This is a genomic window from Alcanivorax sp. 1008 (assembly GCF_020667895.1).
Classification (GTDB): domain Bacteria; phylum Pseudomonadota; class Gammaproteobacteria; order Pseudomonadales; family Alcanivoracaceae; genus PGZG01.
In genome coordinates this window covers 57,672-108,772 of the sequence record NZ_JAFMPS010000010.1, presented here as the reverse complement: position 1 = coordinate 108,772, position 51,101 = coordinate 57,672, and the positions used below count along the sequence as shown (strand labels likewise).

Below are 51,101 nucleotides of genomic sequence, written 5' to 3'. Positions count from 1 at the left end.
ACCTGATCCCATCCCGAACTCAGAAGTGAAACGAAGCATCGCCGATGGTAGTGTGGCATTCGCCATGTGAGAGTAGGTCATCGTCAGGCACTTAAATAAAGAAACCCCCGTCGCGAAAGCGACGGGGTTTTTTTTATGCTGCATGAAATTCATCTTTCCTTACGCAAAAGAGACAAATTCAGTTCTGGTATATCGTTTATAGCCTTGCGTTGACCTCCAGCTTTCGTGAATATTGTTGATAACAAGTCGCAATAACAATGCCAAGGGAGAGTCAGATGAGCGCAATGAAGACGCCGCTGCAAGCTTTTGCTGATACGGTCCAAAAGCGGGGTAAAGCTGTCGCGATGATCCAGCCGTTGGGCGGAGGAAGGCTCCGAGAGTACAACTGGCTCGACATTCAGGATGAAGCGCTGCGGGTGGCGTCCTATCTACGCGGCCTCAATCTTCCTGAGAAAACCAATATCGCCTTGATGTCAAAGAACTGCGCCGAATGGATTATCGCGGATATCGGCATTTGGATGGCGGGGCATATCAGTGTTCCCCTCTACCCTACTTTGACTTCCACCAGTGTGCGCCAGATCCTTGAGCATTCCGGAGCCCCCGTCCTGTTTGTCGGCAAGCTTGATGTCTGGGACGAGGCGCAGGCTGGGGTGCCGGATGGCATTCACTGTGTTGCCTTTTCGCTTGCTCCCGATGATGCCCGTTCACGCTTTCCTGTGTGGGAGGACATCATTTCTCAGTCCCAGCCTTTGTCTGACCCAGCGGATCCAGCAGCAGAGTCTGTGGCGACGATCATTTATACATCGGGGACCACCGGTATGCCCAAGGGGGTAATGCATGGTTTCGGTAATTTCGCTTTGGTGGGCACCAAGCTGGTTGATGTCTACAACCTGCAGTCCTCTGATCGGATGATCTCCTACCTCCCTCTTTCCCACATTGCTGAGCGCGCAGCTGTCGAGCTTGCATTGATCTATGTTGGGCATGAGATTCACTTTGCCGAGTCTCTTGATACCTTTGCAGACGATATCAAGCGTGCCAGGCCGACCCTCTTCTTTGCGGTGCCGCGTATATGGACCAAGTTTTATCAGAAGGTTGGTGATGCCATGCCCGCGGCCAAGCTAAGGCGCCTTCTGCGAATTCCAATCCTGAACAGGGTCGTCAAGAAGAAGATTCTATCGGCCATGGGCCTGGCAGATTGTCGTATCGCCCTATCCGGGGCGGCGGCGCTCTCTCCAGAGGTGATCGAGTGGTTCAAGCGTCTCGACTTCGAGATTCTTGAGGTGTACGGAATGACCGAAAATATGGCGTGGTCACACACCACTCGCAGCGGCGATCAGCGGGTGGGCTGGGTTGGCCTGCCCAATGATGGAGTTGAGTGTCGTATTGGCGACGGCGGTGAAATTCTGGTTCGCAGTCCAGGTAATATGCTTGGCTATTACAAAGAGCAGGCGCAGACGGACGAAGCATTTGTAGACGGTGGCTGGTTGAGAACAGGTGATGTGGGAGAACTGGACTCTCAGGGGCGGCTGCGAATCACAGGCCGCGTAAAAGAGATCTTCAAGACGGAAAAGGGAAAGTACGTTGCTCCGGCGCCAATTGAAAACCGGCTGGTATCTTTTCCCGGTGTTGAGCAGGCATGTGTGATGGGGCCTGGTCTGCCGCAGCCAATTGCGCTGCTTAATCTTTCTGCTGAGGAAAGTGCGCGACTGGAAAAGGTCGGGCGAGAGGCGTATAGCGAAAGTCTTGGTGAGCTGCTGACAAGGGTGAATAAGGAGCTTGATGCTCACGAAAGACTCCAGTGTTTAGTGGTGGTTCCTGAGATTTGGAGTGTTGAGAATGGTATGCTCACGCCAACGCTGAAGATGAAGCGTAATGAATTGGAGAAGCTCTATGCGGATCGTGTTCCTGAGTGGGCCCGTGGCCGTGGTGTCATCTGGGGCTAATCTGTAGCTATGTTGTCAGTTACTGAGGGCGCTTTTCGGGGCGCCCTCAGTGCGTATAAGGCCGCTTTAAAGTAGCGCGGGAAGGGTTGGTGGATACCGAACTAATTGCTCAGTTGAAAGACGGCGAGTTTCATTCTGGTGAGGCGCTTGGCAAGGCGTTAGATATTTCCCGTGCCGCCGTGTGGAAGCGTATAGAGCGCCTTGCTGCCCTCGGTGTTGATGTGGAGCGAGTCCGTGGCAAGGGGTACAGGGTACCAGGCGGTATCGCACTACTGGATTATGCCCGGCTGAATGACCAGTTGTCGGGAAGTTTCCCTGTGGAAGTGGTGCTCAGTACCGGCTCTACGAATGAAGATGTGGTTGCCCTTTTGCGAGATCGGCAGCAAGCCCCTTTGGCGCTACTGGCGGAGCACCAGTCTGCGGGTCGCGGGCGCAGGGGCAGGGCCTGGTCCTCGCCGTTCGCCACCAATCTTTACCTGACACTGGGCTGGCGCTTTGGCGTTGGGGCGCCACGTCTGGAAGGACTCAGTTTGGCGGTGGGAGTGGTGGTTGCTCAGGCCCTTCAGGCGGCGGGGCTGGGCGGTGCGGTGTCCCTGAAATGGCCAAATGATATATGGGTGGCTGGGCGGAAAATCGGAGGAGTGCTCATTGAGCTTAGTGGAGACCTGGAAGAGGCATGCACGGCTGCCATAGGAATTGGTATTAATGGCCGTCTTGGCACAACAAGTGCCGCTGAAATAGATCAACCTTGGACCGATTTTTACAGAGAGACGGGGCGGACGATGGATCGTACCGAGCTAGCCATAGAGCTTCTGCTGGGGCTGGCTCGAATGCTTAAGATGTTTCCTGCGCAGGGATTTGCTGGCTGGAGGGAACGCTGGGCGGAGTTCGATGCGCTGGCCGGCCGGCCGGTAAGTGTGAGCACCGCGGCGGGCAGCATTCAGGGCGTCGCAGAAGGTGTGGACGGGTCTGGCGCCCTTAGGCTGCGCGTTGATGGTGAGCTAAGGATCTTCCACGGCGGTGAGGCAAGCCTGCGGCCGCGCGATCCCGTGGCGGAGCAAGCTGGGGGGCTGCCAGATGCTCTTTATTGATGTTGGCAATACTGCTTTGAAGTGGCGCTGGGTTGATGCCGGGGGCGTTCGCCAGGGTGATTCAGTGCATCATCGCGACTGGGCATCGCTGCCGGCCCTGATGGATGTCGAGTGGCAGCGGCTGAGCAGAATTGAAGTTGCTTCGGTTGCTGGTAGAGAGGCGGATGCCGCCCTTGCCGCAGTACTCAGGTCGGTGTCACCGGTTGAGCCCCGTTTTTATTATTCACGCAATTGCGATGCGGGGGTGGTCAACGCATATTCCGAGCCCGAAAGGCTAGGTGTAGATAGGTGGTTGGCGGTCATTGAGGGATGGAATCGCTATGGTCCCGTTCTGATCGTAGATTGTGGTAGCGCCCTGACGCTGGATGCAGTCGATAAAGATGGCATGCATAAAGGGGGATATATTGTTCCTGGGCTTGGTATGTTGGAGCGCAGCCTTGTTCAGGGTACAGGCTCGGTCAGGGTGGATTTTGTTGGCGTGGATGACAGTACGGCACCAGGAAGGTCAACCTCGGAGGGTGTGCGCAGAGGGGTTTTGCGTATGACTGTGGCTTTCATCACGGATGCGGTTGTTGCGTTGCGTGAAGGGCTTCCGGATACTGCTCCGGTACTGCTGACAGGAGGCGATGCGGAGCGAGTGGCGCGCCTCCTGACCTTTCCGGTGAAATTGGCGCCTGACCTGGTACTAGATGGCCTTGAACGGGTGACCGCTACTGATACAGGGGTGTATTGACGTTATGAGATGGGTTTTTTTCTCCCTGTTGATTCTGAACGTGGTCTATCTGGTGTTCGCGCTGACTATCAGGGGGGCGACTCCGCCGCAGCCTTCGGTATCCCGGGTGGCCAGTGTTGCACCCGCTTCTCTTGTGCTGCTACGTGAGGCACAGACCCCGATGGCGCCGTCACAGCAGGCGCCCGGCATCCCCCCGCTCTGTCCAGTGGTTGGCCCATGGGAGTCCTATGCAGAAGCGGATCGGGCCATGCAGCCGCTACTCGGAGCTGGCTATCAGGTGTCGCTCGAGCAGGTCAAGGTGGCTCGTGATCGTCTGCAGTGGGTTTATCTGTCTCCAAGTGAAGACAAGGAGCAGGCTCTGCGTCTTTTACGAGAGCTTCAGGCAAAGGGTGTCGATAGTTTCGTTGTCGCGGAGGGGGTGGATGCCAATGCCATCTCGCTGGGCTATTTTAGCAGTGCCGACTCCGCCCGGGGCTTGATGGTGAAGATGCAAACTGCAGGCTATCCGGCGCAGATACGCGAAACATACAGAGAATCGACGGAGTTCTGGCTGCGAGTTGCGGCCAACAGTATTGCAGACGATGGTGCCGCCCTGCGCAGTCTGCTGGCCGCTAATTCGACGTTGACAGGCAACCATGTCGCTTGTGAGTCCCCGGTGCTAATACCGCCTCAAGAAGAAAAACTTTCCCCAGATATGTGAAAGCATTTGCCGCAGCAGGATTCATTCATTAGAATCCGCCATCTTTTACCGGCTGGCGTAGCTCAATTTGGTAGAGCAGCTGATTTGTAATCAGCCGGTTGTAGGTTCAAGTCCTATCGCCAGCTCCATAAAAACAGGCGCTTGCCGCTGCTTCTTGTCAAGAAACGTGTTGACAATGCGGGGCGCCGAAAAGAGAATGTAGGCCCTTTTTTGGAGGGGTTCCCGAGCGGTCAAAGGGATCAGACTGTAAATCTGACGGCTCAGCCTTCGCAGGTTCGAATCCTGCCCCCTCCACCATTAGATGACGTCAGGCAGGATGGCCGACGGGAGTAAAGCCGAAGGATTGGGCGAGCGCAGGCACTGAGTAACGAGTCGCGCGGGTATAGTTCAATGGTAGAACCTCAGCCTTCCAAGCTGATGGCGCGGGTTCGATTCCCGCTACCCGCTCCAGATTCTGTCCGGCGGGCGCGGTGGATAAGCTGGCTCTGCCAGAAAGGTTTTGGCTCATATAGCTCAGTCGGTAGAGCACTTCCTTGGTAAGGAAGAGGTCACCGGTTCAAATCCGGTTATGAGCTCCAAATTCCGGGCCCGGACTCCACGTTCGGGCCCGGTTATGTATGGCGCCAAAGGGGCGTCTGGTGGTCCGGGTCGCTGTAGTGGTTGGCTCTGGTCCGTTTTTCCGGGGCGACTCTGTGCATGTCTCCGGTGCACATTCAGCTGAGAGGTATTTAGTCGTGGCAAAGGGAAAATTCGAGCGTAATAAACCGCACGTTAACGTAGGCACCATTGGTCACGTTGACCATGGTAAAACCACGCTGACAGCGGCGCTGACGAAAGTGTGCGCGGAGACCTGGGGCGGTGAGTTTCGCGCCTTCGACCAGATTGACAATGCTCCTGAAGAGCGCGCCCGTGGTATTACCATTGCGACCTCGCACGTTGAGTATGAGTCGCCGACGCGTCACTACGCGCACGTTGACTGCCCGGGGCACGCTGATTATGTGAAGAACATGATCACTGGTGCTGCGCAGATGGACGGTGCGATTTTGGTGTGTTCCGCTGCTGACGGCCCGATGCCGCAGACCCGCGAGCACATTCTGCTGTCCCGCCAGGTAGGTGTTCCGTACATCGTTGTGTTCCTGAACAAGGCGGACATGGTTGATGACGAAGAGCTGCTTGAGCTGGTTGAGATGGAAATTCGTGAGCTGCTGTCCAGCTACGACTTCCCGGGCGATGACACCCCGATCATCAAGGGTTCTGCGCTGAAGGCACTGGAAGGTGATCAGTCTGACATTGGTGCGCCGGCGGTAGTGAAGCTGGTGGAGACTCTGGACGCCTATATTCCGGAGCCGGAGCGCCCGATCGACAAGCCGTTCATTATGCCGATCGAAGATGTGTTCTCGATTTCCGGTCGCGGCACGGTGGTAACCGGTCGTGTGGAGCAGGGCATTGTTAAGGTAGGTGAGGAAGTGGAAATCGTGGGTATCCGCGACACCACCAAGACTACCTGTACTGGCGTTGAGATGTTCCGCAAGCTGCTCGACGAAGGTCGTGCTGGTGAGAACGTTGGTGTTTTGCTGCGTGGTACCAAGCGTGACGACGTTGAGCGTGGTCAGGTTCTGGCCAAGCCGGGCTCGATCAAGCCGCACACCCACTTTGAAGCTGAGGTGTACGTGCTGAGCAAGGAAGAAGGCGGTCGTCATACCCCGTTCTTCAACGGCTACCGTCCGCAGTTCTACTTCCGCACCACTGACGTGACTGGCGCCTGTGACCTGCCGGAAGGCGTGGAAATGGTAATGCCGGGTGATAACGTCAAGTTGGTTGTGAAGCTGATCAACCCGATCGCCATGGACGAAGGCCTGCGTTTCGCTATTCGCGAAGGCGGCCGTACCGTTGGTGCCGGCGTGGTAGCTAAAATCATCGCTTGATTTGGTGGTTGTTGTCAGTGAAGCCGGGGTGTCAAAGCCCCGGCTTGCTGCGTTTCAACAAAAGGTTACAGGCCCGTAGTTCAATTGGTAGAGCACCGGTCTCCAAAACCGGGTGTTGGGGGTTCGAGTCCCTCCGGGCCTGCCATATTCTTGCTGCCGCTCAGGGCGGCGACAGGGTGTAGCAAATGAGTGAAAGAGCTGAGCAGAGTTCTGCCGGCGCATTGGATGCCGTGAAGTGGGTGCTTGTCACCGCTTTGGTGTTGGTTGCCATCTGGGGTAACGGCTATTACGCAGATGTATCGCCGCTCTATCGCGCGCTGGCTGTAGTTGCTCTGGCGGTGGTTGCCGGGTTTGTTGCGCTGCAGACCGAGCAGGGTCGTGCGTTCAATCAGCTACGCAAAGATGCGTTTGTTGAAATGCGAAAGGTGGTCTGGCCGACCCGTCAGGAAACGTTGCAGACGACTTTGATCGTGCTGGTGTTTGTTGTCATTGTCGCCCTGATTCTGTTTTTCATGGACTGGGTTCTTAACGGTCTGGTGTCTTGGGTGATTGGCTGAGGTAAAGCACATGGCAAAGCGCTGGTACGTCATCCATGCCTATTCAGGTTTTGAAAAGCATGTGAAGCGCTCTCTCGAAGAGCGAATCAAGTTGCATGGCATGGAGGACTTCTTTGGTGAGATCCTCGTGCCGACTGAGGAAGTCGTTGAGATCAAGGCAGGCCAGAAGCGTAAATCTGAGAGGAAGTTTTTCCCAGGTTATGTTCTGGTTGAAATGGACATGAACGATGACTCATGGCACATGGTCAAGGAAACTTCCAAAGTGATGGGTTTTATCGGCGAAGATCCGAAAAAGCCTGGCCGCGTGGCGCCCATTACCCAGAAAGAGGCTGATGCCATCCTGCAGCGAATGGATGATAGTGCTGAGAAGCCGAAGCCTAAAACGCTATTTGAACCCGGTGAAGTGGTGAGGGTCTGCGATGGTCCGTTTGCCGACTTCAACGGTGTAGTCGAAGAAGTGAATTACGAGAAGAGCCGCCTGCACGTGGCAGTGCTTATTTTCGGACGTTCCACTCCGGTGGAGCTGGAGTTCAGTCAGGTAGAAAAAACCTGATTAAAGGTCGTCGCCGAAAGGCGGCATAACGCAACCCTAAGGGGAGCCTTTCGCCTAACCGGGCGAGGCGTTAGAACCCAAGGAGCATAGCATGGCAAAGAAGATTCAGGCCTATGTCCGGCTGCAGGTAAAAGCTGGTCAAGCCAACCCGAGTCCGCCGGTCGGTCCTGCACTGGGCCAGCAAGGCGTGAACATCATGGAATTCTGTAAGTCGTTTAACGCGCAGACACAGAACATCGAGCCGGGTGCTCCTGTTCCTGTGGTCATTACCGTGTACAGCGACCGCTCCTTTACCTTCATCATGAAAACGCCGCCGGCGTCTTTCCTGCTGAAGAAGGCGGCAGGTATTAAGAGTGGCTCCGGGGTGCCGAACAAGAACAAGGTCGGCAAAGTAACCCGCGCCCAGCTCGAAGAAATTGCCAAAGCCAAGCAGCCGGATCTTACCGCGGCTACGTTGGATGCGGCTGTCCGTACTATTGCTGGCAGTGCCCGTGCTATGGGCCTGGATGTGGAGGGCTAAGTCATGGCTAAACTGTCTAAGCGTGCCCGTCTGATCCGTGAAAAGGTCCAGCCTGGCAAACTATATGCGATCGATGAAGCGATTGGCCTGCTGTCCGATCTGTCGACTGTAAAGTTCAAGGAGTCCATCGACGTTGCCGTGAATCTTGGCGTTGATCCGCGCAAGTCGGATCAAAACGTTCGTGGCGCGTCTGTGCTGCCGCACGGCACCGGCAAGACTGTCCGCGTGGCGGTGTTTGCTCAGGGTGCCAATGCTGAAGCGGCCAAAGCGGCTGGTGCAGACGTTGTTGGCTTTGATGATCTGGCCGAACAGGTACAGGGCGGTCAGATTGATTTTGACGTGGTTATTGCTACCCCGGATGCAATGCGTGTTGTCGGTAAGCTCGGCACCATTCTTGGTCCGCGTGGCCTGATGCCGAATCCCAAAGTAGGCACGGTAACTGCCGATGTGGCCACTGCGGTGAAAAATGCCAAGGGTGGTCAGGTGCGTTTCCGTACCGACAAAGGCGGCATTATTCACTGCGCTGTCGGTCAGGTTGGATTTGATGCCAATGCCATCAAGGAGAACGTTGAAGCGCTGCTGGCAGATCTCAAGCGCATCAAGCCATCGACCTCGAAGGGCGTATACATCCGCAAGATTGCTCTTTCCTCGACGATGGGTCCGGGTTTGGCAATTGATATCGCCACGCTGTCTGTCTGATAGTTGGTGCGACATAACGGGCCGGTAGCCTTGCGCTGCTGTCGGCCCAGGACTTTGAAAACTCTGCCTTCGGGCAGATGCGTCAAAGACCACAGGCGCCCGGACGGTTCTCCGGATCGGGCTTAAAAGATCAGCCTGCGCAGGCGCGGTGTGGTTCAGGTTCACTGTGCCCCCGCGATGATAGCGGCAACGCCATCATAAAACGGGTGGTCGGCCATTTTGGCCGATCGTATTAATGAGGAGGTTACACAGTGACTCTTAGACTCGAAGACAAAAAAGAGATCGTTGCTGCGGTGAGCGAAGCTGCCGGCAATGCATTCTCTGCTGTGGTCGCCGACTATCGCGGTCTGACGGTATCCCAGCTGACCCAGCTGCGTGCCAAGGCTCGTGAGCAGAACGTTTATCTGCGAGTGGTTCGTAACACTCTGGCGCGTCGTGCGCTGGAAGGTACCGACTTCTCCCTGCTGAACGATTCACTGGTCGGTCCGAGCATCATCGGTCTGTCAATGTCCGAGGACGATATGGGCGCCGCCGCCCGTCTGTTCAAGGATTTTGCCAAGGACAATGCCCAGCTTGAAATCAAGGTTGGTGCCTATGAGGGCAAATTGTTCGCCGGCGCAGAAATCGATGTACTGGCTGGACTGCCGAACCGCGAACAGGCGCTCACTATGTTGGTGTCCGTGCTGCAGGCTCCGGTATCCAAGCTCGGCAGATTGCTGACCGCGCTGAAAGAAGAGAACGAATCTCAGGCTGCCTGATCGCCGCCTGAATCACACCTGATTAAGAGATGGAGAAAGACCATGGCAATGTCCAAAGAAGATATCCTGAATGCTGTTGCTGAACTGTCCGTGCTGGAACTGGTTGAGCTGATTTCTGCATTCGAAGAGAAGTTTAACGTTTCTGCTGCTGCTGTTGCTGTTGCTGCTGCGCCGGGTGCTGGTGCTGCCGCTGCTGAAGAGCAGACCGAGTTCAACGTTGTGCTTACCGGTTTCGGCGATAAGAAAGTCGGCGTGATCAAGGCAGTTCGTGAAGCTACTGGTCTGGGCTTGAAAGAAGCCAAAGACATGGTAGAAGGTGCTCCAGCAGTCGTGAAGGAAGGCATCTCCAAGGCCGACGCGGAAGAGCTGAAGAAGAAGATCGAAGAAGCCGGCGGCACCGCCGAGCTGAAGTAAGCGCGAATGCGCTTGTCTTTCCGGCTTATACGGGAAGACAGGGGCTGGCAGCCGTTTTCGGCTGCCAGCTTTTTGTCGTTTTTGCAGTAAGTCGTTAACGCAGTAACCGGTTAACGCACCTGGATAGCAACACGATGTCGCCAAGTGGCGATGTAGCAACCGCCGAGGAACGCAGATGGCATACTCATTCACTGAGAAAAAGCGGATCCGCAAAGATTTCGGCAAGCTCCCGACTGTGATGGAGGTTCCGTACCTTCTCGCAATCCAGCTTGACTCCTATCGCAAGTTTTTGCAGCAGAGCCAGCCGGCCGACCAGCGCCTCGAAGAAGGTCTGGAGGCTGCTTTCCGTTCGGTATTCCCGATTTCCAGCTATTCGGGTAATGCGGCACTGGAATATGCGGGTTATGAATTGGGCAAGCCGGTGTTCGACGTTAAGGAATGTATCCTGCGCGGCGCCACCTACGCAGCTCCTCTGCGTGTTCGCATCCGCTTGATGATCTATGACCGTGAGTCCTCCGGCGCGATCAAGGATATTCGCGAGCAGCAGGTGTACATGGGCGAAATACCGCTTATGACTGATAACGGCACCTTCGTTATCAATGGCACTGAGCGAGTGATTGTGTCTCAGCTGCACCGTTCTCCGGGCGTGTTCTTTGATCACGACAAAGGTAAGACCCATAGCTCGGGTAAGCTGTTGTACTCTGCTCGAATTATTCCTTACCGTGGCTCCTGGCTGGATTTCGAATTTGATCCGAAGGATCAGGTGTTTGTTCGTATTGATCGTCGTCGCAAACTGCCGGCGACTATCCTGCTGCGTGCGCTGGGTTACACCGCCGATGAAATTCTGGCGATGTTCTTCGATACCAACGAGATTATTCGCGACGGCTCCAGCTACAAGATGCGCCTTATTGCGGAGCGACTGCGTGGCGAGACGGCGACCTTCGACATTATGGCCGGTGATAAGCTGGTGGTTGAACGCGGCCGTCGTATTACAGCGCGTCATATCCGTGATTTGGAAAAAGCCAATATTGAGTTTCTTGATATTCCGGCGGAGTACCTGCACGGTAAAGTCCTTGCCCGGTCTGCGGTCAATGAATCCACTGGTGAGGTATTGTTTGAGTGCAATACCGAGATTACCGCTGATGTGCTGGTCAATCTCGAAAAGGCCGGCGTAACCGCATTCGAAACTCTGTATACCAACGATCTGGACAATGGCCCGTTCATGTCAGATACGTTGCGTGCTGATCCAACCCGTAGCCAACTCGAGGCGTTGGTGGAAATCTATCGGATGATGCGTCCGGGAGAGCCTCCGACCAAGGAGGCGGCCGAGAACCTGTTCAAGAATCTGTTTTTCACTGAAGAGCGCTACGATCTCTCTGCTGTAGGCCGGATGAAATTCAACCGTCGCCTTGGGCGGGAAGAAGAGAAAGGCGCCGGCATCGTTTATGACGGCCGTTATTTCTCTCTGCGCACCGACGAGGAAGGAAAGCAGTACTTTAATCACATTGGCGACGGTGTTTCCGACATCATCGATGTGCTTCGCACGTTGGTAGACATTCGTAACGGTAACGGCATCGTTGATGACATTGATCACCTCGGCAACCGTCGTGTCCGTTCTGTTGGCGAAATGGCAGAAAACCAGTTCCGCGTTGGTCTGGTGCGGGTTGAGCGCGCTGTTAAGGAGCGTCTCAGTTTGGCCGAGTCTGAGGGCTTGATGCCACAGGACTTGATCAACTCGAAGCCGGTGGCCGCTGCCGTAAAGGAGTTCTTCGGCTCATCCCAGCTCAGTCAGTTCATGGATCAGAATAACCCGCTTTCTGAGGTTACTCACAAGCGTCGCGTATCCGCACTCGGCCCAGGTGGCCTGACTCGTGAGCGCGCTGGCTTCGAAGTCCGTGATGTGCACCCGACTCACTATGGTCGCGTATGTCCAATCGAGACGCCGGAAGGCCCGAATATTGGTCTGATCAACTCGTTGGCGACTTATGCTCGCACCAACGATTACGGTTTCCTTGAGTCGCCTTATCGTAAAGTTGTTAATGGTCAGGTAACCAATGACATTGAGTATCTGTCAGCGATTGAGGAAGCGGAGTGTGTAATCGCGCAGGCCGACTCCAAGGTTGATGGCAATGAAAAATTTGTTGATGAGTTTGTCACGGTTCGCCATCGCAACGAATTCACCATTATGCAGCCGTCCCAGATTACCCATATGGACGTTTCGCCGCGTCAGGTGGTGTCCATTGCAGCCTCGTTGATTCCGTTCCTGGAGCACGATGATGCTAACCGTGCATTGATGGGTGCCAACATGCAGCGTCAGGCGGTGCCGACGTTGATCACCGAAAAACCGCTGGTCGGTACCGGTATCGAGCGCCATGTAGCGCGCGACTCCGGTGTTTGTGTGGTGGCTCGGCGTGGCGGTGTAATCGACAAGGTAGACGCGTCGCGGATCATTGTTAAGGTCAATGATGCTGAAATCGCTGAAGGCGAAGCCGGTGTTGATATCTACAACCTGACCAAATACACCCGCTCTAACCAGAATACCTGTATCAATCAGCGTCCATTGGTGAAGATTGGTGACACGGTTTCGGGGGGTGACATTTTGGCAGATGGTCCTTCCACCGATATGGGTGAGCTGGCCCTTGGCCAGAACATGCGCATAGCCTTTATGCCGTGGAATGGTTACAACTTCGAAGACTCGATCCTGATTTCTGAGCGGGTGGTTAAGGAAGATCGCTTTACTTCCATCCATATTCAGGAGCTAAGCTGTGTCGCTCGTGACACCAAGCTTGGACCGGAAGAGATTACTGCTGATATTCCGAACGTAGGTGAGGCGGCGCTAGCCAAGCTGGACGAGTCTGGCATTGTCTACGTCGGCGCTGAAGTAATCGCCGGCGACATTTTGGTGGGCAAGGTCACTCCCAAGGGCGAGGCCCAGCTTACTCCGGAAGAGAAGCTGTTGCGTGCGATCTTTGGTGAGAAGGCCTCTGACGTAAAAGATACCTCCCTGCGCGTTCCGTCTGGCGTCAAGGGTACGATCATTGACGTTCAGGTGTTCACCCGTGACGGCGTCGAGAAAGACGACCGTGCCCGGCAGATTGATCAGGCCCAGCTTGAGCAGTTCCGCAAGGATCTCAAAGACGAGTACCGGATTCTTGAGCAGGATATTCTTGAGCGTTTGCGCAAGCAGTTGCTGGGTCGCAAGGTAAACGGTGGTGCCGGCCTGAAGCGCGGCGCCGAGCTTACCGCAGACCTTCTTGCCGAGATGAATGCGGAAAAGATTTTTGAACTGCGGCCGGCTGAGGATGATCTGGCTGAACAGCTTGAACGCGCTCAGCAGTACCTGGAAGCGCATAAGCGCGAACAGGAAGAGCGCTACAAGGACAAGCAGGGCAAAATTTCTGCTGGTGACGACTTGGCTCATGGCGTTTTGAAGGTCGTTAAGGTTTACCTGGCAATCAAGCGTCGCATTCAGCCTGGCGACAAGATGGCAGGTCGTCACGGTAACAAGGGTGTGATCTCGGTGATCATGCCGGAAGAAGACATGCCCTATGATGAGCATGGCGTTCCGGTAGATATCGTGCTGAACCCACTTGGCGTACCGTCACGGATGAACATCGGTCAGGTTCTCGAAGTGCACATGGGTCTTGCCGCCAAAGGTCTTGGCGAGCGTATCGAAGCGATGCTTGCTGAGCAGCGTAAGGTCGCAGAGATTCGTGAGTTCCTGGACAAGATCTATAACGGCACGGCGATCAGCTTGCGGAAGGAAGACTTGAAGAGCTTCTCCGACGCGGAAGTGTTGGAGCTGGCAGCTAATCTGGTCGGTGGTGTGCCGATGGCGACACCGGTATTCGATGGCGCCAAAGAAGAAGAGATCAAGGATCTTCTCAAACTGGCCGGTCTGAATGCATCGGGTCAGATGGAGCTGTGGGATGGCCGTACCGGGGACAAGTTTGATCGCTCGGTGACAGTTGGCTACATGTACATGCTCAAACTGAACCACTTGGTGGATGACAAGATGCACGCGCGGTCGACGGGCTCTTACAGTCTTGTTACCCAGCAGCCGCTGGGTGGTAAGGCTCAGTTCGGTGGCCAGCGGTTCGGTGAGATGGAAGTCTGGGCTCTGGAGGCGTACGGCGCGGCCTACACGCTTCAAGAAATGCTTACGGTCAAGTCTGATGACGTTAATGGCCGTACCCGGATTTACAAGAACATCGTTGATGGTGATCACCGGATGGATCCGGGTATGCCCGAATCCTTCAATGTGTTGCTGAAGGAAATTCGCTCCCTCGGTATCAATATCGAGCTTGAAAGCGAATAAACGGATATCTGGATTAACGTACGTTTTTGCGAGCATTAGCTCTGCATGGAGGACTGGCCTTGAAAGACTTGCTGAATCTTCTGAAAAGTCAGGGACAAGTCACTGAGTTTGACAAACTCAAGATTGGTCTGGCACCGCCGGACCTGATTCGGTCCTGGTCGTTCGGTGAAGTGAAAAAACCGGAGACCATTAACTATCGTACTTTCAAGCCAGAACGTGATGGCTTGTTCTGTGCGCGCATTTTTGGTCCGATCAAGGACTATGAGTGCCTGTGCGGTAAGTACAAGCGTCTCAAGCACCGTGGTGTGATCTGTGAGAAGTGTGGCGTTGAAGTCACGCTGACCAAGGTTCGTCGTGAGCGCATGGGCCATATTGAGCTAGCCAGTCCGGTGGCGCATATCTGGTTCCTGAAGTCATTGCCGAGCCGTATTGGTCTTATTCTTGATATGACCCTGCGTGATATCGAGCGCGTGCTGTACTTCGAGTCATTCGTCGTTGTTGAGCCTGGCATGACCAGTCTCGAGAAAGGCCAGCTGCTGAATGATGAAGAGTACTACGAAGCTCTGGAGCAGTTCGGTGACGAGTTCGACGCACGTATGGGTGCTGAAGCTGTCCAGTATCTGCTAGCTGACCTGGATCTGGATCAGGAAGTGAAGCAGCTGCGCGAAGATATCGATGCTACCGGTTCCGATACCAAGCTCAAGAAGCTGTCCAAGCGTCTGAAGATCATTGAAGCATTTGCTACTTCTGGCAATCGTCCAGAGTGGATGATCTTTAATGTGCTGCCAGTGCTGCCGCCGGATCTGCGTCCGCTGGTACCGCTTGATGGTGGTCGTTTCGCCACTTCGGACCTGAATGATCTGTACCGTCGGGTGATCAACCGTAACAACCGTCTTAAGCGTCTGCTGGAGCTGTCTGCGCCAGATATTATTGTGCGCAACGAGAAGCGCATGCTGCAGGAAGCTGTAGATGCTCTGTTGGATAATGGCCGTCGTGGCCGTGCCATCACCGGCACCAACAAGCGTCCGCTGAAATCTCTTGCCGATATGATCAAGGGTAAGCAGGGTCGTTTCCGTCAGAACCTGCTGGGTAAGCGAGTCGATTACTCCGGCCGTTCGGTGATCGTGGTAGGTCCTACCCTGAAGCTGCATGAGTGTGGTCTGCCTAAGAAAATGGCGTTGGAGCTGTTCAAGCCGTTCATTTTCGCCAAGCTGGAAGCCCGTGGTATTGCTACCACTATCAAGGCTTCCAAAAAGATGGTTGAGCGGGAAACTGCTGAAGTCTGGGATATCCTCGCTGAGGTAATTCGCGAGCATCCAGTGATGCTGAACCGGGCCCCCACTCTTCACCGTCTTGGTATTCAGGCATTTGAGCCGGTCCTGATTGAAGGTAAGGCGATTCAGCTTCATCCGCTGGTTTGCGCGGCGTTCAACGCTGACTTCGACGGCGACCAGATGGCGGTGCACGTACCGCTGACTCTGGAGGCGCAGCTTGAAGCTCGAGCCTTGATGATGTCGACTAACAACATCCTGTCTCCGGCCAGTGGTGATCCGATCATCGTGCCGACTCAGGACGTTGTACTTGGTCTTTACTACATCTCCCGCGACCGCGTTAATGCGCAGGGCGAGGGTATGGTGTTCGCGGATACCAAAGAAGTTAGCCGTGCTCTGGGTAGCAAGCAGATTCACCTGCATGCCCGAATCAAGGTGCGTGTGGATGAAACCGTGCGTGACCAGGAAGGCAATGAGTACCAGCGTACTTTCATCGCAGATACCACTGCCGGCCGTTGCAAGCTTTGGGAAGTAGTGCCGAAGGGCATCGCTTTTGAAATGGTGAACCAGCCGATGACCAAGAAATCGGTCTCTCGTCTGCTTAACCAGTGCTATCGCGTATTAGGCACCAAGCACACCTGTATTTTTGCTGACCAATTGATGTATCTCGGTTTCCGCGAAGCAACCTACTCCGGTTCTTCAGTGGGCATCGAAGATATGGTCATCCCGGAAGCCAAGAAGGAAATTCTTGGTAAGGCAGAGGATGAGGTTCGCGAGATTGAGGAGCAGTTCGCTTCAGGTCTGGTGACTCGTGGTGAGCGGTACAACAAGGTTGTCGATATCTGGTCACGTACCAATGACGTGATTGCGAAAGCGATGATGGACAACTTGAAAACTGAAATGGTTCTGAATGCCAAAGGCGAGCAGGAAGAGCAGGGTTCGTTCAACTCGATCTGGATGATGGCGGACTCAGGCGCTCGTGGTTCTGCAGCGCAGATTCGTCAGTTGGCGGGTATGCGTGGTCTGATGGCGAAGCCGGACGGCTCCATTATTGAGACTCCTATTACCTCGAACTTCCGTGAAGGTCTGAACGTACTGCAGTACTTTATTTCCACCCATGGTGCTCGTAAGGGCCTGGCCGATACCGCGCTGAAAACCGCGAACTCCGGTTATCTGACTCGTCGTTTGGTGGATGTGGCTCAGGATCTGGTGATCACCGATCCAGACTGCGGCACCGAGCAGGGCCTGTTGATGACCCCGCTCATCGAAGGCGGCGACGTGGTCGAGCCGCTGCGTGAGCGTGTGCTTGGTCGCGTGGTGGCTCGTGATGTGGTTAAACCAGGCACTGATGATGTGCTGGTGGCAGCCGGAACGTTGCTTGATGAGATCTGGGTCGACAAGCTTGAAGGTCTGGGCGTAGACGAAATCTTCGTTCGTTCGCCGATCACATGTGAGACTCGCTGGGGCGTTTGCTCCTCTTGCTACGGCCGCGATTTGGCCCGTGGGCATCAGGTCAATATCGGTGAAGCGGTTGGCGTAATCGCAGCCCAGTCCATCGGTGAGCCGGGTACCCAGTTGACCATGCGGACTTTCCACATTGGTGGTGCTGCTAGCCGAGCGTCTGCGGTGTCTAACATTCAGATTAAGCATGGCGGTAAGGTTCGCCTGCACAACATGAAGTTTGTTGAGCACAAGTCTGGTCTGGTGGTGGTATCCCGTTCCGGCGAGCTGGCTGTGGCCGATGAGCTAGGTCGCGAGCGCGAGCGTTACAAGGTGCCATATGGTGCGGTGATCACCGTCAATGAGGGTGAGCACGTAAACGGTGGTCAGATAGTCGCGAACTGGGATCCTCACACCCACCCGATTATTGCCGAGTCTGCTGGTAAGGTGCAGTTCGGTGATATCGAAGAGGGTCTGACGGTTAACTACCAGACCGACGAGCTGACCGGCCTGACCAATATCGTCGTCATGGACGTCAAAGACCGTCCGCAGGCTGCAAAAGATTTGCGACCGGTGGTGCGTCTTATGGATGCCAAAGGCAAGCAGGTGACTGCGCAGAACAATGATGCTCCGGTGCAGTACCTGCTGCCGGCGGGCGCGATTACTGCGCTCAGTGATGGCGCACAAATCGCTATCGGTGATGTTGTTGCGCGTATTCCGCAGGAGTCCTCCAAGACCCGAGACATTACTGGTGGTCTGCCGCGTGTTGCCGATTTGTTCGAGGCTCGCCAGCCGAAAGAAGCGGCCATTCTGGCGGAAAAGACCGGTGTGGTCTCTTTCGGCAAGGAAACCAAAGGCAAGGTTCGTCTGGTTATTACCCCGGCCGACGGTGCTGAGGTCCATGAGGAGTTGATCCACAAGTGGCGCCAGCTGAACATCTTCGAAGGGGAGAGTGTAGAGCGCGGCGAGGTTGTTTCTGACGGCCCGCTGAACCCGCACGACATTCTGCGTCTGCTCGGCGAGGCTGAGCTGGCCCGTTACATTGTTAACGAGGTTCAGGAGGTCTACCGCCTGCAGGGTGTGAAGATCAACGACAAGCACATCGAGACGATTATTCGTCAGATGCTGCGCAAGGTGGAAATCACCGAGGTTGGTGAGTCTTCCTTCATCAAGGGCGAGCAGGTTGAATATGCCCGCCTGATGGAGGAGATCGAGCGTCTCAAGGCAGAGGACAAGATGCTACCCCGTGGCGAGCGCCTGCTACTGGGTATTACCAAGGCTTCCTTGGCCACCGAGTCGTTTATCTCCGCTGCTTCCTTCCAGGAAACCACCCGAGTATTGACCGAAGCCGCTGTGACCGGCAAGGAAGATGATCTGCGTGGCCTGAAAGAGAACGTGGTTGTTGGCCGTCTGATCCCGGCGGGTACCGGTTATGCCTACCATCAGGAGCGCCGTCGCAAGCGTGAGATGGCCAAGGCGCCGGAACTGCCGACCATGGATGAGCTGGAAGCCCGTCTCGCAGAAGAACTCAGCAACTCGGAAGAGGGCTGACGGGATTGGTCTGGCACCTTGACTCGGTGCCAGACCGCTCCTACAATCGCCGACCCTTGAGGTAGTGTGTCCGGTTCTGTATCCGGTCAGTTGTTAGTTACCTCATTACTTATTTGCAAGCTGGAGTGTCAGGTTCATGGCAACCGTAAATCAGCTGGTGCGCAAGCCGCGTCAGAGCAAGGTAGAAAAAAGTGACTCCGTGGCCCTGCAGGGCTGCCCGCAACGTCGAGGCGTCTGCACCCGGGTCTACACCACCACCCCGAAGAAGCCGAACTCGGCTCTGCGTAAGGTTTGCCGTGTGCGCCTGACCAATGGCTATGAAGTTAGCTCCTATATTGGTGGCGAAGGCCATAACCTGCAGGAGCACAGCGTTGTGCTGATCCGCGGTGGCCGGGTGAAAGACCTGCCGGGTGTGCGTTATCACACCGTGCGCGGCACTCTGGATGCAGCTGGTGTGAACGGCCGCATGCAGCGCCGCTCGAAGTACGGCGCCAAGCGTCCGAAGAAATAAATTGCTGCCGGCCTGTCCGGCTGCAATCAAGCGTTAACAGACGCCCGGTAGCCTTTGCAGGCTTCCGGGCGCTGACAATTCAAACTACCGCAATTTTTATTGCGGCGGGATGAGTAAGGCCGGGTACCCTTTCCTGATGAGGGGGTTGTCCCGGATAACCCTGAAGACATCCCCGCCATGGCGGGGGTATATGGAGCATCCAACATGCCAAGACGTCGCGTAGCCGCGAAGCGGGAGATCCTTCCGGATCCCAAGTTCAATAGCCAGCTGCTGGCTAAATTCATCAACCACGTTATGGAGTCCGGCAAAAAGTCGGTCGCCGAGCGTATCGTTTATGGTGCCCTGGAAATCGTTCAGGAGCGCAAGAAAAGCGAGCCGATGGAGTATTTTGAAAAGGCTTTGGACGCCATTCGTCCTGTGGTCGAAGTAAAATCTCGTCGTGTCGGTGGTGCCACCTATCAGGTGCCAGTAGAAGTGCGCCCGAGTCGTCGTACCGCACTGGCCATGCGCTGGTTGGTCGATTACGCCTCCAAGCGTGGCGAGAAGAGCATGGCCGCCCGTCTGGCTGGCGAGATTATGGACGCCGCTGAGGGTAAGGGCGCCGCGATCAAGAAGCGTGAAGACGTACACCGTATGGCAGAAGCAAACAAGGCGTTCTCGCACTACCGCTTCTGATAATTCGCCGACATTACGAGGATATTTATCGTGGCCAGAAGAACCCCCCTGTCGCGTTACCGCAATATCGGTATCAGCGCGCACATTGATGCCGGCAAGACTACGACCACCGAGCGTGTTCTGTTCTATACCGGTGTATCGCACAAGATTGGTGAAGTACATGATGGCGCGGCCACCATGGACTGGATGGCGCAGGAGCAGGAGCGTGGTATTACTATCACCTCTGCGGCGACAACCTGTTTCTGGTCCGGCATGGACAAGAGCTTCCCGGAGCACCGCGTCAACATCATTGATACCCCAGGGCACGTAGACTTCACCATTGAGGTGGAGCGTTCCATGCGTGTTCTTGATGGTGCAGTGATGGTCTACTGCGCCGTCGGTGGCGTTCAGCCGCAGTCAGAAACCGTATGGCGTCAGGCCAACAAGTACCGGGTTCCGCGTCTTGCGTTCGTCAACAAGATGGATCGTACTGGCGCCAACTTCCTGCGCGTAGTCGAACAAATGCGTACTCGTTTGCAGGCCAATGCCGTTGCCATGCAGCTGCCGATCGGTCAGGAAGACGAGTTCAAGGGCGTTGTTGACCTTGTGAGCATGAAGGCGATCTGGTGGAGCGAGGACGACAAGGGCGTTACTTTTGAGTTGAAAGATCCGCCGGCGGAAATGATGGCGGCCTGTGAAGAGTGGCGCGAAAAGCTGGTTGAGTCCGCAGCGGAAGTTAACGAAGAGCTAATGGAGAAGTATCTCGGCGGTGAAGGCCTGACCGAAGATGAAATCCATAAGGCGATCCGTGCCCGTGTGTTGGCCAGCGAGATCGTTCCGGTGTTCTGCGGCTCGGCGTTTAAGAACAAGGGCGTGCAGGCCATGCTGGACGCGGTTATTCGCTACCTGCCAGCCCCGGACGACGTTGAAGCTATTCGTGGCGAGCTGCCGAATGGCGAGCTGGCCGAGCGTAAGTCTTCCGACGACGAACCGTTCTCTGCGCTGGCGTTCAAGATCGCCACTGATCCGTTCGTTGGTTCGCTGACCTTTATTCGAGTTTACTCGGGTGTCCTGAACTCTGGGGACTCGGTACTCAATGCAACCAAAGACCGCAAAGAGCGAGTTGGCCGTCTGCTGCAGATGCATGCGAACAACCGGGAAGAGATCAAGGAAGTTCGCGCTGGTGATATCGCTGCCTGTGTGGGCATGAAGGACGTTACCACTGGTGAAACTCTGTGTGCTTTGGATAAGCCGATTATCCTTGAGCGAATGGAGTTCCCGGAGCCGGTGATTTCCGTTGCGGTTGAGCCGAAATCCAAGTCGGACCAGGAAAAAATGGGCCTCGCCCTTGGTCGTCTTGCCCAGGAAGACCCTTCGTTCCGTGTTCGCACCGATGAAGAGTCCGGTCAGACCATTATTTCCGGTATGGGTGAGTTGCATCTGGATATTCTTGTTGATCGTATGAAGCGGGAGTTCAACGTGGAGGCCAACATCGGTGCTCCGCAGGTGGCTTACCGCGAAACCATCCGCAAGTCGGTCGAGCAGGAAGGAAAGTTTGTTCGCCAGTCTGGTGGTCGTGGCCAGTACGGTCACGTATGGCTGCGTATTGAGCCCCAGGAGCCGGGTGCCGGCATCGACTTTGCTTCCGAAATTGTCGGTGGCGTGGTGCCGAAGGAATACTTTGGCGCGGTCGAGAAGGGTGTTCGTGAGCAGCTGCAAAACGGTGTGATTTCCGGCTTCCCGGTGGTGGATGTCAAGGTCACCCTTTATGACGGTTCCTACCACGAGGTGGACTCGAACGAAAATGCCTTCCGTATGGCTGGCTCCATGGGCGTAAAAGAAGGTGCCCGCAAAGCGAGTCCGGTAATCCTTGAGCCGATCATGAAGGTTGAGGTGGAAACACCAGAAGACTACATGGGCGATATCATGGGTGACCTGAACCGCCGCCGTGGTTTGGTGCAGGGTATGGAAGACATGATGGGTGGTTCGAAATCCATTCGTGCCGAGGTGCCGCTTTCCGAAATGTTTGGTTATGCCACCAGCCTGCGCTCCATGTCCCAAGGTCGTGCGACTTTCTCCATGGAGTTCACCAAGTACAGCGAAGCGCCGAATAACGTCGCTGAGCAAATCATCAAGAAGCACGGCTGATTCGTCAGCCGTCCAACCTGAGACAGAGGTAAATAGTCGTGGCAAAGGGAAAATTCGAGCGTAATAAACCGCACGTTAACGTAGGCACCATTGGTCACGTTGACCATGGTAAAACCACGCTGACAGCGGCGCTGACGAAAGTGTGCGCGGAGACCTGGGGCGGTGAGTTTCGCGCCTTCGACCAGATTGACAATGCTCCTGAAGAGCGCGCCCGTGGTATTACCATTGCGACCTCGCACGTTGAGTATGAGTCGCCGACGCGTCACTACGCGCACGTTGACTGCCCGGGGCACGCTGATTATGTGAAGAACATGATCACTGGTGCTGCGCAGATGGACGGTGCGATTTTGGTGTGTTCCGCTGCTGACGGCCCGATGCCGCAGACCCGCGAGCACATTCTGCTGTCCCGCCAGGTAGGTGTTCCGTACATCGTTGTGTTCCTGAACAAGGCGGACATGGTTGATGACGAAGAGCTGCTTGAGCTGGTTGAGATGGAAATTCGTGAGCTGCTGTCCAGCTACGACTTCCCGGGCGATGACACCCCGATCATCAAGGGTTCTGCGCTGAAGGCACTGGAAGGTGATCAGTCTGACATTGGTGCGCCGGCGGTAGTGAAGCTGGTGGAGACTCTGGACGCCTATATTCCGGAGCCGGAGCGCCCGATCGACAAGCCGTTCATTATGCCGATCGAAGATGTGTTCTCGATTTCCGGTCGCGGCACGGTGGTAACCGGTCGTGTGGAGCAGGGCATTGTTAAGGTAGGTGAGGAAGTGGAAATCGTGGGTATCCGCGACACCACCAAGACTACCTGTACTGGCGTTGAGATGTTCCGCAAGCTGCTCGACGAAGGTCGTGCTGGTGAGAACGTTGGTGTTTTGCTGCGTGGTACCAAGCGTGACGACGTTGAGCGTGGTCAGGTTCTGGCCAAGCCGGGCTCGATCAAGCCGCACACCCACTTTGAAGCTGAGGTGTACGTGCTGAGCAAGGAAGAAGGCGGTCGTCATACCCCGTTCTTCAACGGCTACCGTCCGCAGTTCTACTTCCGCACCACTGACGTGACTGGCGCCTGTGACCTGCCGGAAGGCGTGGAAATGGTAATGCCGGGTGATAACGTCAAGTTGGTTGTGAAGCTGATCAACCCGATCGCCATGGACGAAGGCCTGCGTTTCGCTATTCGCGAAGGCGGCCGTACCGTTGGCGCCGGCGTGGTAGCTAAAATCATCGCTTGATGAAAAAAAAGAGAGGGTAGGCATTGCGCTGCCCTCTCTTTACCACTACAATTCGCGCCCTCTCGGCCCTACAAGCCGGGAAAGGCTAGACCAACCGAGGCATCGTTCTCGGGCAAGATCGCAGACTCACCGCCACCGCAAGGTTGGTTGGTAGGGTTTTTTTGCCATCTTTAGCATGGTTCGTTACACGTTCGGAGTTTGTTAGCTATGGCTAACCAAAGAATTCGCATCCGGCTCAAGGCATTTGATCATCGTTTGATTGATCAGTCTGCCCAGGAGATCGTAGATACCGCAAAGCGTACCGGTGCCCAGGTAATGGGACCGATTCCGCTGCCGACCCGCAAGGAGCGGTTTACGGTGCTCGTCTCTCCGCACGTCAATAAAGACGCGCGGGATCAGTACGAAATTCGTACCCACAAGCGCTTGGTAGATATCGTGCAGCCTACGGATAAGACCGTAGACGCACTGATGAAACTAGACCTGGCGGCTGGTGTGGACGTGCAGATCAGCCTGGGTTAATCCCGGTTCTGGTCAGCTCGGCTTGAAGACAGACAACGAGCGGGTGTTCCCGCGATAAGTTGTGCAGAGGTAGACAATGGCGATTGGTGTAGTCGGTCGAAAATGCGGGATGACCCGCGTGTTCACTGAGGATGGCAACAGCATCCCGGTGACCGTGATTGAAGTGACGCCGAACCGTGTGAGTCAGGTAAAGACTGCTCAGACGGATGGCTATGACGCGGTGCAGGTAACTGTGGGCGCTCGTCGCGCTTCCCGTGTCACTGCCGCGCAGGCGGGGCATTTTGCCAAGGCTGGCGTAGAGGCGGGTCGTACGGTGCGGGAGTTCCGCGCTGATGCTGGAGATCTGGTGCCTGGTGCATCGATCGCGGCAGATCTGTTTCAGGCGGGTCAGATGGTGGATGTTACTGGTGTGTCCAAGGGGAAGGGGTTCCAGGGTGTTGTGAAGCGCTGGAATTTCTCCATGCAGGATGCCACTCACGGTAACTCTCTGTCGCATCGTGCGCCGGGTTCCATCGGCCAGAACCAGACCCCGGGTCGCGTGTTCAAAGGCAAAAAGATGGCTGGCCACATGGGTGCCGAGCGAGTCACTGTCCAGAATCTGGAAGTGGTTCGCGTGGATGCAGACAAGAACTTGCTGCTGGTCAGGGGTGCGGTGCCCGGTGCTACCGGTTCCGACCTGGTTGTCCTGCCTGCAGTCAAGGCCAAGGCCTGAAAGAGGAATAGAGGATGAATCTCAATACTGCCTCTGGAGGAACTGTGACCGTTTCTGAGGTCGCCTTCGGCAAGGATTTTAATGAGCCCCTGGTTCATCAGGTGGTCACTGCGTATCTGGCTGGCGCCCGTCAGGGTAGCAAGGCGCAGAAGACTCGTTCTGATGTGCGTGGTGGTGGCAAAAAGCCGTGGAAGCAGAAGGGTAGTGGTCGCGCCCGTGCTGGTACCATCCGTAGCCCGCTTTGGCGTGGCGGCGGTGTGACCTTTGCAGCGGTGCCGCGTGATCACTCCCAGAAAGTGAACCGCAAAATGTACCGCGGTGCGCTGCAGTGCATCATGGCTGAGTTGATTCGTCAGGAGCGTTTGGTGGTGGTGGATGAGTTCGCCATTTCCGAGCCGAAGACTCGCGCTCTGCTGGATAAGTTGAAGTCGCTTGGTTTGAGCAACACGCTGATTGTGACTGGTGAGGTGGACGAGAACCTGTTCCTGTCTGCTCGCAACCTGCCGCGTGTTGATGTGCGTGATGTGAATGGCGTTGATCCTGTCAGTCTGATCGCATTCGAAAAAGTGCTGATCACTGTTCCGGCGCTGAAGAAGCTTGAGGAGGCGTTGGCATGAACAAGGCGCGCATTTTCCAGGTGCTGCTCGCTCCGCATGTCTCCGAAAAGGCGACCGTGGCTGCCGAGAAAGGCAATCAGTTTGTATTTCGCGTAGCCGGCGATGCCGACAAGCGTGAAATCAAGGCTGCTGTTGAAGCTCTCTTTGAGGTCAAAGTCAAAGATGTGCGGACGCTGAACGTGAAGGGCAAGAGCAAGGTGTTTGGTCGTCTGCAGGGTAAGCGCAGCGATTGGAAGAAAGCCTATGTCTCGCTCGAGGCTGGTCAAGACATTGACTTCCTGGCTGTTGAGTAAGGAAGGGAGAAGGAATCATGGCGATTGTAAAGTGTAAGCCGACTTCTCCGGGCCGCCGTTTTGTCGTCAAGGTGGTCGGTGAGAATCTGCACAAGGGTGCTCCGTATGCTCCGCTCACTGAGGCGAAGCAGAAGAACGGCGGCCGTAACAACAACGGTCGTATCACTACCCGTCATCAGGGTGGTGGTCACAAGCAAAAGTATCGCGTGATCGATTTCCGTCGTGATAAGGACGGTATCGCTGGTGAGGTTGAGCGTCTTGAGTATGATCCGAACCGCTCTGCACACATCGCGCTGGTTAAGTATTCCGATGGTGAGCGTCGCTACATTATCGCGCCCAAGGGTCTGAAGGCAGGTGATAAGGTCGCTTCTGGTCCGCAGGCTCCGATTAAGACCGGTAATGCGTTACCGCTGCGTAATATCCCGCTGGGTTCCACGGTTCATAATGTGGAAATGAAGCCTGGTAAGGGTGCGCAGTTGGCTCGCTCTGCTGGCGCTGCGGTGCAGGTTCTGGCTAAAGAGGGTCAGTATGTGACTCTGCGTTTGCGCTCCGGTGAGATGCGCAAGGTGCACGCTGAATGTCGCGCGACCATCGGTGAAGTGTCTAACAGTGAGCACAGTCTGCGCTCTCTGGGTAAGGCTGGCGCCAAGCGCTGGAGAGGCGTTCGTCCCACTGTTCGCGGTGTGGTTATGAACCCGGTAGATCACCCGCATGGTGGTGGTGAAGGTCGTACCTCCGGTGGTCGTCACCCTGTGACTCCATGGGGCGTAAAGACCAAGGGTTATAAGACCCGCACCAACAAGCGCACCAGCAAGATGATCGTTCGCGATCGTCGTGCGAAGTAACGGTTAGAGAGAGGTTGACGCTGTGCCACGTTCACTGAAGAAAGGTCCGTTTGTGGATCACCACCTCTTGAAGAAGGTGGAAGAGGCTGCGGAAAGCAACAGTCGCAAGCCGATCAAGACCTGGTCCCGTCGCTCCATGATTATTCCGGAGATGGTGGGTATGACCATTGCGGTCCATAACGGCAAGCAACATGTGCCTGTTCTGGTGACTGAGCATATGGTGGGCCACAAGTTGGGCGAATTCGCCCTTACCCGCACCTATCGCGGGCACATCGTGGACAAGAAGGCCAAACGGTAAGGTAGCGAGCCATGGCGACTGAAATTGCAGCCCATCTGCGCGGAGCACGTATCTCTGCCCAGAAAGCCCGACTGGTGGTAGACCAGATTCGTGGCAAGAAAGTTGAAGAGGCCCTGAACACTCTGACGTTTTCTCCCAAGAAAGCGGCCAAGTTGGTGAAGAAGGTTCTGGAATCCGCGATTGCAAATGCGGAAAACAACGACGGTGCGGATGTGGATGAGCTGAAAGTCTCTACTGCGTTCGTAGATGAAGGCATGTACATGAAGCGGATCAAGCCGCGCGCCAAAGGCCGCGCTGACCGGATTCTGAAGCGTACTTGCCACATCACCGTCAAGGTTTCGGAGGAGTAACCAGATGGGCCAGAAAGTTCATCCGATAGGTATTCGTCTGGGTATCGTCAAGGAGCACAACTCCTTGTGGTATGCAAACCCGAAGAACTACGCCGACTACTTGGTAACTGACATCAAGGTGCGAGAGCATCTGTTCAGTCGCCTGAAAAACGCATCGGTCAGCCGTATCAAGATCGAGCGCCCGGCAGACAACGTGCGGATCACTATTTTTACCGCTCGTCCGGGTATCGTGATTGGCAAGAAGGGCGAGGACGTAGAGCGTCTGCGCAAGGACGTCGCTCAGATGATGGGCGTGCCTGTTGCTATCAATATTGAAGAAGTGCGCAAGCCGGATTTGGATGCGCGCCTGGTTGCTGACAATATCGCTGGCCAGATCGAGCGTCGGGTTATGTTCCGTCGCGCTATGAAGCGCGCCGTACAGAACTCCCTTAAGGCTGGCGCAGAAGGCATTCGTGTGCAGCTGTCTGGACGTCTTGGTGGTGCTGAGATTGCCCGCACCGAGTGGTACCGCGAAGGTCGTGTGCCGTTGCACACCCTGCGCGCGGACATTGATTACGCGAGCGTGCGTGCCGAAACCACCTACGGCACCATCGGCATCAAGGTATGGATCTTCCGCGGTGAAGTTCTGGGTGGTATGGACCAGATTCAGCAGGAAGAGAAGGCAAGCAAGGCCCCGAGCAAAAAGCGCGGCCGTGGCTAAAGGGTAATTGACGATGTTGCAGCCGAAACGAACTAAGTTCCGGAAAATGATGAAGGGCCGCAACCGCGGTCTGGCGCAGCGCGGCAGCAAGGTGTCTTTTGGCACCATTGGTCTGCAGTCGGTTGCCCGTGGTCGCTTGACCGCACGCCAGATCGAAGCAGCCCGTCGCGCCATGACCAGACACGTTAAGCGTGGCGGCAAAATCTGGATTCGTGTTTTTCCGGACAAGCCGATCAGCAAGAAGCCGCTGGAAGTGCGGATGGGTAAAGGTAAAGGTAGCGTCGAGTACTGGGTGGCAGAAATTCGCCCTGGCAAGATGCTTTACGAGATGGAAGGTGTGTCGGAAGAGATTGCACGCGAGGCGTTCCGCCTGGCCGCAGCCAAGCTTCCGCTCGAAACCCGCGTCGTTATTCGGACGGTGATGTAAGCCATGAAAGCGAACGATTTGAGAAGCAAGAGCGTTGACGAGCTGAAGCAGGAGCATCTTTCTCTGCTCGAGCAACAGTTTAAGCAGCGCATGAAGAAGGCCTCTGGCCAGCTTTCCAAGACCCACGAGATCGGGAACGTTCGCCGCGATATCGCGCGCGTTAATACCATCCTGAGAGAGAAGCAGGGTAACTGATTATGGCAGACGCTAACCAGGAACTGGGCCGGACCGTTACCGGCAAAGTAGTTTCTAATAAAGGCGAAAAGACAATTACGGTTCTCGTCGAGCGCCGGGTAAAGCACCCGGTGTATGGCAAGTTCCTGCGCCGTTCAACCAAGTTGATGGCGCACGATGAAAACAACCAATGCCGCGAAGGCGACATTGTCACCATTGAGGAGTGCCGTCCTCTGTCCAAGCGTAAGACTTGGATGCTGGTGAATGTAGTGGAGCAGGCCCCGCAGGCCTGAGGCGAGCGTTGCTGTAGCTGCCCAAGGGCAGAGCTGGAGAGATAAGCGATGATTCAGACCGAAACGATGCTCGAAGTGGCCGATAATAGTGGAGCCCGTCGAGTGCAGTGCATCAAGGTGCTGGGTGGTTCCAAACGCCGTTATGCCGGCGTTGGCGACATCATCAAGGTTACCGTTAAAGAGGCGATCCCCCGTGGTCGTGTCAAGAAAGGTGACGTGATGAACGCCGTTGTGGTGCGTACCCGTAAGGGCGTTCGTCGCCCGGATGGCTCCGTGATCCGCTTCGACGACAACGCTGCTGTGTTGCTTAACAACAACAAGGCGCCGATCGGTACACGTATCTTCGGACCGGTTACCCGGGAACTGCGTAATGAGCAGTTTATGAAGATTATTTCCCTGGCACCTGAAGTTATCTAAAGGCGGGTGAAGGTATGTTGAAAATCAAACGTGATGACGAAGTTGTCGTGATCGCCGGTAAGGACAAGGGTAAGCGCGGCAAGGTTCAGCGTGTGCTGGATAACGGTCGGCTTGTTGTGTCCGGTGTGAACATCGTCAAGAAGCATGTGCGGCCTAACCCGCAGCGTGGCATTCAGGGCGGCATCGTCGAACAGGAAGCGAGTATTCACCACTCCAACGTGGCGATCTGGAACGCTCAGGCGCAGAAGGCGGATCGGGTGGGTTTCCGCGAGGAAGAGGGCAAGAAGGTCCGATTCTTCAAGTCCAACAACGCAGCGCTGGACGCTTGAGGTCGATTGAGTCATGAGCAACTTCAAGAAAAAATATGATAGCGAGATTGTGCCTAAGCTCCTCGAAGAGTTCGGTTACAAGAACGTTATGGAAGTGCCGCGCATTACCAAAGTCACCCTGAATATGGGTGTTGGTGAAGCGTCCCAGGATCGTAAGGCAATTGATGGCGCAGTATCGGACATGACCAAGCTGTCCGGTCAAAAGCCGGTGGTTACTCTGGCGCGCAAGTCAGTTGCCGGTTTCAAGATTCGTGAAGGCTGGCCGATTGGTGTCAAGGTGACACTGCGTAGCGAGCGTATGTACGAGTTTATTGAGCGACTGGTTTCCGTGGCGGTTCCTCGGGTCCGTGACTTCCGTGGTTTGAATGCGAAGTCTTTCGACGGCCGTGGTAACTACTCCATGGGTCTGCGCGAGCAGATCGTGTTCCCGGAAATCGAGTTTGACAAGGTTGATAAGATTCGCGGTATGGACATTACGGTGACCACCACGGCTAAAACCGATGACGAAGCACGGGCACTGTTGCGTGCCTTCAACTTCCCGCTGAAGAGCTGAGGTAGAGAGTCATGGCCAAGACTTCAATGGTAGAACGGGAAAAGAAGCGCGCCAAACTGGTTAAACAGTATGGTGCCAAGCGTGATGCCCTGCGCGCAATTATGCAGGATCCAAATGCGGAGCCTGAGGCGAAGTGGGATGCGCAGGTTAAGCTGCAGAAGCTACCGCGTGACTCTTCCCGGATTCGTCAGCGTAATCGCTGCCGTATCACCGGTCGTCCGCACGGCGTTTATCGCAAGTTCGGTTTGGGCCGCAACAAGCTGCGTGAAGCAGCAATGCGTGGCGATGTGCCGGGCCTGGTCAAGGCCAGCTGGTAAGCAGGAATAGCGGAGCGATAGCATGAGCATGCAAGATACCCTGGCGGATATGTTTACCCGTATCCGTAACGCACAGATGGCCAAGAAAGCTGACGTGGAAATGCCGTCCTCTACTACCAAGGCTGCAGTTGCCAAGGTTTTGCAGGATGAAGGTTACATTGGTGACTACAAGGTTACCGGTGAGGCTGGCAAGCCGATTTTGTCCATCGATCTTAAGTACTTCGAGGGCAAGCCGGTAATTGAGCGTATCAAACGAGTGAGCACACCCGGTCTGCGCATCTACAAGAGCGCAGGTGATATCCCGAAGGTGAAAGACGGTCTGGGAGTTATGATCGTTTCCACCAATCAGGGAATCATGACCGACCGCGCAGCACGCAAAGCCAATGTTGGTGGCGAGCTGCTCTGCGAAGTGTTCTGACGATAGCGGCATAGACAGGTTAGGTGCAGCAATGTCGAGAGTAGCGAAAAGTCCGGTTAAGTTGCCGAGTGGCGTCGAGATTAAACTCGATGGTCAGGAGCTGACGGCAAAGGGTGCCAAGGGCACACAGAGCATCTCCATCCATCCAGCGGTGGAAGTGCGTAACGAAGAAGGCGAACTGCGCGTGTCTCCAAAAAGCGAGTCACAGCAGGCCTGGGCTCTTGCCGGGACCACCCGTGCATTGTTGTCCAACCTGATCACCGGCGTATCTGCCGGCTTCGAGCGTAAGCTGGAACTGGTTGGCGTGGGTTACAAAGCGCAGGCGCAGGGAAAGGTTTTGAACTTGACCCTCGGTTTCTCTCATCCGGTGGCGTATGAAATGCCGGAAGGTGTAACCGCTGAGACTCCGACGCAAACGGAGATCGTATTGCGCGGTATGGACAAGCAAGCTGTTGGGCAGGTTGCCGCTAACGTGCGCGCTTACCGTCCGCCAGAGCCGTATAAGGGTAAGGGTGTTCGGTATTCCGGTGAACAGGTTCGCCGGAAAGAAGCCAAGAAGAAATAACCGTTGAGATTGAAGCGATGAAAGACAAGAAAGAGCAGCGTTTGCGCAGAGCATTGCGCACCCGGACAAAGATTCGTGGTCAGGGTGTTGAGCGTCTTTGTGTGTTTCGTACTCCGCGTCACATCTATGCACAGATCATCAGCGCCAGTGGCGACACGGTGCTGGCTTCGGCCTCGACCGTTGAGAAAGATCTGCGTGGTGGAGCGACCGGCAATGCTGACGCCGCTTCTGCGGTGGGTAAATTGATTGCCGAGCGCGGCAAGGCAGCGGGTATTGCCCGTGTGGCTTTCGACCGCTCCGGGTTCCGGTATCACGGCCGGGTTAAAGCGCTGGCTGACGCCGCGCGTGAAAACGGGCTTGAATTCTAAGGGTGCGGTTTATGGCAAAGGTTGATCCCAACGAAGGTCTGCAGGAAAAGCTGGTTCAGGTGAACCGGGTGGCCAAGGTGGTCAAAGGCGGCCGCATCTTCTCTTTCACCGCACTGACGGTAGTCGGTGATGGTAAAGGTCGCATCGGTTTCGGCCGTGGCAAGGCTCGCGAAGTGCCGGCTGCTATCCAGAAAGCTCTGGAAGCTGCTCGCCGCAACATGATTCAGGTGGAGCTTGCCGGCTCTACTCTGCAGCACCCGATCCGAGCCGCCCATGGTGCCTCAAAGGTGTACATGCAGCCAGCCTCAGAAGGTACTGGTGTTATTGCCGGTGGTGCCATGCGCGCCGTGCTGGAAGTGGCAGGTGTTCAGAACGTACTGGCCAAGTGCTACGGCTCGACCAATCCGGTCAACGTTGTACGGGCCACCTATGAAGGTCTGAAAAGCATGTCCTCGCCGGAGCAGGTAGCAGCCAAGCGTGGCAAGACCGTAGAAGAGATCCTGGGCTGAGGCCTGGCTGTAACGGGAACAGAACAATGGCGAAGATTAAAGTTACTCAGACCAAGAGCAGCAACGGCAGAGTGCAAGCCCAGAAGGCGACCCTGCGTGGCTTGGGCCTGCGTCGTATCGGCCACACCGTCGAGCTTGAAGACACTCCGGCTGTGCGTGGCATGATCGGTAAAGTTTATTTCATGGTCCAGGTTGAAGGAGCGTAATCATGCGTCTTAACGAATTGCGTCCCGCAGCTGGTGCCAAAAGCGCACCTAAGCGTCTCGGTCGTGGTATCGGTAGCGGCCTTGGCAAGACCGGTGGTCACGGCCATAAAGGTCAGACAGCTCGCTCTGGCGGCTCCATCAAGCCAGGTTTTGAAGGCGGCCAGATGCCGCTGCAGCGTCGTTTGCCGAAGTTTGGTTTTAAATCCAAGATGGCTGCCGGCACTGCCGAGGTGCGTCTGGGAGAGCTGGCTAAGATTTCTGCGGACGTGGTAGATCTGGCCGCTTTGAAGGCATGCAACGTTGTCCGTCATGACATGGTGCGTGCTCGGATTATCCTGAGCGGCACCATCGAGCGGGCTGTTACCGTGCGTGGTATTGCAGTGACCAAAGGTGCGCGAGCGGCTATTGAAGCTGCCGGCGGCAAGGTCGAGGAGTAAGTATAAGCATGGCCAGGAATCAAGCCCAGAGTCTGCCGAACGGAACCAGCCCTGACAGCTCCGCTATGCGGCAGCTATGGAAGCGCATTGGTTTCCTGCTCGGGGCTCTGGTGGTGTTCAGGATTGGCGCGCATATTCCGGTTCCGGGAATTAATCCGGATGCTTGGGCGCGCCTGTTCGATGACAACCGGGACACCTTCCTTGGCCTGTTTAACATGTTCTCTGGCGGTGCGCTGGAGATGATGAGTATTTTTGCGCTGGGCATCATGCCGTATATCTCTGCGAGCATTGTTATCCAGTTAATGACGGCGGTGGTTCCTACCCTTGAGCAGCTGCGCAAGGAAGGTGAGTCCGGTCGCCGCAAGATCACCCAGTACACCCGCTATTTGACCGTGGTGCTGGCTCTGATCCAATCGTTCGGTGTGGCTGCGGGCCTGCATAGTCAGGGCGCAAGTCTGGTCGGAGATGGTGGCGGTTTGGCGTTGGCATCGTTTTATTTCGTTGCCGTGACATCGCTGGTTACCGGAACTGTATTCCTTATGTGGCTGGGTGAGCAGATTACCGAGCGTGGTATTGGCAACGGCATTTCCATGATTATCTTCGCGGGTATTGTAGTTGGCCTGCCAGGTGCAGTAGTCCAGTTGTTTGAGTCTGCCCGTCAGGGGGAGATCAACCTGCTGGTGATGCTGTTGGTTCTCGCGATTGCCATCGCGGTGATCTACGGGGTGGTATTTGTCGAGAGAGGCCAGCGCCGTATCACGGTAAATCACGCTCGTCGTCAGGAAGGCCGCAAGATTTACTCTGCTCAGCAGAGTCACTTGCCACTTAAAGTGAACATGGCGGGCGTTATCCCGGCGATTTTTGCCAGCTCAATCCTGCTTTTCCCAGCCTCCATTAGTCAGTGGTTTGGTAGTGCTGGTGGTGATTCTGCCTGGTCCGGTGTATTGCGCGGTGTTACCGATGCCCTGCAACCTGGTACCCCGCTATATATTCTGCTGTTCACCGCCGGGATTGTGTTTTTCTGCTACTTCTATACGGCTTTGATGTTCAACCCGAAGGACGTGGCGGACAACCTGAAGAAGTCCGGTGCTTATATTCCGGGGATTCGCCCAGGTGAGCAGTCTGCCCGTTATATCGACACGGTTATGGGACGTCTGACTTTGATTGGTGCTGCATACATGTCACTGGTATGTCTGTTGCCGATCTTCTTGCAGGCGGCATGGAATGTGCCCTTCTATCTCGGCGGCACCTCGCTGTTGATCGTGGTGGTAGTGGTGATGGACTTCTGGAGTCAGGTGAATGCTCATCTGATGTCCACTCAGTACGAGAAGCTGATGAAGAAGTCCAATATGAAAGGTTATGGCAGCACCGGTCTGGTGCGCTGATTCAGAGAAGAGGCTAAGGCAATGAAAGTACAGGCTTCGGTGAAGACGGTGTGCCGTCAGTGCAAGATTGTCCGCCGTAAAGGTCGGGTGATGGTGATCTGCGCCGCAGAACCGCGTCACAAGCAGCGCCAGGGCTGATTCCGGACCCCGGAATCACGCACAGGTTGAAATCCGTCGGTTCAGACGATAGTATCGCCGCCCTTCGGCTGTACCCAAGAATCGGCAAGTAGAGTGTAAATCGGAGATATTCGGATGGCCCGTATTGCAGGCGTTAACATCCCTGACAACAAGCACGCGGTTATTTCGCTGACCTATATTTTTGGCGTCGGCAATACCACGGCTAAGAAGCTTTGTGCTTCTACTGGCATTGACCCCACCACCAAGGTGCGTGATCTGTCAGAAGCACAGCTCGACGCCCTGCGTGGCGAAGTAGCGAAGCTGCCGGTCGAGGGTGACCTGCGTCGGGAAGTAAGTATGAACATCAAGCGGTTGATGGATCTCGGGTGCTTCCGTGGCATTCGTCATCGTCGCGGCTTGCCGGTGCGTGGACAGCGTACCAAAACTAATGCCCGGACCCGTAAAGGTCCGCGGAAACCGATTCGCAAATAAGTCCTGAGTCCAGGTAGGCACGTATCATGGCGAAAAAAGACAGTGGCGCACGTCGGAAGAAGGTAACCCGTACCGTAGCGGACGGGATTGCGCACGTACACGCGTCCTTCAATAACACTATCATCACCATTACAGATCGTCAGGGGAATGCTCTTTCCTGGGCGACCTCTGGTGGTGCCGGGTTCCGTGGCTCGCGTAAAAGCACCCCTTTTGCTGCTCAGGTTGCAGCAGAGAACGCGGGTAACGCAGCCAAGGACTACGGTTTGAAGAACCTTGAAGTCCGTGTCAAGGGCCCAGGCCCTGGTCGTGAGTCGTCAGTACGTGCGCTGCACGCCTGTGGCTACAAGATCACCAGCATTCAGGACGTGACGCCGATTCCGCATAATGGCTGCCGTCCGGCCAAAAAGCGTCGCGTGTAACGGGAGTAAGAAAGCATGGCAAGATATCTAGGTCCGAAGTGCAGACTGTCCCGTCGCGAAGGCACGGATCTGTTCCTGAAGAGTGGTATTCGTCCGCTCGACTCGAAGTGTAAGGCAGATCAGCTTCCTGGTTTTGCAGCCGCCTCCCGTCGTGGCGGTCGTCTGTCTGACTATGGCGTTCAGCTGCGCGAGAAGCAGAAAGTACGCCGCATGTATGGTGTGCTGGAAAAGCAGTTCCGTAATTATTACAAGAAGGCGTCGGCCAGCCGTGGTGCCACTGGTGAAGCTCTGCTTCAGCTGTTGGAAAGCCGCTTGGATAACGTCGTCTACCGCATGGGCTTCGGTTCGACTCGCTCGGAAGCGCGTCAGCTGGTTAGCCATCGCGCCATTTTGGTAAATGGCCGCTCGGTAAATGTTGCCTCTTATCAGGTACAACCGGGTGATGTAGTTTGTGTGCGCGAAAAGTCCAAGAACCAGCTGCGTGTAAAGAGCGCAATGGAACTGGCTCAGCAGCGTGGATTTGCGCCATGGATCGAAGTCAACGAGAAAGGTCTGGAAGGGACTTACAAGGCCCGTCCAGAGCGCGTTGACCTGCCGGCCGAGATCAACGAGAACCTGATCGTCGAGCTTTACTCGAAGTAAGCACAGCCTGAGGGATTTTCATGACCGCCGTGAACGATTTTCTGACTCCGCGCGCTATCGCGGTCAATGCCGTTACGCCGACTCACGCCAAAGTGGTTCTTGAACCGCTTGAGCGCGGGTTCGGTCATACCCTCGGTTCCGCCCTGCGCCGCATTCTGCTTTCCAGTATGCCGGGCTGTGCGATTACCGAAGTTGAGATCAATGGTGTTGAGCACGAGTATTCTGCCATTGAAGGCGTTCAGGAAGATGTGATCAACATCCTGCTGAACCTGAAGGGCATTGCTCTGCGCATGGAAGACCGCGAAGAAGCGGTGCTAGAGCTTAATAAGAAGGGCAAGGGCCCGGTTACCGCTGGTGATATTCAGCGTGATCACAGTGTTGAGATTATCAATCCTGATCACCTGATTTGTACCATCAATGGTGATACTGACCTGCACATGAAGCTTAAGATTACCAAGGGTCGCGGCTATGTTGCTGCAGATTCCCGTCGCTCCGAAGACGATGAGACCCGTGGTATTGGTCGCCTGCAGCTTGATGCCAGCTATAGCCCGGTGCTGCGCGTTGCTTATGTGGTGGAAGCTGCCCGTGTAGAGCAGCGTACCGATCTGGACCGTCTTGTGATCGATCTGGAAACTAACGGGACTATCCAGCCGGAAGAGGCGATCCGCCGGGCTGCCACTATCCTGCAGCAACAGATTGCCGTGTTTGTGGATCTGGAGCAGGAGCGTAAGGTCGAGAAGAAAGAGCACCGCGAAGAGGTGGATCCAATCCTGCTTCGTCCGGTTGACGACCTTGAGCTGACCGTACGTTCGGCCAACTGCCTGAAGGCAGAGAATATTTATTACATCGGTGATCTGGTTCAGCGCACCGAGGTTGAGCTGCTGAAAACCCCGAATCTGGGTAAGAAGTCGCTCACCGAGATCAAGGACGTACTGGCCTCCAAGGGCCTGTCTCTGGGCATGCGCCTTGAGAGCTGGCCGCCGGTCAGTTTGCGTGAAGATGATCGCCTGACCAACCGACTGCGTTAATTGAATTGACTGGGCGCCACTGGCGCCCGTTAGCAAAGGAACAGAACCATGCGTCATCGCAAAAGCGGCAGAAAGTTTAACCGCACCAGTGCCCACCGCCAGGCCATGCTGCGTAATATGGCGGTGTCGCTGATCGAACACGGTGCCATTAAGACAACCTTGCCGAAAGCCAAGGAGCTGCGCAGCGTCGCTGAGCCGTTAATTACTTTGGCTAAGGTAGACTCGGTTGCTAATCGCCGGCTGGCGTTTGCTCGTACCCGCTCGAAGGAAGCTGTAGGCATCCTTTTCAATGAGCTGGGCCCGCGCTATGCCAGCCGTCCAGGCGGCTATATGCGTGTCCTGAAGATGGGCTACCGTACTGGCGACAATGCACCTATGGCGTATGTAGAGCTTGTAGACCGCCCTGATACGACTGCGGCTGCTGAGGCAGAGTAAGTAGTACTGACCACAGGTGTTGACGAAAAGCCGGGCATTGCCCGGCTTTTTGTCTTATTGATGTCTGGTTTAGTGTGCAGGTAGCCAGTTGGGCGAGGCGTTGCCAGAGCAACAATGCCCGGCAACGCGTGCTCTGGCTTTATAGCACTGCCTTAAGAAAGCGGCCGGTGTGGGACGTCTTGCTAGCTGCTACTTTTTCCGGGGGGCCTTCGGCGATAATTTGGCCTCCTCCATCACCTCCTTCGGGGCCAAGGTCGACAATCCAGTCCGCCGTTTTGATGACATCCAGATTGTGCTCGATCACAACAATGGTATTGCCCTGATCGCGCAGCCGGAACAGAACGTTTAGCAGCTGCTGAATATCATGGAAGTGAAGTCCGGTGGTTGGCTCATCGAGAATGTACAGGGTCCGGCCGGTGTCGCGCTTGGATAGCTCGCGTGCCAGCTTGATGCGTTGCGCCTCGCCCCCGGAAAGGGTCGTCGCTGATTGACCCAGAGTGATATAGCTTAGTCCCACGTCAATCAGCGTCTGTAGTTTTCTTGCCAGTGCAGGCACCGCATCGAAGAACTCTCGAGCATCTTCCACCGTCATGCCCAGTATCTGATGGATGTTCTTACCTTTATATAGGATCTCCAGTGTCTCGCGGTTGTAGCGCTTTCCGCCACACACCTCGCAGGGCACATAGATGTCGGCAAGAAAGTGCATCTCGACCTTGATGACCCCGTCGCCCTGGCAGGCCTCACAGCGCCCTCCGCGCACATTGAAGCTGAAGCGGCCGGTCTTGTATCCACGGGACCGAGCTTCCTGGGTGCCCGCAAACAGGTCTCGGATAGGGGTAAATAGTCCTGTGTAGGTTGCTGGATTGGAGCGCGGCGTGCGGCCAATCGGGCTCTGGTCAATATCGATAACCTTGTCAAAGTGCTCCAGCCCCTCGACTTTGGTGTACGGGGCTGGCTTTAGCAAAGTGGCACCATTTAAGCTGGTCGCCGCTAGCGGGTACAAGGTGGCGTTAATTAGCGTCGACTTGCCTGATCCGGACACCCCGGTCACGCAGGTCATCAGGCCCACCGGGACTTTCAGGGTGGCATTCTTCAGGTTGTTACCGCTGGCTCCATGCAGAGTCAGCCAGCTTTTGCTTGGCGCGCTACGCTGCTTGGGGCCGCTTATTTGTTTGCGCTTGGACAGGTAGTCACCGGTCAAGGAGCGGGCGCTACCCATAATCTGTGCCGCGCTACCCTGAGCAACCACCTCGCCGCCATGGACGCCTGCGCCGGGGCCGATGTCGATAACATAGTCGGCCAGCATAATGGCTTCTTCATCGTGCTCCACGACCAACACGGTATTGCCGAGATCGCGTAGCCGCGTCAGTGTGGCCAGCAGGCGCTCGTTATCGCGCTGGTGCAGGCCGATGGAAGGCTCGTCAAGGACATACATTACCCCAACAAGGCCGGCGCCAATCTGTGATGCCAGTCGTATTCGCTGAGCCTCTCCGCCAGATAGGGTGTCTGCATTACGAGCAAGTGTCAGGTACTCCAGGCCGACATTGACCAAAAATTGCAACCGATCACGAATTTCTTTGAGAATCTTTTCGGCAATCTGGCCGCGGTGTCCAGGTAATGCCAGCTCAGTGAAATAACTGAATGCCTTGCCAACGGGGAGAGCCACCAGGTCTGGTAGTGGACGATTGTCGATAAAGACATGGCGAGCAGTCTCCCGCAGGCGCGATCCGCCGCAGTCGGGGCAGCGCGAAGTGCTCATGTAGCTGGCGAGGTCTTCGCGCACGCTCTCCGATTCGGTCTCCCGATACCGGCGCTCCATATTTGGCACGATGCCTTCAAAGGGGTGGCGGCGTAACACAACGTCACCCCGATCATTCAGGTAGCGAAACTCCACGACATCCGTGCCTGTGCCGTAGAGAACCTTTTGACGCATTGTTTTACTGAGTTTCTTGAAAGGTTTGTCGATGTCTATGCCAAGAAACTCCGCCAGCGAGGTGAGCATCTGGAAATAATAGACATTGCGACGATCCCATCCTCTAATCGCTCCTTCTGCCAAAGAAAGCTCATCCGAGACAATGACCTTATCCTCGTCAAAGTACTGCTTTACGCCAAGCCCATCACAGCTGGGGCAGGCCCCGGCCGGATTGTTGAAAGAAAACAATCGTGGCTCGAGATCCGGTATGGAATAGCCGCAGTGTGGGCAGGCGAATCGAGCGGAGAACACGATCTCTTCACCACTGCCCTCCATCGGGGCAATTACGGCAATACCGTCAGCCAGCTCCAGTGCGGTCTCGAATGATTCCGCAAGGCGGTTGGAAAGATCGCTGCGCACCTTGAAGCGATCAACCACTACCTCAATGGTGTGCTTCTTGTTTTTGTCCAGCTCAGGAGCATCATCAAGTTCATGCACGCGACCATCAATGCGTGCGCGAATAAATCCCCGTGCACGCAGCTGGTCAAATAGTGCGAGGTGTTCGCCCTTTTTATCCCGCACAACCGGTGCCAGCAGCATTAGTTTACTGCCTTCTGCCATGTCCATTACCTGGTCGACCATCTGGCTGACGGTCTGTGCGGCCAACTCCACTTCATGTGTTGGGCAGCGTGGTTCGCCTGCGCGGGCGTACAGTAGGCGCAGGTAATCGTAGATTTCAGTAATTGTGCCAACAGTAGAACGCGGATTATGGCTGGTGGACTTTTGTTCGATGGAAATGGCGGGAGACAGGCCTTCTATATGGTCAACGTCAGGCTTTTCCATCATCGACAGGAACTGGCGAGCGTAGGTCGAAAGTGACTCGACATAGCGTCGCTGACCTTCTGCGTAAAGAGTATCAAATGCAAGTGATGACTTTCCCGAGCCAGATAGGCCGGTAATCACTACCAGTTTGTCTCGGGGAATGTCGATGTCGATATTTTTCAGGTTGTGGGTGCGAGCACCGCGAACCAGGATCTTGTCCATGGGGGATAACTACTGGTCAAAATGACAGGACAGTATAGGCGATTTGCTGTGAAGGCACTATGAGGAGCAAGCACTAACAGTACAAAATCAGGCCCAAAAAAAACCGGCTAAGGCCGGCTCTTTTGGGGCGTCTGATTAAGGTGCTAATGGGTCACAGGTTTTCCTGTGCCCAGTTAACAGCTTGCAGGCGATTTGATGCGTTGATCTTTTTGAAAATATTGTAGATGTGAGTCTTGATGGTGTGCGGACTAAGGCTCAAGCTGCGAGCAATATCTGAGTTTTTCGCGCCAGTCGCCAGCACTTTAAGCACCTCAACTTCGCGATCTGTCAGCGTGACTTCGCTGCGAGCAAAGGTTTTGTTAAAGCCACGTGATTTCATCAGGTACTGCTGCAAAACCTTGCGTGGTAGCCACAGCTCGTTTTCCATCATCGCCCGCACACCCTTGAGCAGGTGATCCTGCGGGCAGTCATGCAGGAAACCACCGTTCACCATGGGCAGACCTGCAAGGCGGGACAGAGAGTCTTCATCATCAACATTGAAAATGCCTATGAGCAAATCGCCAACCACTTCCTGATCAATTTCCATCAAATGGCTGATCAGGGTGTTGATATCGATAGTGTTGAAGTCTCCAAGCACCAGTGTCTGCTCAAGGCTGCGAACCTGATCTGCTGAGATCTCCTCAACGCGACGTAGAGCAGTTGCAGGCAGTCCCTGCTTGTTAAGAAATTCTGCTAGCAATGAGTTTTGCAGATGCTGTCCGCCGACGACATATACTTGTTGTTGTGTGTCCAAATCAGTCATAGCCATCCATCCGGGAGTATTCCAGTGACACCGCAGCCCCCCCACTCAACTGAGCCGGGCTAAGAATAAACGGTGAACAGAGGGAATCTATCATCAGTTGCCCCAAGGTTCAATTTGTACCGGACCTGGCCACATGCCCTTTGACCATTGGGCGTTGAAGGCGGACGCTATCCCTGCCAGAAGCGCACCCGCCTCAACGGGATGGGCGCACTTGGCCCATCTATCGGGTACGATGCACCGCTGACGCAAACCTGACACAATAACCAGCCTTAATGCGGCACGGACTGACGGAGTAATGGCATGGCGCGCGGTATCAACAAGGTAATTCTGATTGGCAACCTCGGAAATGACCCGGAAACCAAATTTCTGCCCAGCGGCGGTGCGGTGACCAATGTCAGCCTGGCTACATCCGAGTCGTGGAAGGATAAGCAGACCGGGCAGCAGCAGGAGCGCACCGAGTGGCACCGAGTGGTGTTCTTCAACAAGCTCGCCGAAATTGCCGGCGAGTACCTCAAGAAAGGTAGCAAGGTCTATGTCGAGGGCAGTCTGCGTACTCGCAAATGGCAGGGTCAGGATGGGCAGGATCGCTACACCACCGAGATTGTAGTCAGCGATATGCAGATGCTGGATGGTCGCAGTGACGGAGCCAGCGCTGGCCAGTCCCGCCAGGGCTATTCGGCACCAGCCTCCTCTGCCCCAGCGGCGGCGCCGGCAGCCGCGAGCGGCGGCTATGCGGCGCCGTCCGGCGACTTTGACGACGATATTCCGTTCTAAGGAACATAGAGCCTATGCTTCTGAAACCAGTCTGGTGGCTGGCGCTGCTGCTGTTATCGGTGCTTGTCTGGGTGGTATGGCTGATCCCGGCGAAACCGGTTATCGGGCCGCTTGATGGTGTGATGCTGGGGCAGGCGCCGTTGCGGGTTGTCCGTGTTGAGGGCCGCTTATGGGATGGCGGAGCCGGCTGGCAGTGGCAACAACTGCGTGGTGTATTGCACTGGCAGGTTGACTGGCGTGGTCTGGTGCCCGGGGTTGAGTTTGCACTCTCTGGAGACATCGTCGCCAGTGGCTGGTTAGGTAGTGGTGGCAGCGGTGTGGAGCTGATAAACGTAGACGTTGCGGCGCCTCTTGCCCCCCTGATTGCGGGAATGCCAAACATCTCTGCGGAGGGCAATCTGTCGCTGCGCGGGCTGTCACTCCAGTGGACGGACGAGGGGCCTGCCGGCGCGCAGGGCAACCTTGGCTATACTGGCGGCTATGTGTCCTGGGCCGCCGGCCAGGGCGCCACATTGCCGCCGTTGCAAGGTACGCTACGTCAGCAAGGGGAGGCGGCGGTGGTCGAGGTTTACTCGCCCGAGGGAGAACTTCTGGCGGATGGGGCGCTCGATAGGGACAATGCTCGCTTGCGCGTCTATCGGTCGTGGCCCGCCTTGCTCGGCTTTAGTCAGGGCGGCAGCGCCGATGATGTAGTATTTGAAACCAGTCAGCAGTTGGTGCAGTAACGATAATGAAAATCATAATGACACGGATGCGACCCGCCTAGTGATGAACCCGGATTCCGTCTCCCGTCAACTTTCCCGTGTGGAGCGTCCTGCGCAAATGTTGCTGGCGTTGTTGCTTGCAGTCTGGCTGGCCTGGTGGATTGCAGATACCTTCTGGCTGATGGCCAGTGGCCCGTCGGCGCCGGTAGCCGGGGATAATATGCCGGTGATAAGCGTTGATAGCTCCGCTCGCGTGGCCACTGTGAATCTGGATCGTATTCGCGCCTGGGAGGTATTTGGTCAGCCCGGTGAGCGAGAAAATGTGGTTTCGGTGGAGTCTGCCCCGGATACTCGTCTTCGGCTCGAGCTGTTAGGTCTGTTCCAACACCCTGAGAGTGCTCAGGCCGGAGCCATCATCGCAGAGCAGGGCAAAGAGGGAGAATTGTTCCGGGTGGGCGATCGTTTGCCCGGCAATGCTACGCTAGAGGAGATTCTGGCGGATAGGGTGATTTTGCTGCGTGCAGGTCAGCGAGAGGCGCTTCGTTTGAAAGAGGCAGAGCTTGGTGGCGTTGCCTCTACTTCTCAGGCAGCCCAGACTCGGCCGCGTCTGGATCGACGAAATATGGAGTCGCGCCCGGCCGCTCGAGTGTCGCCGCAAGAGCAGACTGCAGAGCTAGGGTTGCCTGACGATGCCTCAGCCCAGCGCCAGATGATTATTCAGCAAATGGGACTGGAGCCCAGTGACGGGGAAGGCTATCAAATCGGTGCCGGCGCCCCTCGGCAGATCCTCCAGCAAATTGGTTTGCGGACCGGCGATGTGATCGTGTCTGTGAATGGTCATACTCTTGGCCAAGAGGGCAGTGATCTCGCTGCTCTGGAAGAGTTCCGTAACACTGGTGCAGCAAGCATCGTGGTACAACGTGGCGCACAGCGCTTCACTGTGAATTATCCGCCGTAGGAATCTGGGCGATGGCAACTAAGGTAGTAGCAACAATAGTAAAACGAGTCACTGTACTGGTGTTGATGGTGAGTCTCAGCTCGCCGCTGTGGTCCGAGACCGTAGCGCAGCCTGCGGCTGATGGCAAAACCTGGACGGTGAATATCCGTAATGCGGATTTACAGGCATTTATCACCCAAGTGGCGGAAATGACCGGCAAGAGTTTTGTCGTCGACCCGCGGGTAAGGAGTCGGGATGTGACGGTCATCTCTCGGCAGGCCTTGTCTGCGGAGGAAGTCTACGAGTTGTTCTTGTCGGTACTTCAGGTACATGGCTATGCCGCCGTACCGGCAGGTGATGTGGTCAAGATCGTCAATAACACTACAGCCAAGCAGAGCAATCTGCCCTTGACGCAGTCGCGCAACATAAAGGGTGAAGAGCTGATTACCCGGGTTATCCCGGTACTTAACTCACCGGTTGATGAGCTGGTGCCGGTATTACGGCCGCTAGTGCCTCAGTACGGCCATCTGGCTTCGGTGAGCTCTGCCAACGCTCTTATTATCAGTGATCATGCGGATAATATTGTGCGTATGGAGGCCATTCTCGCCTTGCTGGATAACGCGGACTCTCAGGAAGTTGAGATGATTCCGTTGGAGCATGCCTGGGCGGCAGACCTGATCAAGGTGCTGGAAAACCTTATTCCCGAGCGCGGCGGCAAGCGTAAGGATCAGCCCTCCAGTGTCACACTGGTTGCCGATGAGCGAACTAACAGATTGATCGTTAAGGGTGATCGCGAAGCACGGGATCGGGTGCGCTCACTGGTTATGGAAATGGATGTGCCCCAGGACCAAGGCAGCGGAGTTCAGGTTATCCGGTTGGCTAATGCGGATGCCAAGACCACTGCAGAATTGCTGAAGAGCTTTGTTGATGGCGCCGCGCCTGCCGGTGGCGCGGATAAGGCTCCGGCTGCAGCGGGTAAAGTATCCATTCAGGCGGATGAGTCGCTGAATGCTTTGATCATTCGTGCCGAGCCGGCGCTAATGAATGAGCTGCGTAACGTAATCGCCCAACTGGATGTGCGCCGGGCGCAGATCCTGATTGAGGCGGCGATCGTGGAAGTGGGTGGCGACAATGGCCTTAACCTTGGCTTCCAATGGGCTGCCGGGGATCCGGAAACCGGGGTTGGCGGGGTGAATTTCTCCAACTTCGGTATCAGCCTCAATGATGTCATCGGTAGCGCAATCTCGGGACAGCCGACCACTACTCTAGGGGATGGCGTCACCATCGGTGGCGGAGAATTGGGTAGTGATGGCAACCTGCGTTGGGGTGGTTTCCTTCAGGCTCTGGCTTCAAGCAAGGCGGTTAATCTGCTTTCCACGCCCAGCATAACCACACTTGATAATCAGGAAGCGTCAATCATCGTCGGCCAGAATGTGCCGTTTGTCACCGGGCAAAGCACTAGTGCCAGTGCAGGTGTGACCAACCCCTTTACCACCATCCAGCGAGAGGATGTTGGTATTACTCTTAAGGTTACGCCTCATCTTGCCGGGCCTAATTCCGTCAGGTTGGTCCTTGAACAGGAAGTGTCTGCGGTAGAGGGCTCGGTTACCGGGGTCAATGCCGCCGATATCATTACCTCGAAGCGCTCCATTAATACCACGGTGCTGGCGGATAATATGGAAACCGTCGTGCTGGGTGGTCTGATCCGCGACGATAATGAAAAAACTGTTCGGAAAGTGCCGATTCTGGGTAGCATTCCCGTGTTGGGGGTGTTGTTCCGTTCCACCAGTACTCAGCGGGTTAAGCGTAATCTGATGGTATTCCTGCGGCCGACTATTATTAGCGATCGAGGTGATAACGTCAGCATTGCAAGGCAGCGCTACCTGGGGATTACCACGTTGCAATTCCGGGTAGACGACGACGGCGAGCTAAAGAGAACGACGCGGGATCCATTGCCGGCTGATGTTGACCAGCTGTTTGAGGGGCGGCGTCCTGTGCCGGAGGAGATGAAGCACTGGCTTGGAAACCGCCATCCTTCAGCCGACATGTCGGCTGAAGGGGAGGAGTCTGAGCCGGAGTCCGAGTAATTTGATGGCATTTGGCTGGCCATATGGTGTTCACATTGGTGCCGAATGTCCCGTATATTCGAGTCTGGTTAAGGCATTAGGGGTACAGCGCCCGGTCAGTAGACCGTATCTGGCATGGAGTTGAAGGGAATATGCTCAAGCTGCAATTCAAGGACCATAGTAAGGCTGCTATCTGGCTGGTGGATTCCCGTTATTCCATGGGGCGGGATAAGTCCAACGATATCGTTCTGGATGAGGACGGCATCAGTAATTTCCACGCCGAGCTTCGCGTCGAGGACGACGACCGGATATTTATCACCGATGCTGGCAGCATTACCGGCACCTTCGTTAATGGCAAGCAGATAAAGGCGCGGACCCAGTTACGTGCTGGTGACGTGCTTCGGCTGAACACTTCAGAGCTGCATCTGGTTGATCCGAAGGAGCAGCTTAAAGCCCAGCCTGAGGATTCGGCGACTGCAATTTCTCCTGCCCTGCAGGGGCTCAATGCGTCAGTGCGTCCAGGTAGCGGCCCTGGTGTGGGTGGCGTACCGGTGGGCTGGCTGCTGCGAGGTAAAACCGGTTCCATCGCCGGGGAGGCATTTCCCATCCCGCCCACGGGCCGAGCTATTCTGGGGCGCTCACAGGGCTGCGACATCGTGCTACCGGGCACCCATGTATCCAGGCAGCATGCTGAGCTTTATTTCCAGAGTGGCCGTTTGCATGTCAAGGATCTGGGCTCGTCGAATGGTACCTACGTCAATCGGCGTAAGGTTCAGGAGGGGGTGGTCAACCCTGGGGATGAGTTGCGTTTTGATACGCTGGTTTTCCAGGTTGAAGCGCCAGAAGCCCCTGTAGTTGCGGAGCAGGAAGGTGGTGATAAAACCATGTTCAGGCCTGCCGTGTCTGTATCAGCGCAGCCCGCTGCGGGTGCCACTCCTGCTAAACCGGCTGCTCCACCTCCGCAGCCGGCTCGTCCTGTTGCCGCCAAGCCGGCGCCGCGCCCGGTGGCCAATCCGGTGGCACAGCCAGAACCTGCAAAGTCCAAGGGTGTGATGATCGCAGGCATAGGCGCTTTGGCAGTTGCCGCTGTGGCTGCGTGGATGCTACTGGGCTGATACTGTTTCTGAGCCCTGTCTCACTGCGTTGGGATGGGGCTCAGCGCTTCAGGTTCTGTAAGTTGCTCAGCACGCGCTGTACCCGCTGAATTTTTCCTGATAAGTCACCATCGCCTGGATACAAAGGTAAGACTTCCTGCCATGTTTTTTCTGCCTCAGGATAATTGCCTGCCGCATAAAGGCGATCGCCCTTGCGCACTCCCTGATCGAAGCGTTCCCGGCACAGACTCTCCAGGTCGGAGGCTATTTCATCCAGGCTGCCATCCTCATTGTTTTTCTGCAGGTAGTCGCGGGCGGTAACCAGGTCATTGATGGAGTCTGATTTTCGATATGCTTCAATCAGCGCATTGGCGCGCTGCTGGGTACGCGCACTGGCGGCCTGTTCACGCCGGTGAGCGGCGCCAGCCAGTTGCCTTTCTGCCTCCGTGAGTAGCGGATCATACTCCTCCGAATCCCGCAGCTTCCGGGCACCGCCAAGTAGTACTTGGGTGCGCCGCCAGTCATTTTGTTCTGCAAAGAAATAACCTAGTTGAGACATTTCATCAGCCAAGTCCGACTGTCTATGCTGGATTTGGCTGGCCAAATTGTCCGCTTGCCGGTTGGCTAGCGTTTCCAGTTGGTTAATGCTGCTTCTATGGGCTAGAAGCCAATCAGCCTCTGACGATAGCAGGTCAGCGCGTAGTTGCTGCAGCCGTTGATGTCGGCGGTGTTCCAGTGTTTGTCGAGCGGCAGTAATGTCTTCGTTGCCGCGCCACTGCTTGTCCAGATCACTGATCAGGCTAAATGCCTCTTGCCAGCGACCGCTTCGGGTCAGTCTGTCAGCCTCCGCAATTCGCCCTTGCAGGTGCAGAGTAATCTCATTGAGCACCGCTTCTCGTTGCTGTTGAATGAGCTGATACTGAGGATGCTCGTCTGGCGTTTTTCTAATGATACTTAGCGCCTTTGCGTATTGCGCATTGCTTCGGGCGCTGCCCAGCTCGCTGTTTAGATCAGACTCCATCAGCGCCTGATGGGTGCATCCGCTAAAGAGCAGTACGCTTAACAGAGTGACGAATTTATTCAGTTGCACGAAGATGCAAGTCCATAAGTTGATTGATAAAAGTTGCAATGCGTTGTTCCATCAGCGTTTCTGATTGGGCATGAACCCCCTCAACGATAAAGGTATTCACCGATTCCGAGCGGCCTCGAACGCGCATGGCACCGGATTGGCGTATCCGTACGCGCGACTGAATATTGGGCTTGGTTACCATTTCAGAACAGGCAACCACTTCTCCCGCCCCAGCCATGTTGGATAGTCGCGAGGCAAGATTCACAGCGTCACCAACGACGGTGTACTGCATCCTGTCGTGGGAGCCAAGGTTGCCTGCCAGCATGGTGCCGGTGTTGATGCCGATGCGGAAATTTACCGTGGTCAGGCCCTGGCTGCTGCGCAGGACGTTTAGCCGATCAACTAACCGCTGGATCATGATTGCACAGCATAGGCCGTGATAGCTGTGCTCGGAGTCGTCTTCGGGTATGCCAAAAATTATCATGGCACAGTCACCCATGTATTTATCAATGGTGCCGCGGTAGAAAGTAGCGGCCATGGAGATTGCATCGAAGTAGGCGTTGAGCAATTCAGCCACTGCGTCTGGTGCAATGCTTTCTGACAGGCGAGTGAAGCCAACAATGTCAGCGAACACAACTGTGGCTTCCACCTCACGGCCGCCCAGAGAAACCTGCTTGAGGTCTGACATCATTTTCTTCGCAACAGTCGGACTGACAAAGCGCGACAAGACCTTTTCGACCTGGCTTTTTTCCAGTAAACCGGATGCCATATTGTGGTAGGCATCAACCAGCTGGCCGATCTCATCATTGCGCCGGTCGGATAGGCGAAACTCCAGATTGCCAGCGCGTAAGGCGGTGGCCGCTTCCAGCAGGTCGTGGATAGGCCGAGACAGGCGACGGCTGACCAGGAACGCTACGATAATGGCGATCAGGCTCATCACCATGGTGGCGGTAAGAATGGTTTGTCGTACTTCCTCTCTGGCCGCATCAATTGGCGCCCGGGAAAGGCTGATTGCGGCATGGCCTGCGGTCAGTTCATTCACTTTTACCGGAGCGAAGTAAGTGGTTAGCAGCTCTGCACCATTTTGCCAGCGCAGCATGTTGCTATTGGCGGTGGGCAGAATGTCCTTTGGCAATGAGCCTACCTGCTCAATCAGCACACCATTACTGTCGAACAAGGCGGCACCATGTAGTGACTCACTTTGCAGCAGGTTGCCGAGAATAATGTTGACGCTGAAGCGATCCTCTGCCAGCAGTGGCTCGCGGGTCGTGTCAGCCAGTTGCTGGGCGAGTGTACCGCCAAATTCATCTGCCTGATTCTGCATTCTGGAGAGCTGGCTGTTCATAAGAACGCTGCCCAGAACGGCCATGCCAAGCAGGATCATGATGGAAATTGACAGGCCCAGTTTCCAGGCAACCGGGAAATACTCGGGTAGTAGCGGCGCTATGCCGTCACTGAGGTTGCGACGCACGTTACTGAGCTTCTGTCTGATGCGCGCTCCCGTCTGATGTGATCCTGCTGTACTGCCAGCCATGGTGTCCCTCCGTACCCGAACTGATCCTGTGCCGGGTGCCACGCCAGCACACAAGACCGCATGGCAAGTTATCGATAATAGCCCTTTGTGGGCAGATGCGCACTTCCGCGAAGCTCACCAAATATGCCGCTCCAGCGCCTTATCCGTGGTGATACCTGCCCTGACTTTCTGCTAGTGCGTTTGTATGGACTCTGTCCTCTGCCATCATTCCTTCCACTTATTGTCAGGCATGTATTTTCAGTTACTCGATAGCCAGCCGCAGGCATTTGTTAAAAGGTGGCGGAAAGCGGCTATGGAACCGATTTTAATCCACTCGCCGAACAGCTAAGCCCGGCATAGAACGCTCACATAGTGGGTAGAAAATTATGCGTAAAAATTCAGGTGCTGTATCTGGGGAGATCCGAATTATGAAACAAGCAGGAAGAATGAATAATATTTGTTCCTATTTTTTTAGGTTCCTAATTGCACCGCTAATATCCACAGCGTTATCGGGATATGTTCTTGCAGCCTCCGTAGGAGTGCCAGACTACGATTGCAGTGAGGTATGGCAGTCTTCCTGTGCGCCTGGCGGCCAGTATGGTGGCTGGGAGAGGTTTAATTTTTATAACGATTTTGAAAAATACTGGAACGTATATGTCACCGGCAAGGGAAGTGAATACTACGCCCCTCTGCCGCGGTCGCGATATGCAGAGCATGGTATTACTTACAACCGCCAAGATCAGGCTATTGAGATCGATACCAGAGGAAAGGCGATTCTGTCAGGTGAAGGGCACGGATACATCAATTTGGAGTATAGCAATCAATTTGAAGGGAACTTCGAGTTTATTACCCAGTTTCGTGCGCTGGAGGGGAATCAGGGGAATAGTGGAATTCAATTCGCCTCACAATGGCAGCCTGCAAGTGCGGATAACCCGAACCGTGCTCCGAATATTTTTGAGATACAGTCTATGCTTCCGTTCGGCCTGCCCCAGGGTGGTTGGATGAATGGTCCGCAAGTTGATGTCCACGCAGTGGAGCCCCAGCGGCGTCTCGTACCGTGGGACATAGACCCTGGTCCAATGCGTACTGGTCTCATATTCGATGAGACACGCGACTCTTACCAGTGGTTGACCCCGAAGACTCATTCGCCCCAGCTTGGTAGTCGTGTATATATGAGAGAGGATCAGGCGCTCTCAGTATTAAGGGCAGAGGGAATAAGAAGCCGCGCAGATCATCCCTACAAGAGTGGTGGTCAGTGGAATACTCTGTATATCCGTTATGAGGACGGCAGGGTCACCACGGCATTGAATGGTCGCGTTATCTTGCGAAACGCAGAGCCGCACTATTACGAGTGGTGGTGGAAAAAATGTTACCTTGGAAAAAACCGTGAGTGCGGTGTTTCCCGTCCAGGCAGGATTTCATTCCAGCTGCATGTATCGAAGAATCCTTTTGAGAACAGACATGACTGGGGTTTGGCCGGTCCATTGGCACCTTTCCCTCTTTTGATGCTCCCCTCCAAGGAGCAAGATGCACTGCGCATGCAATATCGTGGAGTGCATTTCCGGGAATTCTGATATCCCGTCATGGCTGTAAAATCCATGCTTGAGTAAGTTTCCATTATGGCGGCACCACCCTGTTATGAAGGTGCCGCCATAATGCACGGTTAGACTGATAGTGGTACGCCGTGATCGTTACGGTCTGTGAGGATCTCGAAGGCAGCGCCATGGCTGCTGGTCAGGATCAAGGGCGGTTCGCCCGGCCTTTCCAGAGTGACCTGACAGCGGGCAATCTTGCTGTTCAGGCAGGTCTTGCTGCCTTTGGGTGGGTTGTAATAGGTCAGGGCGGTGAAGTGGTTTGCCGGCGCACTCATGGAAATCTTGAGGCCTTCGCGACCGTTACTGGTCTGCAGCTGCCAGTCAAAGAAGTGGTAGCGACCGTCCGCACGAAATGCTCGCCCCAAACTGTTAAATAGATAGTCCCGCCCATCCAAACGCAAGCAGGCGATGCTCATCCATGGGGAGCGCAGGGGCCCTACCTTGACTCGGGCAGTAATACATTCAAGGAAGGCCCCAGGGGCGTTATCAAAAGCTGCCACCTGACCCCAGGCGTATTGGTCCGTGTGCTGGCTGCCCCAATTATGATTTTCACTGCCCGCCCAGCCGTCAATGATCATCTCTTCGCCATCCACCACCAGCTTGCCGCGGTAGCACACCTGAGGACGGCTGACTACGGACTTGGCTTTCGGCAGGCGGGCTTTGTACAGATTCTCTGGCAGAAATAGCAGGGTTTGTGGCTCGCCCTCATAG

56 protein-coding genes, 5 tRNA genes and 1 rRNA gene (1 of these 62 only partly in view) are annotated in these 51,101 nt (G+C 55.5%); 57 read left to right on the top strand and 5 right to left on the bottom strand.

Annotated elements, in window-relative coordinates; translation table 11 throughout:
- From rrf to rplQ, 51 genes are all read left to right on the top strand, one after another.
- Window positions 1-89, top strand: a 5S ribosomal RNA gene (rrf, locus tag J1C54_RS12110); the annotation flags it as partial.
- 186 nt (window positions 90-275) lie between these two features.
- Window positions 276-1,943, top strand: a complete 1,668-nt coding sequence (locus J1C54_RS12105) for an AMP-binding protein (RefSeq protein ID WP_229148160.1) — start codon at window positions 276-278, stop codon at window positions 1,941-1,943.
- 89 nt (window positions 1,944-2,032) lie between these two features.
- Complete coding sequence (locus J1C54_RS12100; RefSeq protein WP_229148137.1) at window positions 2,033-3,034, top strand: biotin--[acetyl-CoA-carboxylase] ligase; 1,002 nt, start codon at window positions 2,033-2,035, stop codon at window positions 3,032-3,034.
- Window positions 3,021-3,767 (top strand): type III pantothenate kinase, encoded by a 747-nt coding sequence (locus J1C54_RS12095; protein WP_229148100.1) that lies wholly within the window; start codon window positions 3,021-3,023, stop codon window positions 3,765-3,767. The genes J1C54_RS12100 and J1C54_RS12095 overlap by 14 nt, the downstream gene beginning before the upstream one ends.
- 4 nt (window positions 3,768-3,771) lie before the next feature.
- Window positions 3,772-4,467, top strand: a complete 696-nt coding sequence (locus tag J1C54_RS12090) for an SPOR domain-containing protein (RefSeq protein WP_229148099.1) — start codon at window positions 3,772-3,774, stop codon at window positions 4,465-4,467.
- Between the two features lie 51 nt (window positions 4,468-4,518).
- Window positions 4,519-4,595 (top strand) — tRNA-Thr (locus J1C54_RS12085).
- An 84-nt stretch (window positions 4,596-4,679) separates the two neighbouring features.
- Window positions 4,680-4,764: transfer RNA gene (locus tag J1C54_RS12080), tRNA-Tyr, on the top strand.
- A 79-nt stretch (window positions 4,765-4,843) separates the two neighbouring features.
- Window positions 4,844-4,917 (top strand) — tRNA-Gly (locus J1C54_RS12075).
- A 52-nt stretch (window positions 4,918-4,969) separates the two neighbouring features.
- Window positions 4,970-5,045, top strand: a tRNA-Thr gene (locus J1C54_RS12070).
- A gap of 156 nt (window positions 5,046-5,201) precedes the next feature.
- Window positions 5,202-6,392, top strand: a complete 1,191-nt coding sequence (gene tuf / locus J1C54_RS12065; RefSeq protein ID WP_229148074.1) for an elongation factor Tu — start codon at window positions 5,202-5,204, stop codon at window positions 6,390-6,392.
- 69 nt (window positions 6,393-6,461) lie between these two features.
- Window positions 6,462-6,537: transfer RNA gene (locus J1C54_RS12060), tRNA-Trp, on the top strand.
- Between the two features lie 40 nt (window positions 6,538-6,577).
- The gene (gene secE / locus J1C54_RS12055) at window positions 6,578-6,949 is read left to right on the top strand and encodes a preprotein translocase subunit SecE (protein WP_229148096.1); all 372 of its coding nucleotides are present in this window, start codon (window positions 6,578-6,580) and stop codon (window positions 6,947-6,949) included.
- 10 nt (window positions 6,950-6,959) lie between these two features.
- Window positions 6,960-7,502 carry a transcription termination/antitermination protein NusG gene (gene nusG / locus J1C54_RS12050; protein ID WP_229148094.1) on the top strand — a complete coding sequence of 181 codons (543 nt, stop codon included), beginning with the start codon at window positions 6,960-6,962 and terminating at the stop codon, window positions 7,500-7,502.
- 91 nt (window positions 7,503-7,593) lie between these two features.
- Window positions 7,594-8,022: a 50S ribosomal protein L11 gene (gene rplK / locus J1C54_RS12045; protein WP_229148091.1), complete on the top strand. Its 429-nt coding sequence runs from the start codon at window positions 7,594-7,596 to the stop codon at window positions 8,020-8,022.
- A 3-nt stretch (window positions 8,023-8,025) separates the two neighbouring features.
- Window positions 8,026-8,721, top strand: coding sequence for a 50S ribosomal protein L1 (gene rplA, locus J1C54_RS12040; protein WP_229148088.1), 696 nt, complete (start codon window positions 8,026-8,028; stop codon window positions 8,719-8,721).
- A 251-nt stretch (window positions 8,722-8,972) separates the two neighbouring features.
- Entirely contained in the window at window positions 8,973-9,479 is a 507-nt protein-coding gene (gene rplJ, locus J1C54_RS12035) for a 50S ribosomal protein L10 (protein WP_229148086.1), read from the top strand.
- Window positions 9,480-9,521: 42 nt separating this feature from the next.
- Window positions 9,522-9,893 (top strand): 50S ribosomal protein L7/L12, encoded by a 372-nt coding sequence (gene rplL, locus J1C54_RS12030; protein WP_229148084.1) that lies wholly within the window; start codon window positions 9,522-9,524, stop codon window positions 9,891-9,893.
- A gap of 175 nt (window positions 9,894-10,068) precedes the next feature.
- The gene (gene rpoB / locus J1C54_RS12025; RefSeq protein ID WP_229148083.1) at window positions 10,069-14,211 is read left to right on the top strand and encodes a DNA-directed RNA polymerase subunit beta; all 4,143 of its coding nucleotides are present in this window, start codon (window positions 10,069-10,071) and stop codon (window positions 14,209-14,211) included.
- Window positions 14,212-14,270: 59 nt separating this feature from the next.
- Complete coding sequence (gene rpoC / locus J1C54_RS12020) at window positions 14,271-18,473, top strand: DNA-directed RNA polymerase subunit beta' (RefSeq protein WP_229148082.1); 4,203 nt, start codon at window positions 14,271-14,273, stop codon at window positions 18,471-18,473.
- 136 nt (window positions 18,474-18,609) lie between these two features.
- Complete coding sequence (gene rpsL, locus J1C54_RS12015; protein ID WP_229148081.1) at window positions 18,610-18,984, top strand: 30S ribosomal protein S12; 375 nt, start codon at window positions 18,610-18,612, stop codon at window positions 18,982-18,984.
- 204 nt (window positions 18,985-19,188) lie between these two features.
- On the top strand, window positions 19,189-19,659 hold the full coding sequence (gene rpsG / locus J1C54_RS12010) for a 30S ribosomal protein S7 (RefSeq protein WP_229148077.1): 471 nt from the start codon (window positions 19,189-19,191) through the stop codon (window positions 19,657-19,659).
- A 30-nt stretch (window positions 19,660-19,689) separates the two neighbouring features.
- Window positions 19,690-21,786, top strand: coding sequence for an elongation factor G (gene fusA, locus J1C54_RS12005; RefSeq protein WP_229148075.1), 2,097 nt, complete (start codon window positions 19,690-19,692; stop codon window positions 21,784-21,786).
- A gap of 38 nt (window positions 21,787-21,824) precedes the next feature.
- On the top strand, window positions 21,825-23,015 hold the full coding sequence (tuf, locus tag J1C54_RS12000; protein ID WP_229148074.1) for an elongation factor Tu: 1,191 nt from the start codon (window positions 21,825-21,827) through the stop codon (window positions 23,013-23,015).
- A gap of 207 nt (window positions 23,016-23,222) precedes the next feature.
- A complete protein-coding gene (gene rpsJ, locus J1C54_RS11995) occupies window positions 23,223-23,534 on the top strand; it encodes a 30S ribosomal protein S10 (RefSeq protein WP_229148073.1) in 312 nt (103 codons plus the stop codon).
- A 76-nt stretch (window positions 23,535-23,610) separates the two neighbouring features.
- The gene (rplC, locus tag J1C54_RS11990; protein ID WP_229148072.1) at window positions 23,611-24,246 is read left to right on the top strand and encodes a 50S ribosomal protein L3; all 636 of its coding nucleotides are present in this window, start codon (window positions 23,611-23,613) and stop codon (window positions 24,244-24,246) included.
- A gap of 14 nt (window positions 24,247-24,260) precedes the next feature.
- Window positions 24,261-24,863 (top strand): 50S ribosomal protein L4, encoded by a 603-nt coding sequence (gene rplD / locus J1C54_RS11985; RefSeq protein WP_229148071.1) that lies wholly within the window; start codon window positions 24,261-24,263, stop codon window positions 24,861-24,863.
- Complete coding sequence (rplW, locus tag J1C54_RS11980; RefSeq protein WP_229148070.1) at window positions 24,860-25,156, top strand: 50S ribosomal protein L23; 297 nt, start codon at window positions 24,860-24,862, stop codon at window positions 25,154-25,156. Before rplD ends, rplW begins: the two co-directional genes overlap by 4 nt.
- A 17-nt stretch (window positions 25,157-25,173) precedes the next feature.
- Complete coding sequence (gene rplB, locus J1C54_RS11975) at window positions 25,174-26,001, top strand: 50S ribosomal protein L2 (protein WP_229148069.1); 828 nt, start codon at window positions 25,174-25,176, stop codon at window positions 25,999-26,001.
- A 22-nt stretch (window positions 26,002-26,023) separates the two neighbouring features.
- Complete coding sequence (rpsS, locus tag J1C54_RS11970) at window positions 26,024-26,299, top strand: 30S ribosomal protein S19 (RefSeq protein ID WP_229148068.1); 276 nt, start codon at window positions 26,024-26,026, stop codon at window positions 26,297-26,299.
- A gap of 11 nt (window positions 26,300-26,310) precedes the next feature.
- A complete protein-coding gene (rplV, locus tag J1C54_RS11965) occupies window positions 26,311-26,649 on the top strand; it encodes a 50S ribosomal protein L22 (RefSeq protein WP_229148065.1) in 339 nt (112 codons plus the stop codon).
- A 4-nt stretch (window positions 26,650-26,653) separates the two neighbouring features.
- Window positions 26,654-27,349, top strand: coding sequence for a 30S ribosomal protein S3 (rpsC, locus tag J1C54_RS11960; RefSeq protein ID WP_229148064.1), 696 nt, complete (start codon window positions 26,654-26,656; stop codon window positions 27,347-27,349).
- A gap of 13 nt (window positions 27,350-27,362) precedes the next feature.
- Window positions 27,363-27,776, top strand: coding sequence for a 50S ribosomal protein L16 (gene rplP / locus J1C54_RS11955; RefSeq protein WP_229148063.1), 414 nt, complete (start codon window positions 27,363-27,365; stop codon window positions 27,774-27,776).
- A 3-nt stretch (window positions 27,777-27,779) separates the two neighbouring features.
- Window positions 27,780-27,971 (top strand): 50S ribosomal protein L29, encoded by a 192-nt coding sequence (gene rpmC / locus J1C54_RS11950; RefSeq protein ID WP_229148062.1) that lies wholly within the window; start codon window positions 27,780-27,782, stop codon window positions 27,969-27,971.
- A gap of 2 nt (window positions 27,972-27,973) precedes the next feature.
- The gene (gene rpsQ, locus J1C54_RS11945) at window positions 27,974-28,243 is read left to right on the top strand and encodes a 30S ribosomal protein S17 (protein WP_229148060.1); all 270 of its coding nucleotides are present in this window, start codon (window positions 27,974-27,976) and stop codon (window positions 28,241-28,243) included.
- 48 nt (window positions 28,244-28,291) lie between these two features.
- Window positions 28,292-28,660 carry a 50S ribosomal protein L14 gene (gene rplN, locus J1C54_RS11940; RefSeq protein ID WP_229148057.1) on the top strand — a complete coding sequence of 123 codons (369 nt, stop codon included), beginning with the start codon at window positions 28,292-28,294 and terminating at the stop codon, window positions 28,658-28,660.
- 14 nt (window positions 28,661-28,674) lie between these two features.
- The gene (rplX, locus tag J1C54_RS11935; RefSeq protein ID WP_229148056.1) at window positions 28,675-28,989 is read left to right on the top strand and encodes a 50S ribosomal protein L24; all 315 of its coding nucleotides are present in this window, start codon (window positions 28,675-28,677) and stop codon (window positions 28,987-28,989) included.
- Window positions 28,990-29,002: 13 nt separating this feature from the next.
- Entirely contained in the window at window positions 29,003-29,542 is a 540-nt protein-coding gene (gene rplE, locus J1C54_RS11930; RefSeq protein ID WP_229148055.1) for a 50S ribosomal protein L5, read from the top strand.
- An 11-nt stretch (window positions 29,543-29,553) separates the two neighbouring features.
- Window positions 29,554-29,859 (top strand): 30S ribosomal protein S14, encoded by a 306-nt coding sequence (gene rpsN / locus J1C54_RS11925; protein ID WP_229148052.1) that lies wholly within the window; start codon window positions 29,554-29,556, stop codon window positions 29,857-29,859.
- Between the two features lie 22 nt (window positions 29,860-29,881).
- Window positions 29,882-30,277 (top strand): 30S ribosomal protein S8, encoded by a 396-nt coding sequence (rpsH, locus tag J1C54_RS11920; protein WP_229148051.1) that lies wholly within the window; start codon window positions 29,882-29,884, stop codon window positions 30,275-30,277.
- 31 nt (window positions 30,278-30,308) lie between these two features.
- The gene (gene rplF / locus J1C54_RS11915; RefSeq protein ID WP_229148048.1) at window positions 30,309-30,842 is read left to right on the top strand and encodes a 50S ribosomal protein L6; all 534 of its coding nucleotides are present in this window, start codon (window positions 30,309-30,311) and stop codon (window positions 30,840-30,842) included.
- A 17-nt stretch (window positions 30,843-30,859) separates the two neighbouring features.
- Window positions 30,860-31,210, top strand: a complete 351-nt coding sequence (rplR, locus tag J1C54_RS11910) for a 50S ribosomal protein L18 (protein ID WP_229148043.1) — start codon at window positions 30,860-30,862, stop codon at window positions 31,208-31,210.
- Window positions 31,211-31,221: 11 nt separating this feature from the next.
- Window positions 31,222-31,719, top strand: a complete 498-nt coding sequence (rpsE, locus tag J1C54_RS11905) for a 30S ribosomal protein S5 (RefSeq protein WP_229148039.1) — start codon at window positions 31,222-31,224, stop codon at window positions 31,717-31,719.
- A 26-nt stretch (window positions 31,720-31,745) separates the two neighbouring features.
- A complete protein-coding gene (gene rpmD / locus J1C54_RS11900; protein ID WP_229148033.1) occupies window positions 31,746-31,925 on the top strand; it encodes a 50S ribosomal protein L30 in 180 nt (59 codons plus the stop codon).
- A 2-nt stretch (window positions 31,926-31,927) separates the two neighbouring features.
- A complete protein-coding gene (gene rplO / locus J1C54_RS11895; RefSeq protein ID WP_229148029.1) occupies window positions 31,928-32,362 on the top strand; it encodes a 50S ribosomal protein L15 in 435 nt (144 codons plus the stop codon).
- Between the two features lie 8 nt (window positions 32,363-32,370).
- Window positions 32,371-33,747: a preprotein translocase subunit SecY gene (gene secY, locus J1C54_RS11890; protein WP_229148027.1), complete on the top strand. Its 1,377-nt coding sequence runs from the start codon at window positions 32,371-32,373 to the stop codon at window positions 33,745-33,747.
- A gap of 21 nt (window positions 33,748-33,768) precedes the next feature.
- Entirely contained in the window at window positions 33,769-33,885 is a 117-nt protein-coding gene (gene rpmJ, locus J1C54_RS11885) for a 50S ribosomal protein L36 (protein ID WP_229148013.1), read from the top strand.
- Between the two features lie 114 nt (window positions 33,886-33,999).
- Window positions 34,000-34,356, top strand: a complete 357-nt coding sequence (gene rpsM, locus J1C54_RS11880; RefSeq protein ID WP_229148012.1) for a 30S ribosomal protein S13 — start codon at window positions 34,000-34,002, stop codon at window positions 34,354-34,356.
- Window positions 34,357-34,382: 26 nt separating this feature from the next.
- Window positions 34,383-34,775, top strand: a complete 393-nt coding sequence (gene rpsK, locus J1C54_RS11875; RefSeq protein ID WP_229148010.1) for a 30S ribosomal protein S11 — start codon at window positions 34,383-34,385, stop codon at window positions 34,773-34,775.
- A 15-nt stretch (window positions 34,776-34,790) separates the two neighbouring features.
- Window positions 34,791-35,417 (top strand): 30S ribosomal protein S4, encoded by a 627-nt coding sequence (rpsD, locus tag J1C54_RS11870; protein ID WP_229148004.1) that lies wholly within the window; start codon window positions 34,791-34,793, stop codon window positions 35,415-35,417.
- Between the two features lie 20 nt (window positions 35,418-35,437).
- Window positions 35,438-36,445 carry a DNA-directed RNA polymerase subunit alpha gene (rpoA, locus tag J1C54_RS11865; protein ID WP_229148001.1) on the top strand — a complete coding sequence of 336 codons (1,008 nt, stop codon included), beginning with the start codon at window positions 35,438-35,440 and terminating at the stop codon, window positions 36,443-36,445.
- Window positions 36,446-36,493: 48 nt separating this feature from the next.
- A complete protein-coding gene (gene rplQ / locus J1C54_RS11860) occupies window positions 36,494-36,880 on the top strand; it encodes a 50S ribosomal protein L17 (RefSeq protein ID WP_229147999.1) in 387 nt (128 codons plus the stop codon).
- Window positions 36,881-37,019: 139 nt separating this feature from the next.
- Here the strand turns inward: rplQ and uvrA are convergent, their stop codons facing one another.
- Together uvrA and J1C54_RS11850 are read right to left on the bottom strand one after the other, a co-directional pair.
- Complete coding sequence (uvrA, locus tag J1C54_RS11855; protein ID WP_229147996.1) at window positions 37,020-39,836, bottom strand: excinuclease ABC subunit UvrA; 2,817 nt, start codon at window positions 39,834-39,836, stop codon at window positions 37,020-37,022.
- Between the two features lie 151 nt (window positions 39,837-39,987).
- Window positions 39,988-40,638: a LuxR C-terminal-related transcriptional regulator gene (locus J1C54_RS11850; RefSeq protein WP_229147993.1), complete on the bottom strand. Its 651-nt coding sequence runs from the start codon at window positions 40,636-40,638 to the stop codon at window positions 39,988-39,990.
- 300 nt (window positions 40,639-40,938) lie between these two features.
- Between J1C54_RS11850 and ssb the strand changes: the two genes are divergently transcribed.
- From ssb to J1C54_RS11825, 5 genes are all read left to right on the top strand, one after another.
- Window positions 40,939-41,412: a single-stranded DNA-binding protein gene (ssb, locus tag J1C54_RS11845; protein WP_229147992.1), complete on the top strand. Its 474-nt coding sequence runs from the start codon at window positions 40,939-40,941 to the stop codon at window positions 41,410-41,412.
- A 14-nt stretch (window positions 41,413-41,426) separates the two neighbouring features.
- A complete protein-coding gene (locus J1C54_RS11840; RefSeq protein ID WP_229147991.1) occupies window positions 41,427-42,137 on the top strand; it encodes a type II secretion system protein N in 711 nt (236 codons plus the stop codon).
- Between the two features lie 43 nt (window positions 42,138-42,180).
- Complete coding sequence (locus J1C54_RS11835) at window positions 42,181-43,074, top strand: type II secretion system protein N (protein WP_229148162.1); 894 nt, start codon at window positions 42,181-42,183, stop codon at window positions 43,072-43,074.
- A gap of 11 nt (window positions 43,075-43,085) precedes the next feature.
- On the top strand, window positions 43,086-45,140 hold the full coding sequence (gene gspD, locus J1C54_RS11830; protein ID WP_229147988.1) for a type II secretion system secretin GspD: 2,055 nt from the start codon (window positions 43,086-43,088) through the stop codon (window positions 45,138-45,140).
- Between the two features lie 131 nt (window positions 45,141-45,271).
- Window positions 45,272-46,234, top strand: a complete 963-nt coding sequence (locus tag J1C54_RS11825) for an FHA domain-containing protein (RefSeq protein WP_229147987.1) — start codon at window positions 45,272-45,274, stop codon at window positions 46,232-46,234.
- A 40-nt stretch (window positions 46,235-46,274) separates the two neighbouring features.
- Here J1C54_RS11825 and J1C54_RS11820 read toward each other — a convergent pair whose 3' ends face one another.
- Together J1C54_RS11820 and J1C54_RS11815 are read right to left on the bottom strand one after the other, a co-directional pair.
- Window positions 46,275-47,303 (bottom strand): hypothetical protein, encoded by a 1,029-nt coding sequence (locus tag J1C54_RS11820; RefSeq protein ID WP_229147985.1) that lies wholly within the window; start codon window positions 47,301-47,303, stop codon window positions 46,275-46,277.
- Window positions 47,290-48,816 (bottom strand): adenylate/guanylate cyclase domain-containing protein, encoded by a 1,527-nt coding sequence (locus J1C54_RS11815; protein ID WP_229147984.1) that lies wholly within the window; start codon window positions 48,814-48,816, stop codon window positions 47,290-47,292. The genes J1C54_RS11820 and J1C54_RS11815 overlap by 14 nt, the downstream gene beginning before the upstream one ends.
- 365 nt (window positions 48,817-49,181) lie before the next feature.
- Here J1C54_RS11815 and J1C54_RS11810 point away from each other — a divergent pair, with 365 nt between their 5' ends.
- Window positions 49,182-50,369, top strand: a complete 1,188-nt coding sequence (locus J1C54_RS11810; RefSeq protein ID WP_229147983.1) for a family 16 glycoside hydrolase — start codon at window positions 49,182-49,184, stop codon at window positions 50,367-50,369.
- An 89-nt stretch (window positions 50,370-50,458) separates the two neighbouring features.
- Here the strand turns inward: J1C54_RS11810 and J1C54_RS11805 are convergent, their stop codons facing one another.
- On the bottom strand, window positions 50,459-51,101 hold the 3' portion of the coding sequence (locus J1C54_RS11805) for a hypothetical protein (RefSeq protein WP_229147982.1). 335 nt of this gene lie beyond the right edge of the window; 643 of the gene's 978 nt are visible here — the last part of the coding sequence; its start codon lies beyond the right edge, outside the window; the stop codon is at window positions 50,459-50,461.

What these genes read in the sequence shown, in the direction of transcription:
- rplE (WP_229148055.1), top strand. Translation starts at nt 29,003, where the DNA reads ATGAGCAACTTCAAGAAAAAATATGATAGCGAGATTGTGCCTAAGCTC.
- rplQ (WP_229147999.1), top strand. Translation starts at nt 36,494, where the DNA reads ATGCGTCATCGCAAAAGCGGCAGAAAGTTTAACCGCACCAGTGCCCAC.
- rplB (WP_229148069.1), top strand. Translation starts at nt 25,174, where the DNA reads ATGGCGATTGTAAAGTGTAAGCCGACTTCTCCGGGCCGCCGTTTTGTC.
- rpmJ (WP_229148013.1), top strand. Translation starts at nt 33,769, where the DNA reads ATGAAAGTACAGGCTTCGGTGAAGACGGTGTGCCGTCAGTGCAAGATT.
- rplC (WP_229148072.1), top strand. Translation starts at nt 23,611, where the DNA reads ATGGCGATTGGTGTAGTCGGTCGAAAATGCGGGATGACCCGCGTGTTC.
- rplK (WP_229148091.1), top strand. Translation starts at nt 7,594, where the DNA reads ATGGCAAAGAAGATTCAGGCCTATGTCCGGCTGCAGGTAAAAGCTGGT.
- rpmC (WP_229148062.1), top strand. Translation starts at nt 27,780, where the DNA reads ATGAAAGCGAACGATTTGAGAAGCAAGAGCGTTGACGAGCTGAAGCAG.
- J1C54_RS11840 (WP_229147991.1), top strand. Translation starts at nt 41,427, where the DNA reads ATGCTTCTGAAACCAGTCTGGTGGCTGGCGCTGCTGCTGTTATCGGTG.
- J1C54_RS12095 (WP_229148100.1), top strand. Translation starts at nt 3,021, where the DNA reads ATGCTCTTTATTGATGTTGGCAATACTGCTTTGAAGTGGCGCTGGGTT.
- rpsK (WP_229148010.1), top strand. Translation starts at nt 34,383, where the DNA reads ATGGCGAAAAAAGACAGTGGCGCACGTCGGAAGAAGGTAACCCGTACC.
- rpsM (WP_229148012.1), top strand. Translation starts at nt 34,000, where the DNA reads ATGGCCCGTATTGCAGGCGTTAACATCCCTGACAACAAGCACGCGGTT.
- rplO (WP_229148029.1), top strand. Translation starts at nt 31,928, where the DNA reads ATGCGTCTTAACGAATTGCGTCCCGCAGCTGGTGCCAAAAGCGCACCT.
- rplW (WP_229148070.1), top strand. Translation starts at nt 24,860, where the DNA reads ATGAACAAGGCGCGCATTTTCCAGGTGCTGCTCGCTCCGCATGTCTCC.
- rpoA (WP_229148001.1), top strand. Translation starts at nt 35,438, where the DNA reads ATGACCGCCGTGAACGATTTTCTGACTCCGCGCGCTATCGCGGTCAAT.
- J1C54_RS11835 (WP_229148162.1), top strand. Translation starts at nt 42,181, where the DNA reads ATGAACCCGGATTCCGTCTCCCGTCAACTTTCCCGTGTGGAGCGTCCT.
- rplV (WP_229148065.1), top strand. Translation starts at nt 26,311, where the DNA reads ATGGCGACTGAAATTGCAGCCCATCTGCGCGGAGCACGTATCTCTGCC.
- rpoB (WP_229148083.1), top strand. Translation starts at nt 10,069, where the DNA reads ATGGCATACTCATTCACTGAGAAAAAGCGGATCCGCAAAGATTTCGGC.
- rplR (WP_229148043.1), top strand. Translation starts at nt 30,860, where the DNA reads ATGAAAGACAAGAAAGAGCAGCGTTTGCGCAGAGCATTGCGCACCCGG.
- rpsC (WP_229148064.1), top strand. Translation starts at nt 26,654, where the DNA reads ATGGGCCAGAAAGTTCATCCGATAGGTATTCGTCTGGGTATCGTCAAG.
- rpsJ (WP_229148073.1), top strand. Translation starts at nt 23,223, where the DNA reads ATGGCTAACCAAAGAATTCGCATCCGGCTCAAGGCATTTGATCATCGT.
- rpsG (WP_229148077.1), top strand. Translation starts at nt 19,189, where the DNA reads ATGCCAAGACGTCGCGTAGCCGCGAAGCGGGAGATCCTTCCGGATCCC.
- J1C54_RS11850 (WP_229147993.1), bottom strand. Translation starts at nt 40,638, where the DNA reads ATGACTGATTTGGACACACAACAACAAGTATATGTCGTCGGCGGACAG.
- rpsN (WP_229148052.1), top strand. Translation starts at nt 29,554, where the DNA reads ATGGCCAAGACTTCAATGGTAGAACGGGAAAAGAAGCGCGCCAAACTG.
- J1C54_RS11810 (WP_229147983.1), top strand. Translation starts at nt 49,182, where the DNA reads ATGCGTAAAAATTCAGGTGCTGTATCTGGGGAGATCCGAATTATGAAA.
- rpsH (WP_229148051.1), top strand. Translation starts at nt 29,882, where the DNA reads ATGAGCATGCAAGATACCCTGGCGGATATGTTTACCCGTATCCGTAAC.
- rplA (WP_229148088.1), top strand. Translation starts at nt 8,026, where the DNA reads ATGGCTAAACTGTCTAAGCGTGCCCGTCTGATCCGTGAAAAGGTCCAG.
- J1C54_RS11815 (WP_229147984.1), bottom strand. Translation starts at nt 48,816, where the DNA reads ATGGCTGGCAGTACAGCAGGATCACATCAGACGGGAGCGCGCATCAGA.
- rplN (WP_229148057.1), top strand. Translation starts at nt 28,292, where the DNA reads ATGATTCAGACCGAAACGATGCTCGAAGTGGCCGATAATAGTGGAGCC.
- gspD (WP_229147988.1), top strand. Translation starts at nt 43,086, where the DNA reads ATGGCAACTAAGGTAGTAGCAACAATAGTAAAACGAGTCACTGTACTG.
- J1C54_RS12090 (WP_229148099.1), top strand. Translation starts at nt 3,772, where the DNA reads ATGAGATGGGTTTTTTTCTCCCTGTTGATTCTGAACGTGGTCTATCTG.
- rplL (WP_229148084.1), top strand. Translation starts at nt 9,522, where the DNA reads ATGGCAATGTCCAAAGAAGATATCCTGAATGCTGTTGCTGAACTGTCC.
- rplD (WP_229148071.1), top strand. Translation starts at nt 24,261, where the DNA reads ATGAATCTCAATACTGCCTCTGGAGGAACTGTGACCGTTTCTGAGGTC.
- J1C54_RS11825 (WP_229147987.1), top strand. Translation starts at nt 45,272, where the DNA reads ATGCTCAAGCTGCAATTCAAGGACCATAGTAAGGCTGCTATCTGGCTG.
- J1C54_RS12105 (WP_229148160.1), top strand. Translation starts at nt 276, where the DNA reads ATGAGCGCAATGAAGACGCCGCTGCAAGCTTTTGCTGATACGGTCCAA.
- rpsQ (WP_229148060.1), top strand. Translation starts at nt 27,974, where the DNA reads ATGGCAGACGCTAACCAGGAACTGGGCCGGACCGTTACCGGCAAAGTA.
- rplX (WP_229148056.1), top strand. Translation starts at nt 28,675, where the DNA reads ATGTTGAAAATCAAACGTGATGACGAAGTTGTCGTGATCGCCGGTAAG.
- rplF (WP_229148048.1), top strand. Translation starts at nt 30,309, where the DNA reads ATGTCGAGAGTAGCGAAAAGTCCGGTTAAGTTGCCGAGTGGCGTCGAG.
- nusG (WP_229148094.1), top strand. Translation starts at nt 6,960, where the DNA reads ATGGCAAAGCGCTGGTACGTCATCCATGCCTATTCAGGTTTTGAAAAG.
- rpsE (WP_229148039.1), top strand. Translation starts at nt 31,222, where the DNA reads ATGGCAAAGGTTGATCCCAACGAAGGTCTGCAGGAAAAGCTGGTTCAG.
- rpmD (WP_229148033.1), top strand. Translation starts at nt 31,746, where the DNA reads ATGGCGAAGATTAAAGTTACTCAGACCAAGAGCAGCAACGGCAGAGTG.
- rplP (WP_229148063.1), top strand. Translation starts at nt 27,363, where the DNA reads ATGTTGCAGCCGAAACGAACTAAGTTCCGGAAAATGATGAAGGGCCGC.
- uvrA (WP_229147996.1), bottom strand. Translation starts at nt 39,836, where the DNA reads ATGGACAAGATCCTGGTTCGCGGTGCTCGCACCCACAACCTGAAAAAT.
- rpsL (WP_229148081.1), top strand. Translation starts at nt 18,610, where the DNA reads ATGGCAACCGTAAATCAGCTGGTGCGCAAGCCGCGTCAGAGCAAGGTA.
- secY (WP_229148027.1), top strand. Translation starts at nt 32,371, where the DNA reads ATGGCCAGGAATCAAGCCCAGAGTCTGCCGAACGGAACCAGCCCTGAC.
- secE (WP_229148096.1), top strand. Translation starts at nt 6,578, where the DNA reads ATGAGTGAAAGAGCTGAGCAGAGTTCTGCCGGCGCATTGGATGCCGTG.
- ssb (WP_229147992.1), top strand. Translation starts at nt 40,939, where the DNA reads ATGGCGCGCGGTATCAACAAGGTAATTCTGATTGGCAACCTCGGAAAT.
- rpsD (WP_229148004.1), top strand. Translation starts at nt 34,791, where the DNA reads ATGGCAAGATATCTAGGTCCGAAGTGCAGACTGTCCCGTCGCGAAGGC.